Origin of the sequence: Pseudomonas californiensis, from assembly GCF_021147775.1 — a bacterium.
GTDB classification, from domain to species: Bacteria; Pseudomonadota; Gammaproteobacteria; order Pseudomonadales; family Pseudomonadaceae; genus Aquipseudomonas; species Aquipseudomonas californiensis.
The window spans coordinates 1-56,879 of the sequence record NZ_JAGTPK010000034.1 but is presented as its reverse complement, the minus strand read 5'-3'; the positions used below and the strand labels follow the sequence as shown (position 1 = coordinate 56,879).

Here is a 56,879-nt window from a genome sequence, read left to right as displayed (position 1 = left end):
TACACCACGACACTTGAGGACGCCGCAGTCGTGAAAATCAAGGACCACATGCCCCATTGCCAGGATCCTGGTAACGCACATTTCACTCACTTGCAGGACGTGCATTTCAGTTACAGAAAAATCGTATGGACCCACATAATATCCGGCACCGGAGCAGAGGATGACTGGCGCACAGCCGCCGCAGCGTCCTGACATTGATAAACGTCCATCGACCCTCATGGGTTGATGGACTCTTTCTTTCCAGCAGACTCCATGACCCAGACACGTCTGCACACCTTGCACCACCCTCACCCAGCGAATAAGGTGCACGGGGCTGACCTGCATGCTTGATCAGCATACTGGCTCGACATCCACCCCGACATGCACTCGCACGGCTTCAGCAAGGACCTTCATGATCCACATTCGCCCCATGACAACCGACGATTTCGAGCAGTTCTGGCCAACGTTTAAGGCGGTTGTCGTCGCTCAGGAAACCTATGCCTACGACCCGACCCTGAGCCTCGAACAGGCACGCGATCTTTGGATGAAGCTGCCGATGCACACGCTGACAGCAGAGGAAGATGGCGTGCTGCTGGGCAGTTATTACCTGAAAGCCAATGCCGCAGGCCCTGGTGCGCATGTCTGCAACTGTGGCTATATGGTGACGGAGGCTGCACGTGGCCGCGGGGTTGCGCGTTTGATGTGCGAGCACTCCCAGCAACTGGCGCGCGACAGCGGCTTTCTGGCCATGCAGTTCAATTCGTTCGTCGCCAGCAACGAGGCAGCGGTCGCTTTGTGGCTGAAACTGGGCTTCGAAACAGTCGGCCGCTTGCCCAGGGCTTATAGCCATGCGCGCCTAGGGTTGGTGGACTGTCTGGTGATGTTCAAGTGGCTCAGCGAAGCTCCGGCGATGGAGCCTGCCCAACCAAAATTGATTGCCCGCAAGAACATCGAGTCCATTGTTTCACGCCCGCGTCGTAAATAGCGCCCCTGTAAACACCGTTGCGCCGTTCAGTCCCTGACCTCGCTCAGCAAAAATCTGTGCCCTTGCGGGTCAAGCACCTCAGCACCTTCGATATACGCGATGGTTTCGCCGTCGTGATCAACCAGACGTTGCGGATCTCCCAGACTCAAGGTGCCTATTTCGCCGCTCCAGTCACGACGGGGGTCGTGTTCCAGATAGGCATACACCTTGCGCTCGCGAATGCGCCACACTGGATGAGCCTTGCGGGTGGATACAACGTCGTACGTCAGGTTGGGGTTGAAGGTAAAGGCAGCAGTCATGGCAGTCTCCGTCTTGTGAGGTGGCTGACTGCGCGCTGAAGCCACATGGCAGGTCGGAGCATAGACCAGACTGCGATTGCTCGGCAGTTGCCGGATGACCTGCCACTGAAAACAAAAAACGGGCCTTGATGGCCCGTTCTTTGGTCTTGCAGTTCTGTTACTTGCCTGAGACGACTTCAGATTGGCGTTGCAAAAGCACACGCGTGACGCGACGCTCTTCGACACCCACCACCCTCAGACTCCAGCCTTGCCATTGCAGGCTGTCACCCATCGTCGGCAGACGATCCAACAGGCTCATGACCAGCCCTGCCAAAGTCTGGTAATCATCCGTTGCGACCGCCTGGAAACCTGTGCGCTCGCGGATAAGACTGAGGTTCAGCGCCCCTGACACCACAAAGTCATCCCCTTGCAGCACAATGTCAGGCCCCTCGACTTCGCTGGCGTCGGGCAGTTGACCGGCAATCGACTCCAGAATATCGGTCATGCTCAACACGCCGATGAAATCGCCGAACTCGTTGACCACGAATGCAATGTGGGTCGACTCCTTGCGCATCTGCTCCAGCGCATTGAGGATCGTGAAACTGTCCAGCAGATTGACAGCGTTACGCGACAACAGCTTAAGGTCGGGCTCGTTGCCGGACAACAGCTCTTTGAACAGTTCTTTCTTGTGCACAAAGCCTAACGGCTCGTCGATACCGCCAGCGCCGATCAACGGCAGACGCGAGTACGAGGAATGCATCAACTTCAGACGAATTTTTTCGGCATCGTCCGCGAGGTCGATGTAGTCAACCTCGGCGCGCGGGGTCATGACTGTGCGGATCGGCCGCTCAGCCAACTGCAGCACGCCGCTGATCATGACGCGCTCACGACGATCGAACACCGGTTCGGGGCCTTCGCCGTCGAGCATCTCGATGATCTCCTCGTCGACATCACCGGACTCAAGACGACGACCACCCAGCAGGCGCATCACCGCATGGGCCGCACGCTCACGACGTGGCAGATGACCATGGGACGACTTTTTGCTGCGTTTGCGAGCGATCTGGTTGAAGACTTCGATCAGGATCGAGAAACCGATGGCCGCATACAGATAACCCTTGGGAATGTGGAACCCCAGGCCTTCGGCGGTCAGGCTGAAGCCGATCATCATCAAGAAGCCCAGGCAGAGCATGATCACAGTCGGATGGCTGTTGACGAACTTGGTCAACGGCTTGCTCGCGATCATCATCAGGCCGATAGAGAAGATCACGGCGATCATCATGACCGACAAATGCTCGACCATACCCACTGCGGTAATTACCGCATCCAGCGAGAACACGGCATCAAGCACGACAATCTGCGCGACTATTGGCCAGAACAACGCATAGGTGGCATTGCCAGCCTTCTGGCTGACGTGACCTTCCAGTCGTTCGTGCAACTCCATGGTGGCCTTGAACAACAGGAACACACCACCGAACAGCATGATCAGATCTCGTCCGGAGAACGTGTGATCGAAGATGTCGAACAGCGGTTCGGTCAGCGTTACCATCCAGGAAATACTGGCCAACAGGCCAAGACGCATGATGAGTGCCAGCGACAGACCGATGACCCGCGCCTTGTCGCGCTGCTCGGGCGGCAGTTTGTCAGCCAGAATGGCGATGAACACCAGGTTATCGATGCCCAGCACCAGCTCGAGCACAATCAATGTCAGCAGGCCGAGCCATGCCGTGGGATCTGCAATCCATTCCATGGGAATTATCCAGCCTCTTGAAAGCGGTGGCGGTAAGAGTCGTGCGCTGCGGCGCACACGCGGCGAGTCATTACCTCGCGCAGACGGGCGTCTGGGCTGAGCGAATGGCGATCGGAGCGGGCATCGTACAAGAGGGGAAAGACGTCAATGCTTGAATGAAACAGTCCGCCAAGTGAAGAGCAGGTCACTGGCCAGCCACAGGCTGAAAGAGGAGTACAACTTGGAGGCTCCTGGAGGGTATTCATACGGTCCTGAAATTGATTACGGGCGATGATCCTACAATACACAGATCACTTTCACTCGCCGAATAAGTATTACAAGAATTGACTGAAAAATACCGGGTGCTGTGACAGGCAGGTCCGCACGGGCGACGTTATGTCGCACCCATATGCGCAACCAGTTGTCTGACAACGGCGTGCTTACGGTAGCTCCACCCAGTGATTTGTTTTAAAATGTTGCAATAACGTCAGATGTGAACGGTATCGAAAAGCGAAGGCATGCGCCGTCGTTGAATCCGAACCGACACCCTGACACGAATCATAAAAAGAAAGCCCGTCATAGACGGGCTTTTTGCGTTTTCAGCTTTTGCATTCGGCACCTCTATGGGCGCCGAAGCTCGTTCAATTATTAACATTTGAGGTTTACCCCATGCTCCGCATCGTTGTCGTTCATCTGTTTCAATGGCTCAAGCGTCTCTCTTCAGGCCTGCTGTCACGCGGCTCGAATGAGATGGACTCGCGCCATTTCACCCGCGAGCACGATGAAGGCCGCTGGACGTTCGTCTCGATTGCCATTGTGTTCACCCTCAGCATTTACTGCCTCGCAGGCCTGGGCTACTATGCCAAAGTGAACATCTGGGACGGCTTTACCCAGGAACAGAAAGACAACATCGCTCAGGCCATGATCGTCAGCTCGCAAAACCTCTGAGCCAGGCGTTGCACACCGGACGGGGAAGCCATGGCTTCCCCGTTTGCGTTTCAGCCCGCTTGTCACAGCTCGGGTTTTCTGCGAGAAAGCAGCCGCACACTCACGGGACGGACACTACGCAATGAGCGATGAACTACACGTTACTGATCTGGTGATCGGCGACGGCAAGACAGTGGTCAAAGGCGCCCTCATCACCACTCACTATACCGGTACCCTTGAAGACGGCACTGTGTTCGATTCCTCGCACGAAAGGGGCAAGCCTTTTCAGTGCGTTATCGGTACTGGACGGGTCATCAAGGGTTGGGACCTGGGCTTGATGGGCATGAAAGTGGGCGGGCGTCGCGCGTTGTTCGTGCCGGCTCATCTGGCTTATGGCGACAGAAAGATGGGGGCGCACATTAAACCCGGATCAAACCTGAGCTTCGAAATAGAACTCCTGGAGGTCCTGACCCGCGACGATTGACTGCCGCACAGATTGAGCGGACCTGCACCGCCCAGACAAACCACTCATCGCGCAAACCGTACGGGTGGTTCAAAGCAGCGCCATTTGATGCAAGCATTCCTGTTCACGGACGTCGCGAATGAGCGTGCAGTCGTCCTGGTCAGGAACGATCCGGAACATCACTCAGGTGTCAGCGAGTGCGTTCTGAGACGAGGCCCTCAGGAGCCACCTCGTCAGGGTCAAAAAGGGAGCTCGCAATGATCCACGACAGGTTCAAACACCTCACTGGCATGACATGGGATCAAGCCGTCGCACGGAACAACCTGCTGTTTTTCGAAGCCGACGAACTCAACGAGTGTGCCTATTCGTTGTTGCACCAAAACACGCTTACCCCCGAAGTCTGGGCTGCCTTTGCAGCAACCCGCAAAGAAGCCGAAAACAAATACGCGCAAGCTCGCCAGGAATGGCTGAAGATCAGGCGCGCACTGGATTCGCTCGAACCTGCCCGAAGACCCTCTGAAAACTGACTCGCCCTGCCCTTGCGCCTGGGCTGGAACGTCCGGGCCACCTGCTTTTATCATCGCCCCCTGCTGGCAGCGCCGCTGCCGAGCACTTCACTTTCCGACTTTGTAATACCTTTCTCTCACCGCATTGCTTGTTTCGGTGGAAAAAGCCATGCTCCGGGCACTGAATCATCGATTCCTCACAGGACCCTTTATGGCGCTCAACAAGTCGACCCAGGAGCTGAAAAAGCACCTCAAGGGCACGGCCTCCAATCTGGAAAACACGGCGGATGAAATACTCAGGCTGGCCTCGCAAATGAACGAAGTCGATGTCACAGCGATCCTGCAACTGGTCAATCGCCTCTATAGCGACGCGGATCAGCTCAAGGCGTATGCCGATGAGGTCAAGGCCAAAAGAATCGTGCGCGCCAAGCCTCTCTGAACACGACCGCGCCCCCACTGCCAGAGCCCCACAATGCTGCCACCTCCTGCGAAGCTCAGCGCTCGTGTTCGATACTTGCATATGCAGAAGTGGCGTGGCCGGGTCGGCCTGGCACTCGCTGCGAGCCTGTCGGTGCTGGCAGGCATGACGGACGCCATCGGTTTCATGGCGACGGGTGATTTCGTTTCATTCATGAGCGGCAACACGACTCGTCTGGCCGTGGCAATCAGCGAGGGCGATCTGGGGACGATGTACCGTCTGGTGCTGGCCATCGTGATTTTTATCGTCGGCAACGCGCTGGGGATCATCGTCGCACGCATGGGAGGACGTCGTGCCCTGCCCTTGCTGATGAGCATTGCGACGCTGCTGTGCGCCGCGGCAGCCTGGCCCCTGCAGGACAATATTCTGGCGTTGGTGTGGGCGATTCTGGCGATGGGCATGCTCAACGCTGCCGTGGAACAGGTGAACGGGTTGGCAGTTGGCCTGACGTATGTCACCGGGGCGCTCTCTCGCTTCGGTCGCGGGCTGGGGCGTTGGTTGTTGGGTGAGCGACGCGACGGCTGGCGAGTGCAACTGGTCCCTTGGGCAGGCATGTTTTTCGGGGCAGTGATCGGTGCGTTGCTTGAGCGCCGCTTCGGCCTCGATGCGCTGTTGATCAGCGGCGTCCTGTCGGCGCTGCTGGGGCTGTTGTCACTAACAATTCCTCATCGCTGGCAGCGGCGTTATATGCCGCGCTGATGCTGCGATGCCCATCAGACCAAATACGTTTACCATACGCCGCCTTTCATTACCGATCACCATCATGACGCCTGAAGCACTTTCCATTCTGAACCAGCATCTGCTCGACGCATTGAGCAATGTCCCTGATGAAACACGTCGTCTGTTCCACGGCCGTGGGCGGGTCTGGCCAGGACTGGAACATGTGACGGTCGACTGGATGCAGGGTGTGGTCCTGGTGTCGGTGTTCAAGGAACCTGCTGCGTCGGAGCTCACAGCGTTGACTGCGCTGTTGACGGAGCTGATCGAGACGCCGCAGTGGGAAAACAGCAAGGCCCACACGCTGCTTCTGCAACAACGCTATCTGCCCGACAGCGCAGTTCAATGGCTGACCGGCGAGGTGGTCGACGAATGGGTGATTACCGAAAACAGCCTGCACTACAAAGTCGACTTCGGCAAAAAGCAGAACAGTGGCCTGTTCCTGGACATGCGTTACGGCCGTGAATGGGTTCAGGCGCAGGCGCGTGGCAAGCGCATCCTCAACCTGTTTGCCTACACCTGCGGTTTTTCGGTGGCAGCCATCGCTGGCGGTGCTGACCATGTGGTCAATCTCGACATGGCACGTGCGGCGCTCAATCGCGGCCGTGAAAATCATCGCCTCAACGAGCACGATCTGAACCGGGTGACGTTTCTGGGGCATGATCTTTTCAAATCATGGGCCAAGGTGACGCGGTCCGGGCCTTATGACCTGATCATCATAGATCCGCCTTCCTTCCAGAAAGGCAGTTTCATGCTGGACAAGGATTATCAGCGGGTGCTGCGTCGCCTGCCGGAGTTGCTGAGCGAGAACGGACTGGTGCTTGCCTGCATGAACGACCCTGCGCAAGGACCGGATTTTCTGATCCAGCATACGGCGAATGAAGCGCCTTGCCTGCGGTTTCAAGAACGATTGGGAAACCCGCCAGAGTTCCCTGATACACGCACCGATGGCGGCCTCAAGGCTCTGGTATTCAAGGCATACGGTCTCAGCCGGTCAGGTTGGGCTTGAACGTTCTCAGCGAGGGTATTCTGGTGCAGGACAATGATCTTGCACTATTCGCCTTTCGAGCGAACGACTATCGCATTGATCACGCTGAAAGGCAGAGCAAGAAACCGCCATGCCGCCGGGCGAACGCCGTATTGAAATCACCGTTAATCAGTTAGCAAGCTTTACAACTTTCAGCGCACACATAGTACTTCTGCTGACGCCAATAGTCCGACTTTTAGTTATGAGCAATCGACTTGATTGAAGACCTGCGTCCGGGCAGAAACTTTTCCATCCAAACTATAGTTTTTTCACATATACCGTTCTAGAGTGATATCAAGTCGCCACAACAAGAATAACCCCTGCCCCGATGTGGCGACAAAAGGGGATCCAAAAATGATAATAAGAACGACAGGTCTGAACCTGAGAGCTTTTTTGAGTTTCGGCATCATTTGTCTACTGCTGGCAAGCGTGGGGGCAACTGCTCTGTACAAGATGAGTGGCGTTCATCTGTCAGCCGTGCAGCTGCAGACAGACTGGTTGCCCAGCGTAAGGCAGGCCGGGCGTATCGAAACCGCTGGCCTGCTTTACCGCCTGGACGCGCGGCGCTTCGTGATGGACGATGATCGACAGTCGTCAGAGTCCGTCAATAAACTCAGCGGATTGAAAAAGAGTCTGCTGAGCTCGGTGCAAACTTATGGGCCTATGGTATCGAGCCCGGAAGAACAGCAGGCCTATAAACAAGTCAATGCGGACGCCGTGGCCTACATTGCAAAAATTGACGAGTTGGTTGAACTTAGCCAACGCAAATCCAACAGTGAATTATTCGTATTCATCCGAGACTTCACCAGCCCTCAGGCAAAAGCACTACAGGCATCGATAGAAAAGTTGATCGAAGTCAACATGAAAGGAGCTGAACAGTCAGGCCTGGCAGCCGACAGGGACTATGACAGTGGTTGGAGCCTTACCGTCGCGCTGATCATTGTCGCCGTGATAATCACCCTCATGGTTGCCACTCTCTTCACCCGTAGCATCGCCATTCCGGTCAAGGCATTGCTCGACTCTACCCGGCGCATCGCCGAGGGTGATTTGCGTACCACTGTCGACATCAACGGTGCGGATGAACTGACCGATTTGCAAACCGCGACCGCCGCGATGCTTTCCAGCTTGAAAAGCACCATCCAGCATATTTCCGACTCCTCGAATTTGCTCGCCTCGGCAGCCGAACAGATGAGCTCGATCACTCAGGATTCCAGTCAGGGCATTCAACGACAGACGCTGGAGACCGAACAGGCCGCCACTGCGGTCAATCAGATGACCGCAGCGATCGAGGAAGTGGCACGCAACGCGGTCTCGGCCTCCGAGTCCACGCAAGCATCAGAACGTTCGGCGCAAACCGGGCAGGATTGCGTCAGCCAGACGATCAATGCGCTTGAAAGGCTGAGTGCGACCGTTGACAGGACCGGCACTGAGGTAGAGGGGCTGGCGGATCAGGCGCAAAACATCGCCAAGGTGGTGGACGTGATCCGGGCGATTGCCGAGCAGACCAACCTGCTCGCACTCAACGCGGCCATTGAAGCCGCACGGGCGGGCGAACAGGGTCGTGGTTTCGCGGTGGTGGCTGATGAGGTAAGGGCGCTGGCTCATCGTACCCAGACGTCCACTCGGGAAATCGAGCAGATGATTCAGGGTATCCAGAAGAACTCCACTCAAGCGGTTCAATCGATGCAGCAGAGCAACCAGGAGACCGAAGCAACGTTGCTGATCGCACAGAAGGCAGGCGTCGCGATCAAGGAAATCACCACATCGATCAGCCATATCAACGAGCGCAATCTGATGATCGCGACCGCGTCGGAACAGCAGGCGCAGGTGGCGCGATCAGTCGATGAGAACCTGGTGAGCATTCGCGACCTTTCGGTACAGAGTTCTTCGGCAGCCAGCCAGACGTCCACTGCCAGTCAGGAACTGTCCCGGCTGGCGATGGACCTGAATCGTCTGGTCGCCAGATTTTCCGTTTGACCCTCGGGTCTGGACGCTCAACGGACGAACGTTCTGCCCATCCACATCAAACCTGCGTGGGTGGTAATCGTGCTTAGACAAATTCCCGTCGCCGAGCTGCGTCTCGGCATGTACATACACGAAATGAACGAGCGGGATGTCACTCCCCGTTTCCTCGGCAAAAGCTTTCTGCTGCGCCATGAGCGCGACGTGCAGTACATCCGCGAGTCAGGCATCAGGGATCTCTGGATAGACGTCACGCGCAGTCTGGTGATCGCGCCAGAGCCTCCCGCCAAATCAGGCGAATCCGTACCACGATCCGAGGGTGTGCCCGCGCTCGGCAACAATTGCCAGACGGTGCCGATGGCCGAAGAAATCGAGCGCGCCATGCAACTGTGCAGTCAATCAAAAGCAATCGTTGCGCGGATCTTCAGCGATGTTCGCATGGGCCGTATCGCTGAGCTTGAAGCGGTCGACGATCTGGTGACCGAGGTCGCCAACTCATTGCTGCGTCATCCCGATGCACTGCTCAGCATGGCTCGGCTGAAATCTGCGGACGAGTACACCTACCTCCATTCACTGGCAGTCTGCGCGCTGATGATCGGCCTCGCGCGACAACTGGCTTTGCCTGACAAGCTGGTGCATGAGGCGGGGCTCGCAGGGCTGCTGCTGGACATTGGCAAGCTGGGTGTCCCGAGCGTCATTCTCGGCAAGCCAGGCAACCTGAGCGATGACGAACTCGCCGCCATCCGCCGTCATCCTGAAACCGGTGTCCACTTGCTGAGCCGCAGCGGTCAGTTCAGCGAGCACGTGATTGACGTCTGCCGACACCATCACGAACGCTACGATGGCTCGGGCTAACCCGATAAACTGGCAGGCTCACAAATCAGCCTGTTCGCGCGCATGGGTGCCATTTGCGATGTCTACGATGCGATCACTTCAGACCGTCTGCACAAGGCGCGCTGGAGTCCGGCAGAGTCGATTGGCAAAATGGCCGGATGGTCGGGCCTGTTCGACGAAAAGATCTTCCATGCCTTCGTCAAGTGCGTGGGAATCTACCCGGTAGGCTCGCTGGTTCGCCTGCAAAGCGGAAGGTTGGGGATCGTGGTCGAGCAGAATCAAGCCTCTTTGCTTAAGCCCAAGGTCAGGATTTTCTACTCGGCATTGCGCAAGGTTCCGATCGAACACGCTCTGATCGACCTGGCAAGTGCAGACCAGGATGACCGCATCATCAGTCGCGAATGCTCAAGGCAGTGGGGATTCAAAAACCTGGACCGCATCTGGCTGGGCGAGCCTTTGAAGCAGGCGTCCGGTCTTTGTTGAATGCCGGACACATGAAAAATGCAAAATCGCCCGCCTACTCCACCTGCCCGAACACCTGGCTCGGTTGGCGCAGCGATGGATCGAACGGGTTGATGCGTGCACTGATTGCCACAGCCTCACGCTTGAGCAACTCGACGACCGTGGGCAGCCGGTCCGGGCCCAGTCGGTCGCTGATGGTGGCAACGCTGAGTGCTGCAACGGCGCGCCCATTGCGGTCGAGGATCGGCACTGCCAGCCCGGCCATGCCCGGCAGCGCACCCGTGTTGCGCGCCGCATAACCCAGGCGCCGCACGTTCTCGACCTCGGACCGGATGAACACTTCGTCGTACAGATGGAAGTCCTTGAGCCTTGGCAGGTTGTAGGCAATGACGGTTTCACGCTCGTCATCCGGCAGGAAGGCCAGAATGGCCAGACTGCCCTGCCCAACACCCAGCGCGACGCGCCCACCAATATCGCCGGTAAAGGTACGGATCGGGTATGGCCCTTCGCTGCGGTCCAGACAGATCGCATCGAAGCCGCTGCGAGCCAGCAAAAACAACGAATCCCCCAATGATGCCGACAAACGGAGCAGACTGGGACGCACCACCTCCCGCAAGTTTCCGGTGTTGCCAGCTTTGGCGGCCAGCGCAAAAAATTCGATGCTCAACCGGTAGCGCTTGCTGAGCAGGTCCTGCTCGACCATACCCTCGTCCATCAAGCTGCGCAGCAGTCGATGTGTCGTCGGCTGGGACAGACCTACTTGCTGCGCAAGCTGGGTGACGCGTTCGCCCCCCTCAGGACAGTCGCCAAGACAGCGCAGGACTGCGAATAATCGGGAGACCGCGCCGACGCCCACCTCAGGCGGCTTACTATTCCGATTAGTGGAATTACTCATAGATTAATTTCCTTTCTATTTCACTCAATAAATGAATATGAAAAAAGATGTTATTCAGTGAAATTCTATATTGAGTGCATCCTAGCCTTCGTCCTACTCTCAGTCCACAGGGGCGATTTGAACAATCATCGGTAGCCGACTCAGAGCGAGCACCAACGTCCACAGAATTGCATGACTTCATTTCGCATCTGCCCATGACAAAAGCGTGCCCCGGCGCGCACGCACACAAGGTGGAAGCAGGCATGTCATTTCTGCAACTCGAAGGTCTTTCCAAACGCTATGGTTCCATAGACGCTGTTGTCGCGACCCACCTGGCCGTTGAGAAAGGCGAGTTCGTCTCGTTACTCGGCCCTTCCGGCTGTGGCAAAACCACCACCCTGCAAATGATCGCGGGCTTCGTTGAAGTCAGTGCCGGGCGCATTGTGCTGGACGGTCGCGACATCACCCACGCCAAACCCAGCAGTCGAGGCCTGGGAGTGGTGTTCCAGAGCTACGCGCTGTTCCCGCACATGACTGTCGCCGGCAACGTGGCCTTCGGCCTGCGCATGCGCAAAGTGTCGGCCGCCGAGATTCAACGCAGGGTCGCTGCGGTGCTGGCGCTGGTTCGCCTGGATCAGCATGCCGAGCGCTATCCTCGCGAGTTGTCCGGAGGGCAACGGCAACGAGTTGCACTGGCCCGCGCGCTGGTCATCGAGCCACCGGTATTGCTGCTGGATGAACCCTTGTCCAACCTTGATGCCAGCTTGCGCGAAGAAATGCAGTTCGAAATCCGCCGCATTCAGAATGAAGTGGGCATCACTACCCTGATGGTCACTCACGATCAGGCCGAAGCCCTGTCGATCAGCGATAGGGTCGTGGTCATGCAGTCTGGTCGTATCACGCAGATAGACGAGCCTTACGCACTGTACGAACATCCACGCACCCCGTTCATTTCAGGTTTTGTGGGCAAGGCCAATTTGCTGCAAGGCGATCTGGACAACACGGGTTGCCCACAAATTCGACAATTGCCAGGACAAGGCGCGCTGACCCTCAGCTTGCGCCCGGAGAAGATCGATCTGGTCGCACCGGGATGCGGACGTCTTTCTGGACGTGTCGTGATGCGCTATTTCCTCGGCAGCCAATGGTTGTACCGCATTCAGACAGGCGTTGGCGAAGTGACCGTGGTGCGGCGTAACGACGGGCAGGCACCACTGGAACCGGACACGGCTGTGGGCATGGATTGGCCGAGCGAACTGCTGCGGGTACTGGAAGCCGATGAGGTACGCGCATGAGCCTGCTGACCGAAATGCGTCAGGGGCGCCGCGGTTACTGGCTGTCAGCGCCGGCGCTTGCGCTGTACATAGGGCTGCTGGTCTTGCCGCTGGGCCTGACCCTGCTGCTGTCGTTCAATGTCTTCGATTATCAGGTCGGCGTAAAAAGTGACAGCTATACGCTGGACCACTACATCGCCGTCCTCACCGATTCGTACTTCTATGAAATCTTTCTTCGCACGTTCTGGATCAGCGCGCTGGTCACATTGCTTTGCGTAATGATCGGAGTGCCGGAAGCCTACATCCTGAGCCGCATGGGCACGCCCTGGCGCTCGATCTTTCTTATTGTGATCCTCACGCCGCTACTGATTTCAGTGGTGGTGCGCGCTTTTGGCTGGAGCCTGCTGCTGGGCGCGGACGGGCTGGTCAATCAGGCGATCCAGGCCATGGGCGGACGTCCCGTGAAACTGCTGTATACGCCCTTCGCGGTCATCATCGCACTGGTCCACGTCATGCTGCCGTTCATGATCATTCCGGTCTGGACGTCACTGCAGAAGCTCGACCACACCGCCGAACAGGCTGCACTGTCGCTGGGCGCCAGCCAGGCGAAAGTGATGCGATTGATCGTGCTGCCGCAGGTCATGCCTGGTGTGCTGTCCGGCTCGCTGATCGTATTCGGCCTGGCAGCAAGCTCCTTTGCCATTCCGGGACTGCTCGGCGGCAGACGCCTGAAGATGGTGGCTACGGTGGTCTACGACCAATACCTCTCGGAGTTGAACTGGCCCATGGGTGCGACCCTGGCCGTCGCCCTGTTGTTGGTGAATCTGGTGGTCATGCTGTCATGGAACCGCATGATTGAAGGCCGCTACAAAAAAACGCTGGGGGAATGATTGATGTCCAGAAACGGTCCGTTGGCCTTGTCGTTTCATGCGATGGTGGTGGTGTTCATGATGGCGCCGCTGGTAGTGGTCTGTCTGGTGGCATTTACCCCGGAAAACACCCTGAGCCTGCCCACTACGGAGTTTTCGCTGCGCTGGTTCAGGGCAGTATTCGAGCGGGCGGATTTTATTGATGCCTTCTACAACAGCCTGATGCTGGCGTTCGTGTCGGCGAGCCTGGCCACTTTGATCGCCGTACCGGCAGCGCTCGCCATTACCCGCCACAGCTTCCCCGGTCGCAACTTTTTCAACGCGCTGTTTCTCTCGCCGATCATCATTCCGCATCTGGTGCTCGGTGTGGCGATGCTGCGGCTGTTTGCGCTGATGGGTGTCAATGGCAGCTTCACCTGGCTGATCTTCGCGCATGTGCTGGTGATTACCCCTTACGTGCTGCGCCTGGTGCTGGCTGCGGCAATCGGCATCGACCGCAGCGCCGAGCACGCCGCCGAGTCGTTGGGGGCCAGCCGTTTCACGCTGTTTCGCGAGATCACGCTGCCGATGATTCTGCCGGGCGTCGCGGGCGGCTGGTTGCTGGCGTTCATCAACAGCTTCGATGAGGTGACGCTGTCGATTTTCGTCACATCACCCGCCACTCAGACCCTGCCAGTGCGCATGTACGTCTACGCCACCGAATCCATAGACCCGATGATGGCAGCCGTCTCGGCGCTGGTCATTGCCCTGACCGCAGCCACCATGATCCTCCTCGACCGGGTGTACGGCCTGGATCGTGTGCTGGTCGGCAAACATTAACCTCAGGCCGGGAGCCTCTCACGTCATGGCACTGATGAAACGACTTGTCGAGCAGGACAGACCGACCCTGCCGTTCACTCTTGATGGCCAGCCCGCAAGCGGCCTGTTGGGCGATACCCTGCTGACGGCGGTTCTGACGGCCAGCGAGCACCTGCGGGGCAGCGATTTCAGTGCCGAACCCCGTGCGGGGTTCTGCATGATGGGTGCCTGTCAGGATTGCTGGGTGCGGCTGGGCAACACTCGACGCGTAAGAGCCTGCTCGACGCTTCTGGAGGCGGGCCATGACGTGCGCCGCGAGCAGGGGCGTACGTCATGAGCGAAACGCCTGTCAGCGATAATTCTGTGGTGATCGTCGGCGCAGGCCCGGCGGGTATCCGCGCCGCGCAGACCCTGCTGGCCCACGGGGTAAAGCCCTGCCTGATCGATGAAGGCTTGCGCGGCGGCGGGCAGATCTACCGCCGCCAGCCAGAAAACTTTCAGCGCTCCGCCAAGGATCTGTACGGCTTTGAGGCGAGCAAGGCCAGCGCTGTTCACCAAACGCTGGACGCTCTGATGGACGTTATTGACTACCGTCCGCAGACGCTGGTCTGGAATGCCGAAGCAGCACAGCTTGATACGCTGCAGAATGGGCAGGCCGACACCGTCCCGTATGGGCGTCTGATCGTGGCCACCGGCGCCACTGACCGGATTCTGCCGGTGCCTGGCTGGACCTTGCCGGGCGTCTACAGCCTGGGCGCCGCACAGATCGCGCTGAAGTATCAGGGCTGCGCGATTGGTGAAAACGTAGTGTTCTGCGGCAGTGGGCCGCTGCTGTATCTGGTTGCCTATCAATACGCCAAGGCCGGAGCGAAGGTGCTGGCAGTGCTGGACAGCGCACCGTTTTCGGCACAATGCCGTGCCCTCCCCGCCCTGCTCGGCCAACCGCTGACCCTCGCCAAAGGTCTCTATTATCGCGCATGGCTGACAGCCCATGGTATTGCGGTGCATCAGGGCGCAGAACTCACACGCGTCGACGGGGAACAGCGAGTCAGCGGCGTGCAGTGGATGCGCAACGGCCGGTCAACACAGCTGTCGTGCGACGCGGTCGCCTTCGCTCATGCATTGCGCAGCGAAACACAACTGGCGGACCTGCTGGGCTGCGCCTTCGAGTGGAGCGCATTGAATCGCGCCTGGCTGCCCATGTGTGATGACGCAGGACGCAGCAGTGTGCCAACTGTGTATCTGGCCGGTGACGGTGCCGGAATCATGGGTGCTGACGCAGCGGAAATGGCCGGTGAACTGGCAGCGTTGAGTGTGCTGCAAGACAGTGGGCATACCATTGACGCTGACCGGATCAGCACGCTGAAAAGCCGCTTGCGGCGCATCCGGCACTTTCGCCACGGGCTGGAAACCGCTTTCCCGTTCCCCGAAGAATGGGCCGCCCGCGTGCCAGACTCCACCCTCATCTGTCGCTGCGAAGAGGTCAGCGCTGGCGACATCCGCAGCACCGTGCAGGACGGTCACTGGGAGATCAACCGGGTCAAGGCCATGTGCCGTGTGGGTATGGGTCGCTGCCAGGGCCGGATGTGCGGCCTGGCTGCTGCAGAAATCATTGCCTGCGAGAGCAACCGACCTGTCGACCAGATTGGCCGACTGCGCGGTCAGTCACCCATCAAACCCTTGCCGTTCGGCTTGGAGACCTCAGTATGAGCACGCTGATCGAAACCGATGCGTTGATCATCGGTGGCGGTATTGTCGGCACCTCGGCGGCGCTCGCGCTGGCGCGCAAGGGTCGTCGCGTTGCGCTGCTGGAGCGGGACTTCTGCGGATCGCATTCCAGCGGCGTCAACTATGGCGGTGTTCGGCGTCAGGGGCGCCCTTTGTCCCAGCTTCCGCTGTCGCAACGCGCCCATCAGATCTGGGGCAACCTGCAGGCATTGCTGGGCATCGACGGTGAATACACGCGGTCCGGGCATCTGAAGCTGGCCCGCAGCGAACAGGACATGGACGCCCTGCGCGCTTACGCAGAGGCCAGCCAGGCATTCGGGCTGGATTTACAGTTGCTTGACCGTCAACAGCTACGCGCACGCTTTCCCTGGGCAGGCGATGTTGCGGTCGGTGCCTCACTGTGCGCAGACGACGGCCATGCCAACCCAAGATTGGTGTCGCCAGCATTCGCCCGTGCGGCCCGGCAGTCAGGTGCCCAGGTGTTCGAGCAGGCCCAGGTCACGCAGGTCAGCCATGACGGTCAAGCCTTCATCGTCGAAACGGCCAGTGGCCTCAAGCTTCGCGCCCCCTGGCTGCTCAACTGCGCAGGGGCATGGGCCGGAGAGCTGGCAGCACAATTCAACGAACCGGTGCCCATGTATTCCGGTCATCCCGCCATGCTGGTCACCGAGCCGCTGCCGATGTTCATGGACGTCAGTACCGGCGTTGAAGGCGGTGGGATCTATGCACGTCAGGTGGCACGCGGCAATTGCGTGCTGGGCGGAGGCCAGGGGTTTGCCGTTGACCCGGCGCGGGCCAGACCGGGCCAGGCGGCAGTCTTGGAGATCCTGCGTAACGCCGTTGAATTATATCCACCCCTCGCCGGTGCGCATGCCATTCGCACCTGGAGTGGCACTGAAGGCTACCTGCCGGACCGTGAGCCTGTATTGGGCCCAAGCCTGATGCAGCCAGGCTTGCTGCATGGTTTCGGTTTTGCGGGAGCAGGCTTTCAGATTGGACCGGCGGCTGGCGAAGCGCTGGCCGAATGGGTCTGCGAGGGCCAATCGTCGATCCCGCTGGATGCTTTTTCCGTCGGTCGCTTTCAGCCGGCGCATGTCACATCTGCTGCCGTCAAACCCGTTTCGAACGTCATCCCATTGCACAGAGGAAGGTCGCCACTATGAACAACACCCGTATCGCACTGCCCGGTTTTTCATGCCTGTCCGCTTTGTCGTGTTTGTCCGTGGCAGCGATGCTTGCCTCGATGCCCGCTCATGCCGAAACCACGCTTTACCTGGGCATGAACGGTGGAACCATGGAGCGCCTTTATGCCGATCAGGTGCTGCCGGCCTTTGAAAAAGCCAACAACGTCAAGGTGGTGATAGTGCCCGGCACGTCGGCGGACATTCTTGCCAAGGTGCAGGCCAGCAAGGACAACCCGCAGATGCACGTAATCTTTCTGGATGACGGCATCATGTACCGGGCAATCTCCATGGGGCTGTGCGACACCTTGCAGCCCAGCGCCGGACTGAGCGACCTCCCTGCCAAAGCGAAAATCAAGGAGCAGGCAGCCGCCGTCAGCCTCGGGGTAACAGGGCTGGCCTATAACACACGGATGTTCCAGGAAAAGGGCTGGAGCGCGCCAACCTCATGGATGGACCTGGCCGACAAACGCTTCAAGGACAAGGTAGTGTTTCAGTCCCTCGCCTCCTCGACGTTCGGCCTGCACGGTTTCCTGATGTTCAACCGCATTCAGGGCGGCAGCGAAAAAGACGTGGAGCCAGGCTTCAAGGCCTGGCCAAAAACCGTCGGCCCCAACGTGCTGGAATACATCGCCAGCTCGGCAAAGATCTCGGAAATGGTTCAGACCGATGAAGCGGCACTGTTTCCCCTGACGCCCACTCAGGTGACCGCACTCAAGATCAAGGGTGTGCCAGTGGAATACGCGCCACCCAAGGAAGGCGGTGTGGTTTTGAACGTGGCGGAATGCACCATCGCCAACAATTCTCAACCGGAGCTGGCGCAGAAGCTCGCTGCTTATCTGCTGACGCCTGAGGCCCAGGCGCCGGCGCTCGAGTTCGGCGACCAGATCCCTTCCAACCCGAAAACACCGACCACCGACAAGACCCGGGGTCAGGTGCAAGCCATGAACAAATACCTCGAAACGGCAGTGACCATCGATTGGGACCAGGTCAACCAGATCCGCCCTGAATGGAACGCGCGCTGGAGTCGCAGCATCGAGCGCTAATCGCTCGCACCTCGCCCCTGGCATTGGATTCGCACTGACGCCGCAGCCTGAACCTCATCAGCCTGCGGCCGGTGTATGCGCACGCCTGTCAGCGCAGGGCAATTTATTTCAACTTATTGCCAGACACGGCAGTCCCACGTTAGCGCCTGCCTTTACGGCGCCTTTACGATGGTTCTTCCTTTATGACATTTATTATCTGTGTGGGCGTGCTGGGCGTGCTCCTGATGCTGCTGGCATTGACCTCTTCCTACCTGCGCTGGATGCCTGTGACAACCTCGGCCGTGTGCCTGGCATTCGGCTTCTCGATCGGCCCCATGGGCCTGGGACTGCTGACACTGGACGTCAAACATTCCTACATATGGATTGAACATCTGACAGAAGCAGCGGTGTTGTTCTCGTTGTTCAGCACCGGGATCAAACTGCGCTTGCCGCTCAACTGCAAAGCCTGGCGCTCAGCGTACTGGCTTGCCGGACCGGTCATGCTCGCAAGCATCGCCGGTACCTGCCTGGCAGCACATTACCTGTTCAACATGTCGTGGGGCGTGGCTCTTTTGCTGGGTGCAATACTGTCGCCAACCGATCCGGTTCTGGCCGGGATGGTTCAGGTCAATGGTGCTCAGGACCAGGACCGTCTGCGCTTCGGGCTGTCTGGCGAAGCCGGTCTGAATGACGGTACGGCGTTTCCCTTCGTGATTTTTGCCCTGCTGTATCTGAGTTCAGGCGAGTCCACCACCGACTGGCTCGGTCACTGGCTGCTGAATGATCTGATCTGGGCAGTACCTGCGGGTCTGCTGATTGGCTACGGCATGGGTCGAGGCGTCGGCCACCTGATGATCTACCTGCGCATCAGAAACGCCGACAGCACCACGTCTTCCAATGACTTCCTGGCGCTGGCGCTGATTGCGCTGTCGTATGTGGTAGCACAGAGTGTGGCTGCGTTCGGCTTCCTGGCGGTGTTCGCGGCAGGGCTTGGACTGCGCCAGGCCGAAGCGCGTATTACCCGGTCGGAGGTGCCCTCCGAACACGTCGCGCAACCGGTGCTCGGTCACATGACCGCTTCGCTGGAGAAAGGCACCGTAGCTGAAGCCGAAGACTTGAGCGACTCGCAGTTGGCCGCTGGCGTCATGATGGGTGACATTCTGGCGTTCGGCAGCCTGGTAGAACGGGCGATGGAGGTGCTGTTGATCACCCTGTTGGGCGCAGCGCTTTCGCTTTACTGGGACTGGCGTGCGGTCGGTCTGGCTGCGGCGTTGTTCTGCATCATCCGCCCAACGGGTGTCTGGCTGCTGGTCAGTCGACGCCTGCTGAACCTTCGACAAAAAGCATTGGTCGGCTGGTTCGGCATTCGCGGCATTGGCAGCCTGTACTACCTGTGCTTCGCGTTGTCACATGGATTGGCGGACGACACGACCCCGATAGTGATTGGTATGACGCTGTCAGTAGTGGCGCTCAGCATCCTGGTGCACGGCATCAGCATCCAACCATTGCTGGAGCGTTACGAGCGCAGTGCCGGGGCTCATGCAGATCCATAAACCGCCCTCGCGCGTCCGCAATAGAGCAGATCAATGACGCTATCAGAACAAGCGATTGGACTGCGGCATTTCGACTCGGTTAGCGTGAGAGCATGAGGGCGGTGCATTACCGCTGACCTGTGGCTACTATGTGAACATTCACATGAACCTTGTGCGACTCCGGATGCGAAACCGCACAGCCTGCAACGCGCAAAAGATTTAAACCCTCGTGGTACGTTGGCGTCGAACGTCTGAATGCCAATGGATGAACAACTGAGAAGTTAAATGTCAGAACCTGTGCTGATGGACCGCTTTGCCCGCAAGGTCGATTATTTGCGTATGTCGGTCACCGACCGATGCGATTTTCGCTGCGTGTATTGCATGGCCGAAGAGATGACATTTCTGCCTCGCCAGCAAATACTCTCGCTGGAAGAAATTCTCCAAGTGGCCGAGCGCTTTGTCGCTCTAGGCACGCGCAAAATTCGTCTGACCGGTGGCGAACCGCTGGTGCGCGCCGGCGTGGTCGGCCTGTGTGAGCGAATTGCCGCCCTGCCCGGCCTGCGTGAACTGTGCATGACCACCAACGGTTCTCAGCTGGACAAGCTGGCCGCCCCGCTGTTCAAGGCCGGTGTCACGCGGTTGAACATCAGCCTCGACAGCCTCGACCCACACCGTTTTCGTGAGTTGACCCGTACCGGTGACCTGAACAAGGTCATCGCTGGAATTGACGCCGCGAACGCCGCAGGTTTTGTACACACCAAGCTCAATTGTGTCGTGATGCAAGGCCGTAACGACCACGAGGTCAACGATCTGCTGGCGTTCGCCATTGATCGCAACCTGGATGTGTCGTTCATTGAAGAGATGCCGCTGGGCATTATCAGCGAACACAGCCGCGCCGAGTCGTTCTGCTCCAGCGATCAGGTACGTGAACGTATTGCCGAGCGCTACACGCTGGTGCCATCAACGGACTCGACACAGGGTCCGTCGCGCTATTGGCGCCTGGCCGAAGCACCTGGCATCCGGATCGGCTTTATTTCACCCCATAGCCACAATTTCTGCGCCACCTGCAATCGGGTGCGTCTGACGGTCGAAGGCCGTCTGCTGCTTTGCCTGGGCAATGAACATTCGGTGGACCTGAAGTCAGTGTTGCGGGCCAATCCCGGTCAACCGCACAAGCTGGAAAAGGCCATCATCGACGCCATGCAGATCAAGCCCTGGAGCCATAACTTCACCCACGACGACGGCGTGCAGGTAGTTCGCTTCATGAACATGACAGGCGGTTGAAGGGCGAACCACCATCGCCCTTTACGGTTTGCGGAAGAACAGCGTGATCTGACCGACTTCAACACCCAGCTTGGTCATTGATGAACGATTGGCCATCGTCTTCTCGTCAATCAGATACATCCAGTCGTCCAGACTGACGTCGTAGACACTGTCGCCCACTGGCAATCGCAGCACATAGCGCCAGTGAAAGCTGTTGCCTGCCACTTCACCCGTGGCCTCGCCAACCACATCGCCAGCTGTGCCCTTCCAGCGTCCTGGGCCATCAGGACGCAAACGCCATTCCCGGACCTGTGTGGTGCCGTCGCTGTAGCTGAACGCTTCATGCATGACCAGCACTTCCCCTTCGCTGCGGCCGTTGATGATCACGTGAAAACGCTTGGTGACTTCGCCCGAGCGTTTCTGAAACATGCCCCACGCCTCGACACGACCGGTGAAATATTCACGCAGGTCCAGTCGTGGTGACTCCTGACGGTAATGGCTGACTGGCACACCGCCACAACCGGCGAGGGTGACGCCCAAGCAAAGCAACAACATCCACTTTCTAAACATGGGATCTCCGGAAAAGATCAACGGTCAGGGGCACCGAGAAGCTGCGCTCTCAAATCGGGATTACGCGTTTTGGGGTCCAGCCAGATAGAAAAAAACGCCTTGGCGAACTGACTGTCAGGAACCACATGCTGCAATTTTTCGCCGACATAAAACCGCGCTTCACGACCCGGCAGATAGACACCGGTAATCTTCATGCCCGGCTGCACGTCCACGAACGACAGGTTCATTTGCTGACGCCATGTCGCGAGCTGTTCAGCGCTGACGCCAGCACCCGAGATACGTTTGATCTCGTCAATGCTGGCGTCAACCAGGTCGGCGCGGTCGATGGCACGGTGATAGGTGAGTTCCAGCGCGAGCGGCGCATCCGCCGTAAAAGGCGTGGCCGTGCTGGAGAGTCTGGCGGTGTAGATCCTGAACCCGAAAAGGCTCAGGTCACCGTGCCCGACCACATGAGCATTGGGCAATGACTCGCGCCAGTCGGCACATACACTGCTGCTCAGCAGCAGCAACCACCATAGCCATTTGGGCGCGACCATTGGCAGCCTCGGACAAGGACTGGATGCCCAGGCAGGCATCCGGAAGAATCTGAAGAGTCAGCGGTGTGGTCTATACCGAAACCGGCAAAAACAGCGCCAGACGCGCCGACTCAAGCCAAAAATCTATACCAACCAACTGGCTTTGTACAATTTTTTGGCAAGAATTTTCTCAGTATTGACACACATCAACGTCAATACAGAGACATCTGAAACGGGAAACCCAGAAAGTCACACGTGACAAGAGTCATCCCGCGCCACTGCAAAATTTGCAGACGCACACCAAAAGCGCAGCAGCCTTGCATACGACCGCGGTTCTGAATCAACCAAACGTGATATCAAACGTGCCAGAGGCCCAAGTACCGAATTACGGAAGGTGCCGAGCAGTCTTGCACACTCATGAACAGACACATAGTTGTCACTCCGCATTCGATCATTGAATATCCAACAACAACCTGCCGCACTTAAAAACCGCACTGCGATAAACACTTCAACGCTGTGATCGCACCACGTTAAAACGGCATCAGTTCAAACAGAAACGTCTGCCCTCTACTGCAAAGAGAGCAGACGTCAATGGCGGCGTCACTTCACATTTCACTGTGATGCCGATGTGTTCCTGTCAGGCGACCTGACTGTGCGCATGGCGCTGTGTCTTTTGCCATTCGGCCTTGAGGTCGCGCAGGGTCTTCTCCATGAAAGCCTTGTCAGCCGCGGCCTTTCTACCGACGTAGCCCTGGCCGCGGCGGAACATCTTCAGCGCAACGCGCAGCTCTGGATGGGCGTCACGGAATTCGTCTTCCGTCGAGTGCGGCGCCATGGCGTCGACATGCACTTCACCGGCGTCGGTAATCCAGACAATGTGGTTATCCAGTGTATCTTTGCGAACGGCAAACAGACGAGCCAGTTCATCAATAGTATGGGCGGCATTGATATTCATGTTGATGCTCCTTCGCTCGTAAACTGTTCAATGGTTTATTCATCAAGTTCATTCGCCGGACAATCAGCGCCCACACAGAAGTGTGATCATTGATTGAAGTTCCAGCCCTCAAGGACATGCAGGTAGCCTTGATGCAAAGCTGCGTATGACAGCGTCATCGAAGAGAGAAGAAGTCGCGAAACCCAAAAACCTGCCGATCGTTCAACGATCTGCCACAAGCATCATGAGGTCGTTTCGCCAGCTTCTCGTCTTTACGACAATCAGGCCAGGTCAGCTTCATCAATCTGCCTTGTGGGCAGCCTACATCCGGGAACATCTCGACGGCTTGCCGAGCCTGTTCAATACATCTTTGCGACGCTCCCGATCAGGGAGACAGCTGCATAATGCAAAAGGAAAGTGGGTCCGTCAATGATTATGTAGTGATTATTTTTTCTCACTACAAAATAACGGATACCGGTACTGGAGGGTCGTGGAAGTGACCAATCGGTCACTTCCACGGGGTGTTGCGCAGGACGCTTACTTGGTGAAGGCGCTGTAGCTGTTCATCAGGTTGCGGTAGTTTGGGATACGCTGGGACAGCAGGTTGGCCAAGCCTTCCATGTCGTTGCGCCAGTCGACCTGCAACTCGCACGCTACCGAGAACCAGTTGACCAACTGTGCGCCAGCCGCGCTCATGCGGGCCCATGCGGCTTTCTGGACAGTCTCGTTGAAAGTGCCAGAGGCATCGGTGACCACGAATACTTCAAAACCTTCCGCCAGCGCGCACAATGTCGGGAACGCGACGCAGACGTCAGTCACTACGCCGGCGATGATCAGTTGCTTGCGACCGGTTGCTTTCACAGCCTTGACGAAATCCTCGTTGTCCCACGCGTTGATCTGACCCGGACGCGGAATGTAAGGCGCATCAGGGAACATTTCCTTGAGCTCGGGTACCAACGGGCCGTTGGGACCGCTTTCGAAACTGGTGGTCAGAATGGTTGGCAGACCAAAGAACTTGGCCAGGTCAGCCAGCGCCAGCACGTTGTTCTTGAACTCGTTGGGCGAGAAATCCTGCACCAGAGAAATAAGGCCGGTCTGGTGATCGACCAACAGAACGGCTGCGTCATCTTTGTTCAAACGATTGTAGGGAGTGCTCATGATTGTCTCCTTGGGGTTTTATCATCCGTGGCTGAGACGACAACGCGTGCCGACCCTGCCCACCTGTTGAGTAAATCGATCAGAACGCGAAACACGAGCAGCCGAAAGCGCCCCAGAAACCCTGGAAGTCGCTGACGGGTGCACTGGAAAGCCTGGCCCGCTCATGACTGTGCGAATGCACGGCACACGGGCCGCTGCACTGGTGAACCTGCGCCAGCATCGGCGAGGCTGGACGCCAGTGACCTGGAACCTTGGCAACCGGTGACCAGTCCGGCAGCACCGGCAGACTCGGCGGGGCCAGTGTCTCGAAATCACCGGCGCCGAATACCACCTTGCCGCCTACGACAGTCAGTACGGATTCGATCCATTTGATGGCCTCGGGCTCGACGCTGAAGTAGTCCGCAGAAAGCGCTACAAGATCCGCCAACTGCCCGACCTTGATCTGGCCCTTCTTGCCCTGCTCGGAAGAAAACCACGCACTGCCGTGGGTGAACAGTTCCAGCGCAGTCTCACGCGGCAAGCCTTCGGGGTACAGTTCCAACCCGCCTACAGTGCGGCCGCTGACCATCCAGTAGAGCGAGGTCCAAGGGTTGTAGCTGGAGACACGCGTGGCGTCTGTGCCTGCACCGACTGGCACGCCTTCCGACAGCATGCGTTTGATCGGCGGGGTCATCTCGGCCGCTTTGGCGCCGTAACGCTCGACGAAATACTCGCCCTGGAACGCCATGCGGTCCTGAATGGCGATACCGCCGCCCAGCGCTCTGACACGCTCGATGTTTTTCGGCGTGATGGTTTCACAGTGGTCAAAGAACCACGGCAAGCCATTGAACGGGATGTCACGGTTGACCTTCTCGAACACGTCCAGCATGCGGCTGATCGACTCGTCGTAGGTGGCGTGCAAACGGAACGGCCAGCGGTGCTCGACCAAGTGACGAACCACAGGTTCAAGATCGCCTTCCATGCCCGGCGGCAGGTCGGGACGCGGTTCAAGGAAGTCTTCGAAGTCGGCCGCGGAGAAGGTCAACATCTCCCCTGCCCCGTTATGCCGCAAGAAGTCATCGCCCTGATGCAGCTTGACGGTGCTGGTCCAGTGCTTGAAGTCGGACAGCTCTTCCTTGGGTTTCTGGGTAAACAGGTTGTAGGCGATCCGGACGGTCAGCTGTTGTTCGCGGGCCAGCTGTTCGATGACGGCGTAATCGTCAGGGTAATTCTGAAAACCGCCTCCCGCGTCGATGGCACTGGTCAGTCCCAGTCGATTGAGTTCGCGCATGAACTGACGGGTCGAATTGACCTGATATTCGAGCGGCAGCTTTGGCCCTTTGGCGAGGGTCGAATACAGAATCATGGCGTTGGGCTTGGCCACCAGCATGCCGGTCGGATTCCCTTGCGCATCGCGCACAATTTCACCGCCCGGCGGGTTTGGCGTATCACGGGTATAACCAGCCACGCGCAGTGCAGCACGATTGAGCAAAGCACGATCGTAGAGGTGCAGGACAAAAACCGGAGTGTCCGGCGCGGCCTGATTCAGCTCTTCGAGAGTGGGCATGCGCTTTTCGGCAAACTGAAACTCGTTCCAGCCGCCCACTACACGCACCCACTGCGGGGTCGGCGTGCGATCGGCCTGGTCCTTGAGCATGCGCAGCGCATCGGCCAGAGACGGCACGCCTTCCCAGCGCAATTCAAGGTTGTAGTTCAAACCGCCACGAATCAGGTGCAAGTGAGAGTCGTTGAGGCCCGGAATAACCGTGCGCTTTTGCAAGTCGATGACCTGCGTTGCGCTACCACGCAAGCCCATCACCTCGGCGTCACTGCCGACGGCGACAAAACGGCCGCCACTGATCGCCACGGCGCTGGCCTTGGGTTTTTCACGGTCGACCGTGTGGAATTGGCCGTTGAAGAGAATCAGTTCGACGTTCATCGATGCACCTTTGGCGGAAGTTTGAGAAGCACTGGCAAGGCCGGGAAGCGACCATGAGGGAAGAATCGCGGCGGCAGCACTCAACAATGAGCCGTTGGCGACAAATCGCCGGCGCTGCAGATCGGTTTTCTCGTCAGTCATCAGATCACTTCCCTTGTGATTTTTTAGCCGAAGCGTTGAGCCACGGCGCCAACAGGTGCGTGGCGGCGGGCATCATCAGGTACACCACCAGCAGCACGATGGTGATGGTTACCAGCGCAGTGCTGATGAAGTAGCCGGACAACGACGGCACGCGGGCAAACAGCGGCCCCCACAGCAACGGAACCAGCAGGGTCAGGGGCAAGATCACCATGAAGGACACACACGCCTGCTTCCAGCGGGGCGGCGGGCTGCTCTCTTCATTGGCGGGTGTGAACCAGAATTCGTTGTGCGGATTGACCTGCGTCTGATCACCATCGGCAAGCATCGGCGCGGCTTCCTGAACCAGCTGACGGCGCTCGTCGGAGTCCATCCAGCTCTGCATGGCCTGGGTCGAATGAAAACGCAGGACGCTGGTGAACATGTGCAGGCCGCCATCCTTGCCTCGTATCACGTCGACACCCAGATGGCCCGGCTGCCCACTGGCGATGGTCACGATGCGGCGCAGCCATTGCTCGTAACTGGCTTCCTGACCGGCCTTGACCCGGTGCTTGATCACCAGCGTGACCACTTCATTGAACACAGCGCTGCCGACAATGCGTGCTTCTGTGTCGAGACGGACGGGATCAGACATGGCCAACAGCTCCGGCAACAGGTTTCGATTAGGGTATGCGGCCCCCACACAGCTTGAGGTGGAGCGACCAGAACCATAACGATAGTGCCGTCAATCAGGCGTCAGAAATTGAGCGTATGTGCTGTCTTTGCGTCTGACCCCGTTATGCCTGTGTCACGACATCCAACGGCGCAGACATGTGCTCGGCGATACGCGAGCGCAACCAGCGTTCGGCTGGATCATTGTCATGGACGCCGCTCCAGACCATCGACAGCTCGGCAGGCACGATGGGGAATGGCGGATCTTCGGCACGCAACTGGCAGCCTTCGATCAATGCACAGGCAGCGTAATCCGGTACTGTGGCAATCAGGTCGGTACCGGCCAGCAAAGCCCTGAGTCCGTTGAACTGAGGCACACCCAGCACCACCTTGCGACTGCGCCCGACGCGCGCCAGGTCGAGATCGATATTGCCGCTCAGGTCACCGGAAAAAGACACCATCGCGTGCTGCCGTTCGCAGTAGTCATCCAGGCTCAACGGCCCTGGACGCATATCGCCACGAATGACTTTGCAGCCGATATCACGCAGCTTCTTGCGCTTGGCGTTGGCTGGCAGGTCAACGGTGTAGCTGACCCCGACCGATATCTCGCCCGACGCCAACAGCGCCGGCAACAGCAGGTAATTGGCGCGACGAATCACCACGATGATGCCCGGCGCCTCTTCACGCAGCCGCGACAGCAGAGGCGGCAGCAGGCCAAACTCGGCGTCATCGGACAAACCGATCCTGAACACATCACAGCTGGTTGACGGATCAAACTCCTTGGCGCGGCTGACCGCACCAGAAATGGTATCCAGCGCCGGGCGTATCTCCTTGAGGATATCCAGCGCCCGCGCAGTAGGCTCCATCGCCCTGCCATTGCGCAGCAAAAGAGGGTCGTCGAACAGGTCGCGCAAACGGCCCAGTGCTGCGCTCACGGCGGGCTGACCGATGAACAGCTTTTCGGCCACCCGTGTGAGATTCCGCTCGAACATGAGCGCCTCGAAAATCACCAGCAGATTGAGGTCGACGCGGCGCAGGTCGTTGCGATTCATGAGGGGTTCCAGAACTCTGTTTGTCAGGGTGCCTGCAAGACGAGGCTTTGACGACAGTAGGCACGAATATACCGGTTGTGGCTTGTACGCCTGTGCTGATCGACGACTGGATTGGGCAGGAGAGCATTCAGGTATTAACCTGAAGGTACGTCAGAAAGGGAAAACCCCCATGATCAAGAGAGTCGGCGACACCCAGATAACCCCGATACACAGAGCATCATGTCACTGCGGCGCGGTAGAACTGGAGCTTGAACTGCCGGACGGCATCGTCGATCCCAGACGCTGTGACTGTTCGATGTGCAAGCGCAGAGGCGCTATTGTCGCCACCGTAGCGGAGGAAGGTCTCCGGGTGCTGCACGGTCAGAGCGTGCTCAGGTCCTACCAATTCAATACCCGCACGGCGGTGCATTATTTCTGCACACGCTGCGGGGTCTATACCCACCACCGACGACGCTCCAACCCGAATGAGTTCGGTTACAACGTCGGCTGCCTGGCAGGTGTAAACCCGTTCGAGCTGGACCCTGTAAATACGAGCGACGGCATCAATCACCCGGCTGACGCCCAGCCCTCGGTCGCGGTCTACGATTAGCGCAGGTTGGTCTTGGCCAGCTCCAGCACTTCGCTGCCGCGCCCGCTGAATACGGCACGCATCATGTAAAGACTGAAGCCTTTGGCCTGTGCCAGCTTGATCTTCGGCGGGATGCCAAGCTCCTGCTTGGCAGTCACCACATCGATCAGCACCGGGCCAGGGTGGTCGAACGCCTTGCGCAGTGCTGCAGGCAGCTCTGCCGCATCTGTCACGCGCAGACCCAGGATACCTGCGCCCAGCGCGATGCCGGCAAAGTTGGTCTCGTGCAGGTCGGTGTCATGGGGCACATAACCGGCGGCTTTCATTTCCATGTCGACGAAGCCCAGCGAGCTGTTGTTGAACACCACCATCTTGATCGGCAGATTCAACTGACGGATGCTCAGCAGATCGCCCATCAGCATCGACAAACCGCCGTCGCCACACAGTGCAACCACCTGCCGGTCCGGGTGCTCTGCCTTGGCACCCAGTGCCTGCGGCAACGCGTTGGCCATCGAGCCGTGGTTGAACGAGCCCAGCAGGCTGCGTTTGCCGTTCATGTGCAGATAACGCGCCGCCCATAACGTCGGTGTACCAACATCAACGGTGAAGATCGCGTCGGCGTCCGCCTGCTCGTCAACCAGACGCGTCAGGTACTGCGGGTGAATTGGTGTATCGGCAGGCGTCGGCGTTGCGAGGTCGTCCAGCTCTTCGCGAGCCTTGGCGTAATGCTTGAGAGCCTTGTCGAGAAAACGACGGTCTGTGTGCGGGATCAGTTTGGGCAGCAATGCGTCAAGCGTCTCACGTACGCCACCCACCAGGCCGAGTGCCACCGGCGTACGACGCCCCAACTGGGTCGGATCAAGGTCGATCTGAAGGATTTCAGCCTTTTCCGGATAGAAGTTTCGGTACGGGAAGCTGCTGCCAAGAATCACCAGCGTGTCGCACGACAACATGGCGTGATAGCCGGAGCTGAAACCGATCAGACCGGTCATACCGACATCGAACGGATTATCGTACTCGACGTGCTGCTTGCCCCGCAGTGCGTGCACGATCGGTGCGCCCAGCTTTTCAGCCAGCGCGACCACTTGCTCATGTGCACCCGCACAACCGGCACCGCACAACAGGGTAACGGCCTTGGACTTGTTGAGCCTGTCCGCCAGCGCTTGCAGGTCCTGCTCGGCAGGAATCACGTCGGGCGGCGTGATATCGACCCAGTTGGCTTTCACGTCCGGAGATTCACTGAGGGCGACGTCGCCCGGCAACACGATGACGGCTACCCCCTTCTGGCTGATCGCGGCACGCATGGCGCGCTCAAGTACACGCGGGAACTGCTCAGGGCTGCTGACCAGTTCGACGAAATGGCTGCACTCCTTGAACAGTTCCTGAGGGTGGGTTTCCTGAAAATAATCCAGGCCGATTTCCGAAGACGGTATCTGTGCGGCAATGGCCAGCACCGGAACGCGATTGCGATGGCAGTCGTACAGGCCATTGATCAAGTGCAGGTTGCCGGGTCCGCAGCTGCCCGCGCACACCGCCAGCTTGCCACTGGAAGCCGCCTGGGCACCGGCGGCGAACGCGGCGACTTCTTCGTGACGGGTATGCATCCAGCGGATTGAATCGGTGCGCTCAAGGCTGTCGGTCAAGCCATTGAGGCTGTCACCGGACACCCCCCAGATGTGGGAAACGCCTGCCGCTGCGAGGGTCTGCGCGAGGTGGTCGGCGATAGTCTTGGACATGAGGGGTTCCTTGTCGAGGCAATGGGGATCGGTTTCAACACGCGATAAACGTGCGCGGCGCTCTGCCGCACACGTTGTGGTCGACCCATTGCACGCTCGACAGTTCAGTCAACCTGAGCCCCGTTCAGGCAAGGTCAGGGCGACATGTATCGCGAAGCGATCAGGCGTGCGGACTGCCCGTCGCCTTGACCGGCGCTGCATATTGCGGCTTGAGTTTGCCCTCATTGTCCAGCAGCCAGGCGTCCAGAATCTCACGCACCACCGGCCCTGCGACCCGACCGCCCGCCTCGCCGTTTTCGATGGTCACCGAAACAACGATCTTTGGATGTTCGGCGGGAGCGAAGCCGACAAACAACGCGTTGTCGCGGTTGCGCTCCAGAGTCTTGAGGCGGTTGTAGCGTTCGCCTTGCTTGATCGCCACCACCTGCGCGGTACCGCTCTTGCCAGCGATGCGGTACTGCGCGCCCTTGGCCGCGTCACGGGCGATGCCTCGCGGATCATGCATCACCATCTGCATGCCTTCGTTGACCTGATTCCATTCATTGGGATCGTGCAGCACGATATTGGGCATCGGATGCTCGTCCACCGGCGCGACATGCCCCACTTCTGTCGCCAGATGAGGGCGATGCCAGACGCCCTTGCTGGCGATCAGCGAGGTCGCCTGCGCCAGCTGCAGCGGCGTGACCTGCATGTAGCCCTGGCCGATACCCAGGATGACCGTCTCACCCGGGAACCACGCCTGCCGACGGGTCGCGCGCTTCCATTCGCGTGACGGCATCAGCCCTGCCGACTCTTCGAACATGTCCAGCGAGACCTTCTGGCCGATACCGAACATGGTCATGTAATCGTGCAGCCGATCAATGCCCAGCTTGTGGGCCAGGGTGTAGAAGTAGGTGTCATTGGATCGCATGATCGCGGTGTCCATGTCCACCCAGCCATCCCCGCTGTGGTTCCAGTTGCGGTACTTGTGATCGAAGTCCGGCAGCTGGAAGTAGCCGGGGTCGAATACCCGCGTCGAAGCATTGACCACGCCGCTGTCCAGCCCTGCAATCGCTACCTCGGGCTTGACCGTCGAACCTGGTGCGTACAGCCCGCGCAGCACACGGTTGAACAGCGGTCGGTCGATAGAATCACGCAGGGCGGCGTACTGTTTGAAACTGATGCCGGTCACGAACAGATTGGGGTCAAAGCTGGGCTTGCTGACCATCGCCAGCACTTCGCCGGTCTCCGGATCCAGTGCCACAACCGACCCGCGTCGATCGCCCAGCGCGTTTTCTGCTGCCTCCTGAAGGTGCACATCCAGGCTGAGGGTGATGTTCTTGCCGGGCACCGGATCGGTGTGTTTCAAGACCCGCAAGACACGACCCTGGGCGTTGGTTTCCACTTCTTCATAACCCACGTGCCCATGCAGCTCCGACTCGTAAAAACGCTCGATGCCGGTCTTGCCGATGGACTGAGTGCCGCGGTATTCGTTGTCGAGCTGGGAGGCTTCTTTTTCATTGATCCGCCCGACATAGCCGATGGAATGGGCAAAGTGTGCGCCCAACGGATAATGCCGAACGAACTGCGCGGCGACGTCCACGCCCGGCAGCAGGTACTGGTTCACCGCAAGCAAGGCAATCTGCTCTTCAGTCAACTCGTACAACAAGGTCGCGGGCTCGAACGGGTGGCGAACCTGTTTGAGCTCCTTGTCGAACAGGATGCGGTCTTCGTCCGGCAACGACAGCAGAGTCATCAACTCGTCGATTACCTTGTGCCAGTCGCCAGCGCGTTCGCGGGTCAGCGTCAGGTTGAAGCTGGGACGATTGTCCGCCAGCACCTCACCATTGCGATCAAAGATCAAACCGCGCTCCGGCGGGATCGGCAGCACGTGTACACGGTTGTTTTCAGAAATGGTCGAGTGGTAATCGAACTCGGTAACCTGCAGAAAGTACATGCGCGCAATCAAGCAGCAGGCAAGCAGGGCGACCAGTACGGCACAGGCAATCAGGCGGTTATTGACCAGCCGGGTCTCTTTTTCGTGGTCTTTGAGGGGAATAGGATCTGGCATTTCTACAGCTTCTCGGTGGATGGCAAACCTTGCAACAGAGCAGGTAACTGGACACGTAAACGATCAATTCGGCGCGCACCATACCAAGAAGCGTCGAGCAACAGGCGATCACCCCGCCAATCGCAGGATGAAGATTCTGTCAGAAAGCGTCACGCTGGCTCGGCGTGTGCTTCGCTTGCGGGCGTCGCGAGAGTCTTGTTGGTGACGGTAAGTACAGCGGCGGCCTGGGTAGCGCTGGATGCTTCACGCGCCTGCATGATGCTCGGCAGATTGGTTTCAATCCACGTCGCCAGCGTTTCGACCTGCCGGGCGACTTCTTCGCCCATCGTCGTCAGCCGGTATTCAACATGTGGCGGCACCACCGGCAGCGACTTGCGATTGACGAAACCGTCATGCTCCAGATGTTGCAGGGTCTGGGCGAGCATCTTTTCGCTCACGCCGCCAATCTTGCGTCGAATCTCACTGAAGCGGTGCATGCCACCGCGCAATACGACCAGCACCAGCACGCCCCAGCGGCTGCAGACGTGATTGAGCACCATGCGCGATGGGCAATCGGAAGCGAGCACCTGGCCCTGACGCACCGCTTCAAGCAGAGACTCGCCCGCGTTCGGCAAGACGGGAGTTGCAGATTCGCTCATGACACTTACCTTTTTGTGCGTACTTACCAAAGGTTAGTACTATGACTATCCTCGGTGCTTCTTTCAATGCCATTCAAGGATGCACGTCATGATCGTCGTTACTGGTGCCACCGGCCAACTGGGCCGCCTCGTCATTGAGCAACTGCTTGGCCGTGTGCCCGCCTCCCGGATTGTTGCTGCGGTACGCAGTCCGGAAAAAGCCACCGACCTCGCCGCTCTGGGCGTTCACGTTCGTCAGGCCGATTATTCGCAACCCTCCACGCTGAGCAGCGCGTTTGCGGGTGCCGAAAAAGTGCTGCTGATCTCGTCCAGCGAAATCGGCCAACGCGTGCCACAGCATCAGGCCGTCATTGATGCTGCGAAGCAGGCCGGAGTGAAACTGCTCGCCTACACCAGCGTTTTGCACGCTGACACTTCGGCCCTGGGCCTGGCAAAAGAACATCGCGACACCGAAGCATATCTGCGCGCGAGCGGCGTGCCGTTCACGCTGCTGCGGAATGGCTGGTACTCCGAGAATTACACCGCTGGGATACCTGGTGCGCTGGCCCATGAAGCACTGCTGGGCAGTGCAGCAGACGGCAAAATCAGCTCGGCATCGCGCCTCGACTTTGCGATAGCTGCCGCTGTGGTACTGACCTCACCCCAGGATCAGAGCGGGCGCATTCATGAGCTCGCGGGTGATGACGCATATACGCTGTCTGATTTTGCCGCTGAATTGTCAAAACAAAGCGGCAAGCCCCTGCCCTACGTTGACCTGCCGCAAGCGGAATTTGCAGCCGCGCTGCTTGAAGCAGGCTTGCCGGACTTTGTCGCCCAGTTGCTGGCCGACTCCGACGCCGCCGCAGCCAAAGGCGCACTTTTTGACGATAGCCGCCAATTGAGCACACTGATCGGGCGCCCCACCACGCCTTTGTCCATCAGCATCGCAGCCGCATTGCGCGGATGAGCCTGATAAAACAGATCGAATGATTTTTCAGGGTGAAGGTCCCAGTCAATACGAAAGGCATTAAGCCATCGCATCACGACACAGACTGGGAGTCTTTACATGAACAGCAAATCCTTGATCGCCTGCATGACCTTGCTCGGCTGTTTCTCGGCCGTCAGCCTGCCGATTCACGCCGCAGACGCGCCCGAGCCCAAGGTCGCCGAATCAAAAGACAACTCGCACGAACTCGAAGTGGGTTCCCGCGTACCCGAGAAATATCGCCGTGACCGCTCGACCGTTCTGGACTGGAAAAGCAAAGGTCTGGAAGAGCCTGGAAAGGAGAGCGTATGGGTGCAGATCAACGATAAGTACGTGCAGTTTCAGACGGTAAACGGTCAGATTGGCCAAATCGTGCCTGTCAAAAAGTAAAACCTGCGTGGTGTCATTCCCGGCCTGCCTCCCTGGCAGGCCAGCGGAAGACGGGCCGTATGGACGCGCCAGCGCTGCACACCCCGTCGCCCGGCATGGCAAATACTGCCCTTGATACGCTACCCTCGGCGCTCTGCCGACGGGATATCAGCATGAACATCACGCCTCCCAGCGCATCAGGCGCTACACCTTTCTTCTGGCGAGACGATCGCTTGCCTTTCATCGAAGCCCGCTCGGTGCTGGATGGCCGCAAGCTGTGCTATGCCCGGCACTCCCATGAGGTGTTTTCGATCGGCGCAGTGACCGCAGGGCAAAGCACGTACCTGCACGAAAAAACATCACAGCGCATTGCTGCGGGCACCGTGGTACTGATGAACCCAGGGGACGTGCATGCCTGCAATCCGATTGAAGACCAGCCCTGGTCATACATCATGCTGTACGTAGACAGTCAATGGCTCGGCGAGATTCAGCAGCGTGCAGGCTCGCCTGGCTTTGTGCCTCTGCTCCCGACCCACAGTAAAGACCCGGCGTTGTTCAACGCACTGCTGGAGCTTTACCAGACCCTGACTGATGCAGATGTCGACACGCTGGAAAAGCACTGCACCGCTGTGTCATTTTTCAACCTGATGCAGCGCACGCTTGGCACCCTGCCAGCAACGTCGTCACAACCTTCACCACGTGTGGCTCGTGCGGCCGAGTACATCAATGACCACTTCACTCAAGCCATCAAACTTGCGGATGTCTGCAAGGCGGCCAACCTGTCGGCGTCTTATCTGATCCGCTCGTTCGAACAGCGCTACCACATGACACCTCACGCCTACCTGCTCAATCGGCGTATTCAACACGCCCGTACCCAATTGAGAAATGGTCGGCTGATTGCTGACGTGGCTCTGGAAAACGGCTTCGCCGACCAGGCCCACTTTCAACGCGAATTCAAAAAGCATGTGGCCGCAACCCCCGGACAGTACCGGTCGTAAAGCGGTGGCCTGCTGGCTCTCTTCACGCCAGCAGATACAGTGCGCAGCCGACCAGCAGCAAGGCCATGATCCGATTGAAGAGCCGCACGCCTGACGCGTTGCGCAGGTAGGTGCCGAGAAAGCTCCCCGCATACGCCCAACACCCCAGCGACGCATAACACACCACACAATAGATGGCTGCGAATTGCCAGATCAGTGTGGCTTCACCATTGGCGACGAACACCCCCATACCGGCCAACGACGCCAGCCAGGCCTTGGGGTTGAGCCACTGCATCACCGCGCCACGTAGCATCGACGGTCCTCGTCCCTCCCGCGCAATGCCCAGTTGCCCGTCATCACTCGCCAGACGCCATGCCATGTACAGCAGAAACGCCACGCCCGCCCACTGAATGACGCGTGTCAAAAACGGCCACTGCTGCAGGGTTTCGTACAAACCGAAGCCAATCAGCACCAACAGCAGCGTGAAACCCAGCGTGGCACCCAGAACATGCCGCATGCCCGGCCAGAAGCCGTAATGCGCACCAGCGCTCAATGCAACGATATTGACGGGCCCTGGGGTAATGGAAGATGCCAGCGCAAAGGCCGCCATTGAAATGAACACGCTCATGAAAAGCTCCCTGATGAGTCGGAATGACCCGGTCAAGGTAATCAGCGGTGCCCCCTGGGTATTGAAGGAAATAACCCTTGTCAGTCACCCGACAGCCGGTACATGGCAAACAAGCCTGCAAAACCGATTGCTTTTTTGACCGCTTGCTTTACAAATGCGCTGTCACTGTCTTGTAATCTTTACAGCCACTTCCTACGAGTCCTGCTCCATGTCCAAACCCCTCGCCTTCGCTGTTGCCTGCCTGCTGTCATCCACCGCGCACGCCGCCTGTCCCGCTGCCACACCGGTAGACTCCGCGCGATGGATCTACGAAAAGCATCAGGACTTCTACGTCAATGGCAAGGGCAGCGCGGAGTATCTGTCCAAACCACTGTTGACGCTGCTCAAGCGAGACTGGACCTGCCAGGGGCCTGGAGGCGATCAGTGTGCCATCGACGCCAACCCGTGGACTGACGCCCAGGACGGCGATGTGCAAAAGCCCATCGAATGGAAGCTGGTGTCGACGTCAGACAAGCAGGCCGTGGTCGAGATGACCTATGTGCTGGGTTACAAGGATGCGCCCCAGCAGGCGCCCATGACCCAGACCTCACGCTTGCTGCTGGCAAAAAACGCCAACAGTTGCTGGGTGCTGGACAACCTGCAGGGCCCTCAGGACAACCTGCTGGTCGAGACCTTGCAGAACTTTCCCTACGAAGGCGACTGATGGCTCCCGGAACAATACGTTATGCTCGGTGACAAACGTACCAGACCCCAAGAGCGAGCCTCATGAACACCTTTGAGCAGTCGATTATTGAAGCCGCGCAGGACGCGACGCCCAATAACACTGACGCCGAACGCGAAGCAGCGCGCATTGCTGCAACCCAGGCAGTGGCCGACATCATGACGCGCCTGCGTGGCCTTGAGCGAACCCTGGCCCTTGCGGAGTTGTTGGACTCCTACACCAACCCCGACGACAACGACGACAACGACCATGACTAGGATCCTAGGCGACAAAGGGTATTTATTTTCCAAATGCTCTTAAGCAAAATGCCATCAGTGTCGATAGACTCATGACTGATTCATGAACATCTTTCATTCAGTGCGCTCGGATGCGACCTATTTGGGAATCTTCCGTGCAGATCGAACAATTGAAAGACATTCAGGCATACGTGCAACGCACCGCCGATGACCTTGAAAGGGTAACACGTGACATGGTCGGCCACCTCGCCTATCTCGAACGCCACTCCCGCGCAAATGATGCGCAGGACGTCAGCGAGCAGATTCAAGGACTGAGGGCCTCGGTTCAGGACCTGCGCGGAGTATTCAATCCTCAGTCGTCCGCGGCCTGAGACAACGGCCGCGCCACCTCCTCCAACGATTTGCGTTCAGCTGCCGCGCCCCAGATGGCCTGAACTGCAGACGCCAGCAACATCAACGCCGCGCCGATCAGGTAGCCGATCAGCACATTGCTGCGATTCTGCGTTTCAATCAGCTCACCAAACAACGTCGGGCCAATAATGCCTCCCAAGCCGGTGCCAAACGCATAGAACACTGCGATGGCCAGCGCACGAATCTCCAGCGGGAAGGTTTCCGCCACGGTCAGATAAGCGGAACTGGCCGCTGCCGACGCGAAGAAGAAAATCACCATCCAGGCGATCGCCTGCTGCGTAACGTCCAGCAACCCTTGCTGAAACAGATAGCCGCTGATCGCCAGCAGCACCCCCGATACACCATAGGTGAGGCTGATCATCACTCTGCGTCCTACTACATCGAACAAGCGCCCCAGCAATAAAGGACCGCAGAAGTTGCCCAGCGCCAGCGGCAGGACATACCAACCGACCCGCTCGGCAGGCACATCATAGAAGTCGGTAAGCACCAGGGCGTAGGTAAAAAAGATCGCGTTGTAGAAAAATGCCTGCGCAGTGAGCAGCGTCAAACCGACCAGCGAGCGCTGGCGAAAAGTAACGAACAGGGTACGCACGATTTCACCCAGTGGCGTGTGGTCCCGTGCATGCAACCGTAACGGTTTGCCTTCCACCGCGGCCAGAACGTGCCCTTGGCGCTGGAGGGTCGATTCAATGTCGCCGACAATTTTCTCGGCCTCTGCAGACTGCCCGTGGATCAAAAGCCAGCGCGGGCTTTCAGGCAGCCAGAGGCGCATCAGCAGAATCAACAGCCCAAGCGCAGCGCCGATGCCGAAACACAAACGCCAACCCAGCTCCGCGCCGAGCCACTGCGGGTCGAGCAGGACAATCGAGCCTGCAGCACCCAATGCTGCGCCCAGCCAGAACGTACCGTTGATGGTCAGGTCCACCCAACCCCTGTACCGGGCTGGCGTGAACTCCTGGATAGTCGAGTTGATGGCCGTATATTCGCCGCCGATGCCCATGCCGGTGAGAAACCGGAACAGCATGAAGCTCCAGACGCTGAACGAAAATGCCGTGGCTGCAGTGGCGCAGATGTACAGCGCCAGGGTGATGAAAAACAGTTTGCGGCGGCCCAGGCGGTCAGTCAGCCAGCCGAAAAACAGCGCGCCGAGGACAGCACCGGCAATATAGGCTGCGCCCGCAAGACCGATATCGCTGTTGGTCAGGTTCAACGATGGGCTGGCCTTCAGTGCACCGGCCACCGAGCCTGCCAGGGTGACTTCAAGGCCGTCGAGCAGCCATGTGATACCGAGTGCGACCACCAGCAAAGTGTGAAAACGCCCCCAGGGCAAGCGGTCCAGACGCGCAGGTAAATCCGTCTCGAATACCTGCCCCTTATTGTTGTTATGGGTCTGAATCGTAGTCATGTCCGAGTTCCCTCACGGCTGACAGAAGCGTCAGGTTTAAGAGTCGTCGTGCGAGCCAGGAGTTCAGCTTATCCAGAACCACAACAACGTGACATTGGCGGTCGAGATGAGCCCGAACAACCCCCACGCGGCAAGACTCACCACGCGAGAATTGACGAACGGCCCCATCAGTTGACGGTCACTGGTGAAGCGGATCAGGGGCCATAGCGCGAACGGCAATTGCAGGCTCAGCACAACCTGACTCAGCACCAGCATTTTGCCGACCGAGCTGTCGCCCAGCCAGACCACGCCGATGAGTGCCGGGATCAATGCCAACGCACGCGTGATAAGCCGTCGTTGCCAGCACGGGATTTTCGCCTGCAAAAAGCCTTCAAGCACCACCTGACCGGCAATGGTCCCGGTGAACGTCGAACTCTGTCCTGCCGCCAGCAGGGCGACGCCAAACAGCACGCTGGCAAGTGCCCCGCCGACCAGTGGGTCCAGCAAGTGATAGGCGTCCTGAATTTCCACCACGTCGGTGTGACCGGTCTTGTGAAAAGCGGCAGCAGCCAGAATCAGAATCGCGGCATTGATCAACAGCGCCAGGCTCAACGAGCCAATGGTGTCCAGCCGCGCATAGCGAATTGCGCTGGCTTTGCTGGCGACGTCGGTGCCATTGACCCGCGTCTGCACCACGGAAGAATGAAGGTAGAGGTTATGCGGCATGACAGTGGCACCCAGAATACCGATCGCCAGGTACAACGGCTCCTGGCTGCTCAGCACATCCCAACTGGGCCGCAAGCCCGCCGCTACATCGGGCCAGAACGGTTTGATCAGTATCAATTCGATGGCGAAACAGGTGGCGATGGTTGCGATAAGGCCCAGCACGATGGCTTCGAGACGCCGGAAATTGGCGCCCTGCAAAGCCAGCACAATCAACGTGTCAAACGCGGTCAGCGCAACCCCGGTAGTGATCGAAACGCCCAGCAGCAGGTGAAACGCCAGCGCAGCACCCAATACCTCGGCCAGATCGGTGGCGACGATCGATAGTTCTGCCAGCACCCATTGCCCTTTGGCCACGTTGCGGCTGTAGCGGGCAGCAGAAAGCTGCGCCAGATCCCTGCCTGTCGCAATGCCCAGCCGCGAACAGAGGTTTTGCAACACCATCCCGGACAAACTGGCGAGCACCACCACGAACAGCAGCGAATAGCCCAAGCGCGACCCCGCCTCAATGGCGGTCGCCCAGTTGCCTGGGTCCATGTAGCCGATCGAGACCAGCAAGCCTGGCCCCACAAACAGCATCATCTTGCGCAATAACGACGCATTGGGCGGGATGGCAACGCTGTCGCTGGCCGCAGACGGACAAAAAGGCGCAGTTGCGGTGGTAGGGAGTTTGTACGTCACGGGCACCAGGCTGAGGAAATCAAAACGACTATGCTAAAGAATTGAGACACATTCGGATACATCCTAGTGATTGGCGATGTCATGCAGGTATCTGATGCAAATTTCTCGCTGACCGGACGGACCAATAACCGCGGCGACGCCCTCTGCCGGGATGCGGCCTAAGGCCATTATTTCAGCGCTTATCCTCAGTATTTGATCCAGAGACGCAACAATTAGCCCGTTACGCTCAAAAATGCGCAGCATTCAACAATCATTACAAAATGTAAAACGCGTAACATGGCAATCCCTCACAGCTCTGGATTGCATTCCATGAACTCCTCCCCTCTGGCCAGTACTCCGCTCGATGGACCGCTTCGCGCGGCGTTCATTTCCGCCCGCATAGACCGGCTCCCCGCTGTTGCGACGATCTGGCGGCTGGTTGCCCTGCTATCCATTGGTGGTTTTTTCGAGCTCTACGATCTGTTCCAGACTGCCTACATCAGCCCCGGTCTGGTGCGGGATGGCATCTTCGCCACAGGTACTCAGGGCCTGTTCGGCTTCTCGGATCAGGCAGCATTCGCGTCGGCGACTTTTCTCGGACTGTTCTTCGGCGCAAGCCTGCTCAGCCCGATAGCCGACCGGTTCGGTCGACGTGCCATTTTCACCTTCGCGTTGATCTGGTACACCGTGGCGACAGTCCTCATGGGCTTGCAGACCTCTGCAACCGGCGTGATCGCCATGCGCTTTCTGGTGGGTATCGGTCTGGGTGTGGAACTGGTAACCATTGACGCCTACCTGTCGGAACTGGTGCCCAAGCGCATGCGCAGTTCAGCTTTCGCCTTCGCGTTCTTCATTCAGTTTCTGTCGGTGCCCAGCGTTGCGCTGATGTCCTGGTGGCTGGTGCCTCAGGCGCCGTTTGGCATCTCTGGCTGGCGCTGGGTGGTGATCAGCAGCGCAGTGTTTGCGCTGTTCATCTGGTGGCTGCGCTCAGCGCTGCCCGAATCGCCGCGATGGCTCGCCCAACAGGGTCGCTTTGATGAGGCAGAGCGGATCATGGACGGTATCGAGGCGCGCTGCCTGAAGGATCACGGCAAAGCGCTTGAGGAACCGGAGCCAGAAAAGGTGACGGTCAGCGGCAACGGTCGTTTTGCCGATATCTGGCAACCACCCTACCGTCGCCGCGCTCTGATGCTGATCATTTTTCACGTCTTCCAGGCCATCGGCTTCTTCGGCTTCGGCAACTGGTTACCCGCATTGCTGTCGGGGCAAGGCGTGAGCGTAACGCACAGCCTCGCGTATGCATTTGTCATCACGCTGGCCTATCCGCTGGGCCCGCTTTTGTTTGTGAAGTTCGCCAATCGGTTCGAAAACAAATGGCAGATCGTCGGGTCCGCTCTGGGATCGATGATCTTCGGGACGCTGTTCGCGTTTCAGACAAGCGCCGCAGGATTGATTACCTGTGGCGTCATGATCACGTTCTGTAACGCCTGGCTGAGTTTCAGCTATCACTCCTATCAGGGAGAGCTGTTCCCAACCAATATTCGCGCGCGCGCAGTGGGCTTCTGCTACTCGTTCAGCCGACTGTCGACGGTGTTCAGCAGCCTGCTGATCGGGATATTTCTGGACCATTTCGGTACGCCGGGTGTGCTGGCGTTTATCGTCAGCAGCATGCTGATCGTGATCATCACCATTGGCCGATTCGGTCCCCGCACACGCAATCTGGCGCTTGAAAACATCGCTCACCGATGAGACGGACCACAGGAAGTAGCTCAGGCCCGGATATCAGGCCTGGGCCCACTCTACATTGGTCACGCCGAAGTGTTCTGCATACGGCTTGGACACACGAGGTACTTTCTCCAGTCGGTATTTTGGTATACGCGCAAGGCCTGCATCAACACTTGCAAAGTGCCACGCTTCCACGCTGTCCATATGTTCAGTTCGTATATAAAAGCTTTTGAACGAACCGTTTAATAAATAATCAATTCGGTAGTGTTTAGGCAGTGCCATTAAAGCCTGAACCTCTTTTTCAATAGTGGCTTGAATAATACCTGACCCCAGGCACTGCAAAAAAATTCAGTCTTTTTTGATCAACGGCGACAAACGTGTATAACTCACCTGCGCCACTAACGAATACCCAAACGTTTGGCCAGACGATTGAGATTGGCGCGATCCACCGCCAACTCATTTGCTACTGCTACCCAGCGATGCTCATGCCGTTCGAGTGAAGCAACGATCAACGCGCGCTGGTAGGCATCCACAGAAGCCTTCAACCCGTCGCTGTGCAGCAACGGCGCTTGGTCTGCTTCAGGCTCAGTCTGCAAAATATTGTGCATGGGTTCATCCAACCCGAGCGCAGGCGCATCAATGGTCAAAATGCTCGGTCTTTGCACATGCGCCGACAGCGCCTTGAGCACCGCTCGACTGATCAGATGCTCAAGCTCTCGCACGTTGCCCGGCCAGCTGTGGTTCAGCAGCTTCTTCTGTGCGGAGGTGTTCAAGCTCAGTCCGCGCAAGCCCATGCGAAGTCGATTTTCCTCAAGGAAATAACCCGCCAGCAACAATACGTCGCGCTCGCGCTCGCGCTCGCGCAAGGCCGGCACCTGTAACGGGTATACGCTCAACCGGTGGTAAAGGTCGGCGCGAAACCTGCCAGAGCGCACCTCCTCAGCAAGATCACGGTTGGTCGCTGCGATAATACGCACGTCCACCCGATGCTCCTGATCCGAGCCAACACGCTGCAACTGCCCGCTTTGCAGCACGCGCAACAGCTTGGATTGCACCGACAGCGGCAGCTCACCGACTTCGTCAAGAAACAACGTACCGCCATCGGCCAGATCGAATTTGCCGCTGCGGCCATTGACTGCGCCAGAAAAAGCGCCCTTCACATGGCCGAACAGCTCGCTTTCCACCAGCATCTCGGGCAGCGCGGCGCAGTTCAGGCTGATCAGCGGCTTGTGGGCCCTGGGCGAATGCAGATGAATGGACTCAGCCACCAGTTCCTTGCCTGTGCCGGTTTCACCCATGACCAACACGGTCAGTGGGCTATTGCCGACCAGCTCGATTTCCTGCTGCATGCGCTTGAGTATGGCGCTCTGGCCGATCAACTCCCTCGGTGCCCGCCCGCCAGCAGCGCGCTTGTAGACTTCTGCCAATTGACGCTGATCATCGAAGCCTCGCGCCAGTTGGTTCATGCGTTCGGTGGCCATTACGGTCGCAGCCGCCAGACTGGCAAATGCCTGCAGTTTGTCGAGGTCGACACTGCCGAAGTTCGACGGGTCAAGCGAATCAAGGGTGATAAGCCCCCATGGGCGACCCTGAACGTACAGCGCGCACCCCAGGCAATCGTGCACTTCAAGCTGCCCGTGACCATCGACAAGACCGTCGTAAGGATCGGGCAGGTCGCAATCGACCGAAAACCGCACCGGGCCGGTACTTTCCAGCAGGACCTTGAAGCGCGGATGCTCTTTGATCCGAAACCGTCGTCCCAGCGTGTCAGGACTCAGCCCGTCAACCGCCAGCGGAATCAGTACCTCATCGTCAAGCCTCAGCAACGCTGCCGCATCACAGGGCAGCAGTTGGCGCAGCGAACGCAGCAACCGCCGATAGCGTTCTTCGTCCGGCAGTTCCCGGGAAAGATCGGCCATCAGCGGGATCAGCTCAAGCAACAGAGAATGGGTCATTAAGACTCCAGAACAACGGCAAAAAAGGCGTCATTATGACTGCCCTGTATGCCACTGCGGAAAAACATTTTCGGCACATTCGCCGGTCGGCCCTGACTGCGAACAGAGACATCCTCTGTAAAATCAGAGCGCATTGAAACAATGCCCCTGCACTAACGACGACCTACAGCATGAAGAAAACACTATCCAGGGAAACGCAGAGTGTTGAATGAAACAGTGACATCAAACAGCTGACGAGATCTTTGGTGCTGCACACACCGCACACCATTCATCCTGCGTGAAATTGGCAGCGCTGTATCAATGGAGCGCATTGCAAAACAATGGCCGGACTGCAACGACGAGTGTCAGCCAGCATTACAACGCGCAATGATCTGTATCAAGAAACCAGTCACACCCGATGCGCGTCAACAGAGAAAGGAATACGTTCTGTCCCTCGCACAACTCCTCTGACGTTAACGGTCGACCACAGAGTGGATGGAGTAACGACAAGCATAGACGGCCAATGACCGGGAAGAATCCGGATGGACACCGCAGCGACGAACAGGAAGCGTGCCCCGAGCAGGCAGCCTCCGTCCGGGCCTTCGATCAGGGCTGCCAGAGCGCCTGTTCGCCGCTCAGCTTGCGGTCCAGGAAACTGGCCGCGCTGATCAGCGCCAGATGGCTCAATGCCTGAGGCGTATTGCCCAGGTGATGAGCATGCGGATCGAATTCCTCAGCGTATAACCCGAGGGGATTGGCATAACGCAGCAACTGCCCGAACTCCAGATGCGCCTGCTCGATGCGCCCGGCACGCGCCAGGCACTCGACATACCAGAACGAACACGCGACAAAAGCGCCTTCTTCGCCTGCCAGGCCGTCGTCATGGTCATCGTCATTGCGATAGCGGAACACCATGCCATCACGTACCAGCGTGCGCTCAATGGCTTCCAGGGTCGCCAGCCACTTGGGATCACTGGCCCCCACGAAGCGCACCAAAGGCATCAATAGCATCGACGCATCCAGATTTCGGCTGCCCTTGTATTGCACGAAGTGGCCCAGTTCGTCGTCCCAGAAGTTTTCCCAGATATCGTCATGTATTTCCTGTCGAACCCTGGTCCAGCGTTCGAACGGCCCCGACAGGGAGCGTTTGAACGCCAGGCGCAGTCCACGGTCCAGCGCCACCCAGCACATCAGGCGCGAATGCAGAAAATGCTGATCGCCGCCGCGCATTTCCCAGATACCCACGTCACGGTCGTCCCAGTGCTCGCACACATAGTCCACCTGACGGACCACATGCTTCCAGCCGTCATGGGATATAGCATCGCCGTATTTATTGGCGAGGTACACCGCGTCCATCAATTCGCCATAAATATCGAGCTGGACCTGTTGATACGCGTCGTTACCGATGCGCACCGGCTGGGCGCCTCCGTAGCCCGACAGGTGATCGAGCGTTGTTTCGGTCAACTCCGCATGCCCGTCCAGCGCGTACAGAATACCCAGGCGCTCAGTACGACCGCAGCAGTCATCCAGCCGTCCGCGCATCCAGCGCATGAACGCATTGGCTTCGTCGGTGTAGCCCAGGCGCATGAACGCGTATACGGTGAAGGACGCGTCGCGGATCCAGGTGTAGCGATAATCCCAATTACGCTCGCCACCCGGCGTCTCCGGCAAACCAAACGTGGCCGCCGCCACGATTCCGCCGTGTTTGCGGGACGTCAACAGCTTGAGGGCCAGCGCAGAGCGCATGACCATTTCCCGCCAGCGCCCCTTGTACAGCGACTGACTGGCCCAGCGCCGCCAGAACTTCAACGTGTCTTCGTAATAGCGCGAACACTTGCCAGCTGCGACGTGAGGATCATCCACCCCGCCAAGAATGAATTCGATGATCTGGCCTTGCTCCATGTCGAATTCAGCCACAGCGGCGTGATCATCGACTTGCAGAGGTACTGTCGAAGTCAGGCGCATACCTGGCTGATCCTGCGCCTGAAAACACACGTCGCTGCCTTGCAGGTAAGCGGATGTATCAGCGCGACTGTAGTCCATCCTCACTCGACACCGCATGCGCACCCTGGCGTGACCAAAGCGCACCTCGACCCTGCGCACCAGTCGTGGCAGTTCGTTCTCGTCATCGGCGATGGGCATCAGGTCAGTGACTTCCACCACCGCCTGTTCGGAAATCCAGCGGGTCTGCAATACGTTGGTGTCTGGCAGATAGATCTGCAAACGGCGAGCGTCGGGCAGGTCTGGCGCCAGCTGGAAGATGCCCGCGTCATTGGTGTCCAGCAGCGCGGTGAAGATCGACGGGCTGTCGAAATCCGGCCAGCAGCAAAAGTCGATACTGCCCGTATCAGCCACCAGCGCAGCACTGCGCATGTCGCCGATGATGCCGTGGTTCTCGATCAGGTTTTGCGGTTCTTCCGGAAAGTCAGCCATTGCCACGGAACTCCGGATAGAGGCACATCCCGCCGTCGATGAACAGCGTGGTGCCGTGAACATAATCTGATGCATCGGATGCCAGCCAGACCACCGCATTGGCCACGTCTTCGGGTTCGCCGATGCGGCCATAAGGGATCAGCTTGAGCATCTCTTTTTCAGCGTCACCTGCGCGGGCGTCGGCATTGATCGGCGTGCGGATGGCGCCTGGGGCAACGCTGTTGACGCGCACCTTCTGTTCGCCCACTTCCTGGGCGATGCTGCGCATCAGCAGATCAACACCGCCCTTGGAGGCCGCGTAATTGACATGGCCGGCCCACGGGATGACCTGATGCACCGAACTCATATGAATGATCTTGCCCATCGCCCGCGAAACGCCGGGGCGCATGCCTTGCTTGATGAACTGGCGCAGGGCCGCTCGTGCACACAGGAACTGTCCGGTCAGGTTGACGTTGATGACTTTGTTCCAGTCGTCCAGTGTCATGTCGACGAAGGCTGCGTCTTTCTGCAGGCCGGAATTGGCGACAAGAATGTCCAGTGCGCCGAAATGCTCGACAGTCTGGGCAAACATCCGCTCGACATCCTCTTCGCTGGACACATCGGCACCGATGGCCAGCGCCTGCCCGCCGGCCGCACGGATTTCCTCCGCCAGTTGCTCGGCAGGTTCGGCTTTGGAGTTGTAGTTGATCACCACGGCAGCCCCGGCATCTGCCAGGGCTCGTGCTGCGCCTGCGCCCAGGCCGGAGCTGGCCCCGGTGACGAGTGCGACTTGCTGCTTGAGTGAGATATGCATCTGGTTTCAGCCTCGTGGTTGGCAACTTAGATGCTGACTGACGAGGCTGAAACTTAGTTCAGTGCAGGTCCGGGTTAAGGCGCCGGGTTGGGTTGCGAAATGTGAATGGCCTCGATACCGGCAATGACTTCGTCGGACAGGGTGACGTCGATACTCGCCAGGTTGATTTCCAGCTGATCCAGTCGGGTAGCACCGATGATGTTGCTGGTCACGAACGGACGGCTGGTGACGTAAGCCAAAGCCATCTGCGAGGGATCAAGGCCGTGCTCGCGTGCAAGTGCCACGTATTGAGCCGTGGCGCTGACCGCCTGCGGACTGTTGTAGCGCTGGAAGCGCTCAAACAGGGTCAGACGACCGTCTGCCGGGCGAGCGCCGTCCAGGTACTTGCCAGCCAGCACGCCAAACGCCAGTGGGGAATAGGCCAGCAGGCCGATCTGTTCACGAATCGCTATTTCCGCCAGGCCGACCTCGAAGGTACGGTTGAGCAGGTTATAGGGGTTCTGGATCGAGACGGCACGGGGCAGATCAAGCTTCTCGGCCAGGTGCAGAAAACGCTGGGTCCCCCACGGTGTTTCGTTGGACAGCCCGAAATGACGGATTTTACCTGCCTTGACCAGGTCGCCCAGCACCGACAGGGTTTCTTCGATCTCGACCGCCACATCGTCCGGATCGTGGGTGTAACCCAGCACGCCGAAGAAGTTGGCCTTGCGATCCGGCCAGTGCAGTTGATACAGGTCGAGGTAATCGGTATTCAGGCGTTTGAGGCTGGCGTCCAGAGCAGCGGTGATGTTGTGGCGATCCAGGCGTGGATTGCCATCACGGATGTGCTCCATGCGGCCAGGGCCCGCAACCTTGCTGGCCAGGACCCAGTCACTGCGATCACCGTACTTCTTGAAATACTCGCCAATGATGCTTTCGGTTTTGGTGTACGTCTCGCCGCGCGGCGGTACTGGATACATCTCGGCGGTGTCGAGGAAGTTGACTCCGGCCTGTTTGGCCATGCGGATCTGCTCGAAAGCTTCGTCCTGCGTGTTTTGCTCGCCCCAGGTCATGGTGCCCAGTGTGATGGCGCTGACCGAAAGGTCGGTCTTGCCCAATGAACGAAATTGCATTGATGACTCCGTTGGATTCAAAAGAAAACGAGCGCGCTCCGGCGCCTGGCAAAAGACCTTCTATAAAACGCCGACCCTTGACCTACTGCAAGGTTTTTATCGGTCGTGGAGACGGTCTTCATCTAGCGATAGCCTTGGGCCTGCAGCGCAAACAGTGCTGCATAACGACCGCCTGCGGCGATCAGACTCGCGTGATCACCGCGTTCCAGCACCCTTCCCTGTTCAAGCACCACGATATGCTCGGCATTACGCACGCTGGAGAAGCGGTGAGAAATCAAGAGCGTCATGCGGCCCTTGGCGTACTCGCGAAAATGATCGAACACCGCAGCCTCTGCACCAGCGTCCAACGCGGCGGTTGGTTCATCCAGAATAAGGATGTCTGCATCGCGGCGCATGTACGCACGTGACAATGCGATCTTTTGCCACTGCCCGCCCGACAGCTCCTGACCACCGGCAAACCAGCGGCCCAATTGCGTGGCGTAACCCTTGTCGAGCTGCTCGATGAACTGTGCGGCCATGCCTTGCGCGGCGGCTTCTCGCCAGCGCACTTCATCATGAAAGGCGTCGGTATCACCCACTCCGAGGTTCTCGCCGACCATGAACTGGTAGCGAATGAAGTCCTGGAAGATCACGCCGATCCGGGTGCGCAACGCGACTTCTTCCCACGCCTGCAAATCGCTGCCGTCGAGCAGAATCCGCCCCTCATCAGGCTTGTAAAGCCGCGTCAGCAGCTTGATCAGTGTGGTCTTGCCGGAACCGTTCTCGCCCACCAGCGCCACGCTGCGACCCGGCGCCAGGTGCAGGTCGATATTTTCCAGCGCCGGGCGGCTGGTGCCCGGATACTGAAAGCTCACGTTCTCGAAGCGCAGACCGTCACCCGGCAATGCGCCTTGAGTCAGGCTGCCGGTCGGCGGTGTGACGGGTTGGCCAAGGTAGATGTACAAATCGGCCAGATACAGTCCATCCTCATAAAGACCGCTGATTGCGCTGAGACTGCTGCTTACCGCTGACTGCCCTTGCTTGAACAGCACCAGGTACATGGTCATCTGGCCCAGTGTGATCCGCCCGTGCACCGCATCGACCACCACCCAGGCATACGCCACGTAAAACGCGGCAGTGCCCAGCAACCCCAGCAAAAACCCCCAGCCGTCGCGCCGCAGGGTGAGACGCCGGTCTTCCGCGTACAGGCGCTCGAACGTTTCGCGATAACGCTTGAGCAGTAACGGCGCGAAGCCGAACAGCTTCACCTCCTTGATGTAGCCCTCGTGCGAGAGCAGCGTTTCGATGTAGTTCTGCCGACGGGTTTCCGGGGCTCGACGCGTAAACAGCCGGAACGCATCTCCAGAAAAATGCGCCTCGGCGAAGAACACCGGCAATGCGCCCAGCACCAGAATCAACAGGGCCCACGGTGAAAAGTGCACCAGCAACACCGCAAAGCTGATCAACGAAATGAGGTTTTGCAGCAGCCCCAGCGACTTGGTGACCAGCGCCAGCGGTCGGGTCGAGGCCTCGCGCCTGACTCGCACCAGCTTGTCGTAAAACTCCGAATCCTCGAACTGGAGCAGCGACAGGGTCTGGGCCTTTTCCAGGATCAGCGTGTTGACCTTCTGCCCCAACTGCACACGCAACAGGGCTTGCTGCACGGACAGCGCCCGCTGAGCACCGGCCAGCAGTGCCAGCACACCCGCCTCCAGCAACACGTAGCGCAACACTGGCCATAGCGGAGCCTCACCGGTGCTGGCGTGCAGCTGCATGCCGGCCACCACCGCATCCACAATACGCTGACCCAGCCACGCGGCGAGCGCAGGCAAAAGGCCTGCCACCAGGGTGGCCAGTACGAGTCCGATTGACAAGACTCGCGACGTGGTCCAGACCAGTTGCATGGCGCGAAAGGCCTGTTGCATGAAAGAGATGAAACGCTTGTAAGCAGGCATAGACAAAGACTCTGGAGACAACACAGGCCCTGTACAGGGCGACCCTCATAAATCCAGCGATCAGGGCTGGTTAAAACGTGAAAAACAACTGCACACGACAGGAGAATCATCATGCGCGATGTGTACGACCTGCAGCGCTTTGTCGAGGCCCAGCAACCCGTACTCCAGCAGGTAGAAGCCGAACTTCAAGCCGGGAAGAAACGCAGCCACTGGATGTGGTTCGTCTTTCCGCAGATAAGCGGCCTTGGGCGCAGCGACATGGCCCAACGTTACGCCATCAGCGGTCTTGACGAAGCCAGGGCCTACCTGCAACACCCGGTTCTGGGGCCACGCCTCGAACACTGCGCAACCCTCGTTGCGTCGCGGGCAGACCGGTCAGCAAGGGACATATTCGGTTCACCAGATGATTTGAAGCTGCACTCGAGCATGACGCTGTTTGCCCTCGTTGCCCCCGGCAACGCAGCGTTCCAGGACGTACTGGACGGTTTCTTTGACGGTGAGCCTGACCCAATGACCGTCCAGCTTTGTCGTTGAAGCCATCGTGCTGCATCAAATCCCCGCCGGAGCGCGCTGCACGCATCGCTCACGGCGGTCGTCGACCCGCTCGGCGAACCAGGCCGTGGTCAGCGTGCGAGTAATCTTGGGGCTTTTCAGGGTGATACCCGGCAGGATCGCCCGGGGTAATGGCTTGCCGGCTGCCTGATCGGCGAGCGCAAAAACCTTGCGGTACAGATCGGTTTTTTCAAAGTCAAAAGTATCGCCTTGTTTGAGCTGACTCCAGATCTGCGACTTGTTCATGCCCAGGCGGTCTCCCAGCGTACGCACCGCAAGCTCTGTAGAACCAGGCGATGTCGAGTCGTAGCGGATAAGGTCACCATCCAGCGCCAGCTCTATGCCCGTCGCACGGCTCACGGCCGCCTGAAAGGCAGCGTTACGGCTGGCGTACCAACCGGCGTTGAAGTCTGCAAACCGGTACAGCGACTCGGTGTAACTGACCGGATAGCCCAACAAATGAGCAATGCCAAAGTACATTCCGCCTCGGCGGGTAAACACTTCCCGGCGCACGGTACCGTCGACCGTGTAGGGGTAGTCCTCAGCGTTTTTCTCGGCAAAGGCGATGCTGACTTGCATCGGACCGCCGGTTTTCACCGGATTGAAATTACCGAACAGGGTCTGCCCCAGGGGCACCACACCGATGAAATCATCGAAAATGGCACTCAGTTCTTTTTCAGTCCGGGCCGAGTCCAGTCGTTTGCCATAGGTCTTGCCATCCGGCGAGCGCACGCGCAACGCAGCGGCAATCAACGCGCCGGGAATGTGCAGGCGTGCAGCGCGGCGGTCGATTTCTCCGCGGGCTATCCGGCCCATGTTCGGCACGGCAGGGTCCACTTGAAAGGTCGACTCCTGCTCGGTGACTGCCAGCACTGAACAGACATTTTCGGTGGTCAAAGGAATTTTCTGCGCGGCGAACGCCGTGTAGATGTCACTGGACCAGCCTTTGCGGTCATCGGTGCTCGCGGGCAGCAGACGCAGAATTTTCGAACGTGCCTGCTCAGGTGTGAGCTCGGGTTCCTGCGGACGCTGAGTGCCACAGCCGGCCAGGACCACCAACGCGACGCTCATCATGAGTGATGTGTAAAACCGACGATTCAATCCATGACTCCAACACCTTCAGCTTCAGAACACGAACCAGTCAATCCGGGCGCTGAGCTTTTCCAGCGCAGCCATTCCGACAAGCGAATTGCCGGCTGCGTTCAACTCCGGAGACCACACACAGACAGAAAAGCGCTCTGGCACGACCGCAACAATGCCACCGCCCACGCCACTTTTACCGGGCAGGCCCACGCGATAGGCAAAATTGCCTGCCTCGTCGTACAGACCGCTGGTGGCCATGATCGAATTGAGCTGAGTGGCTTGACGCGCGCTCAGAATCTGCTCGCCGCTGTGGGTGCAGAAACCCTGATTGGCCAGAAAGCCGAAAGCGCGCGCCAGATCGACACAGCTCATGCTCAACGCACAATGATGGAAATAGCTGCGTAGCACATCCTCGACATCACCTTGAAAGTTATCGAACGACTTCATCAGATAAGCCGCCGCTGCATTGCGTGAGCGATGCTGGTACTCGGATTCGGCGACCCTGGAATCGGAAGTGATAGAAGGGTTGCCGCACAGCCGCCGCACAAAATCGCGCATCGACAGCGACGGAGCTGCAAAGCGTGCCTGATTGATGTCGCAGATCACCAGCGCACCCGCATTAATAAACGGGTTGCGCGGCCGACCACGCTCGAACTCAAGCTGAACAAGTGAATTGAAGGGCTGGCCGGAAGGCTCGTGGCCGAGTCGCTGCCAGATGTCTTCGCCGGAATGTCCGATGGCCTGCACCAGACTGAAGACCTTGGAAATGCTCTGGATCGAGAACCGTGTGTCGGCATCACCGGCCCTGAACATCTGCCCGTCGTTGCCATAAACCGCGATGCCCAGTTGATCGGGCCGAACCTCCCCCAGTGCCGGAATGTAATCGGCCACTTTGCCCTGACCGATCAGAGGCCGTACTTCATCGAGGATTTCGTTCAGCAGGTCTTGCATGTGTACGCCCCTTGTTTTGGGTGCGCACACTACACCAACACACTCGGCCTCGCATCACCGGCGTGCGCTCAACGTGCGGTGATGTCAGGGTTGGTTGTGAACGCCTGCGTATCGACCAGATCCGCCACCTTGACCGCGTGGGGGAAAATCTTCTTGGTGACGAACAGGTCATCCACGCGCTGCAAAGCCTGAACGTCGCGCGCTTCCACCGGTTCCAGCGCTTCCTGACCCCAGCTCTGCAAACGCCGCGAGACAGGCAGCGGGATGTCGTTCACACGGGCGAACACTTCGGCGTATTGGGCGGTGTTGTTGCGCGCCCAGTCAAAGGCCCTGGCCAGACGCTTGAGTACATCGTTGAGCGCTTCGCGCCTGACCGGATCAGTCAGAACCTCGTCGGACGCCGTGATAAACGTCAGTCCGGTATTGATGCCCTCGCCACTGAGCAACACCCGAGCGCCCTGCTCTTCAGCAAACGCCTGGTACACGCCGAACGTTGCCCAAGCCTCGATCTTGCCGGCATTGAATGCCGGTAACGCATCGGTCGGCATCACGAAACCGATATTGACGTCGGCTTCCGAAACACCCGCATCGGCCAACGCACGAATCAACAAGTACTGAGAAATGCTGCCGCGTGCGGAGGAAATCACCACATTGCGGCCCTTGAGATCGGCAACGGTGTGAATCGGAGAATCCTTGGGCACCAGGATCGCGATCCCTCGTGACTGGCTGCGTCGTACGGCGACGATCCGCAATGGAGCACCGCCCGTTGCGGCTGCGAGCACCGGCGTGTCACCGGCCGGCGCCAGGTCAACAGCACCCGCGCGCAAGGCCTCGAACAGCGGCGCGGCGCCTTGGAAGTTGGCCCACTCAACCTGATAAGGCAGGCCATCAAACGCCTTGGACGCCTCGACAACGGTGCGCAACCCTTTCGCCTGATCACCGAGGACCAGCTTCACCTTCGACCAGTCAACCGACTCGCCAACGGCCGACTGCCTGCTCTGGCGGTTGTCGTCGTTGCCGCATCCGGCCAGCACGCCAAGCGCCAGCCAAATGAAGGCGCGACCTTTGATCCAGCGAGTAAAACCCATGAAATAGCATCCTTGTGACAATCGAATCAGTCCTGGTAATCAGTACCGCTGCGTTCCAGTTCGCGAATCAACGCATTCCAGTGTCGCGCCACGCCTGGACCATGTCCGTCCTTGATGACCCTGGCCTGCTCTTCCACCCTGGCGATGACTTCAGCGGGCGGAAACACCAGCTCGGCGTTGCCAGCCGATTGCGCCGCAATTTGAATGTTGCAAGCGTATTCCAGAGCATGTAATTGCTGGAAAGCGTGCTCGACGCTGACCCCGCCGGTCAGCAAGCCGTGGTTACGCAGAATCATCACGCTCTTGTCCCCCAGATCCGCGACCAGACGCTCGCGCTCATCCAGATCCAGCGCGATACCTTCATAGCCGTGATAAGCCACGCGGCCGGAAAAAGCGATGGCATGCTGGGAGATCGGCAGCAGGCCATCTTTCTGCGCGGACACCGCAATACCGTCACGCGTATGGGTATGCAGCACGGCCTGAAGGTCGTGGCGCGCAGCATGGATCGCACTGTGAATCACGTACCCGGCGTAATTGATGCCCAGTCCAGTCGGGTCATCGACAATCGTGCCGTCAATATCGACCTTGACCAGATTGGATGCGGTGATCTCGTCGAACAGCAGGCCGAAGGCGTTGATCAGAAAATGTTCGTTCGGGCCCGGCACGCGCGCCGAAAAGTGCGTGTAGATGTGGTCGGTCCAGCGTTTCAGCGCGGCCAGTCGATAGGCAGCAGCCAGTTTGACCCGTACCTCCCATTCCTCGGGCGATACTCGAGCCCTGATATCTCCAGCGCCGGACGCACCGGGTGAAACGGGCAAAGTGCTGACATTGCTCATGGTCCTGCTCCTGAATGATCAGTCATCGATCCAGCAAGACTAGGCGCATAAGAAAGCATTTAAAAAGCACATTTTCTTATAAGCTAATTATAAAAAAGTAGAATAATCAAACTCATCGTTATGCTTACATTTGCGTTCACCCGGAGACTCCCACCCAGCGAGCCACCCCTACTCGGGCTGCCACTTTCAAAGGACATGACCGCCATGAACATTCTGCGACACAAAGGACAGTTGAATCGGCGCAGCTTTCTGGCCGCCAGCGCGGCAACCCTGAGCGCAGCGACGCTGGGGTTCACACCGCATCTGTTCGCTCAGGCGTCGTCGCTCGCCGACGTGACGCTGGAAGTTGCGACTTATCGTGGCGACGACGCCAACTTCAACGAAAATGCCGGGAACGAACATCGGCCCTATCAGGTGAGGTTTTCAGAATTTCCCGGTGGCAACCTGATTGTCGAAGCGCTCGCCTCGGGCAGTATCGATCTGGGTTCGATGAGCGAGATCCCGCCCATTTTTTCCATACAGAGCCACCGCCAGCCCAGGCTTGTCGCTGTGTTGGAGGGCGACGTCAACAACCAGGTCTTTCTGGTGCCAAGGGAGTCACGCGCTGAATCCATCACCGACTTGCGTGGCAAGCGTGTCGGCTACGTCAAGGCCACCACTGCACACTATTTTTTAATCAAGGCGCTCAAGGAGCAAGGCCTGACGATGGCTGACGTAAACGCCATTGCATTGACCCCACAGGACGGTTTCACCGCTTTTCAGAGCGGTCAGTTGGATGCCTGGGTGACCTATGGCACGTTCATTCAGCTCGCCAAATTCCGCAGTGGTGCCCGCGTGCTGAAAACGGCGCTGGGTTATCTGTCCGGCAATTATCTGCTGGCGGCGCGCCCTGCCGCGCTGGATGACCCACTGCGTCGTCAGGCCATCACCGATTACCTTGCACGTCAGCGCCAAACCTTTGAATGGATCAATACCCACCCCACGGAATGGGCAGAGAAATCCGCCAGATTGCTTGGCGTCGACAAGGCCGTGTTCGTCGACATGGTCGAAAACCGCAGCCAGCCCTGGAAACTGCGGGCCATCGACGATCAAGCCATCGCCTCTCAACAGGAAGTCGCCGACGTGTTTTTTGATGCGGGCGTGCTGCGCGAGCGCGTGGATGTCTCGCCTCTGTGGGACAGGCAGTTTTCACTGGCCTGAGACGCCTGTGTAATGGCGCTATGGTTATGCATTAAGGTTATTTAAATAATATTTTTTATAGCGATATGCTCAAGCCAGACCTGCGGTTTTCAAGGAGCATCACATGCCAAAGCCCACTTTATTTCTGCCTCGCCTCAGCCGCCTGACGGCTTCCCTCGGACTTAGCGCTGCATTGTTGACCAGCACGCTGATCGCCCCCGCCACGGCGCAGGCAGAAGGTGAAATTCGTATCGCCGAGCAGTTCGGCATCGTGTACCTGTTGCTCAACGTCGTGCGCGATCAACAACTGATCGAAAAGCACGGCAAAGAGGACGGTCTGGATATCAAAGTCGACTGGACCCAACTGTCTGGCGGTTCTGCGGTCAATGACGCGCTGCTGTCAGGCTCCATCGACATCGCCGGTGCTGGCGTCGGCCCGCTGCTGACCATCTGGGATCGCACCCACGGCAAACAAAACGTCAAAGCCGTCGCCTCACTGGGCAACTTTCCCTATTACCTAGTGAGCAACAATCCCAACGTCAAGACCATCGCCGACTTCACCGAAAAAGACCGCATCGCGGTGCCCGCCGTGGGCGTTTCGGTACAATCGCGTTACCTGCAATATGCCAGCGCAAAGTTGTGGGGCGACAAGGAATACGCACGGCTCGACAAGTACACCCTCAGCCTGCCGCACCCTGACGCCGCCGCCAGCCTGATCGCGGGCGGCACCGAGCTGACAGGTCACTTCTCCAACCCGCCTTATCAAGAGCAAGAGCTGCGTAACCCTAATGTGCACGTGGTGCTGAACACTTACGACCTGCTGGGCCCGAACTCGCCAACGGTATTGTTCGCCACGGAGAAATTCCGTAACGAGAACCCGAAGACCTACAAGGCGTTCATCGAAGCACTGACCGAGGCTGAGGCGTTTGTCAGCAAGGACATTGGGGCGGCGGCGGATACGTATATTCGGGTGACCAAGTCGAAGATTGACCGGGCGGAGTTGTTGAAGGTGATTGATCAGCCGGAGTTCCAGTTCACGATTACGCCGAAAAATACCTATCCGTTGGCGGAGTTTTTGTTTCGGGTCGGGGCAATCAAGAACAAGCCGGCGTCGTGGAAGGATTATTTCTTTCAGGATGCCAAGCCGTTGCAAGGGAGTTGAGTGTTTCGGGCAGATGTATGAGTGGATCAATTTCCTGAACTGTGGGTTCAGTGGTCTATGCGCTCGACTCAGGTCACCTTTTCGCCCCTCGGCGACCCACTTTGATGGGGCTAAAGTGGGCAAAGCCCCAGGCTCCGGTTGGGTCCGCCTGCGGCGGATTCCTTCGTCCTGACGCTGATCCGTTTATCACCTTTGCCTTTGATCTTGATCT

57 protein-coding genes (1 of these 57 running past the window's edge) are annotated in these 56,879 nt (G+C 58.5%); 31 read left to right on the top strand and 26 right to left on the bottom strand.

Annotated elements, in window-relative coordinates; translation table 11 throughout:
• On the top strand, positions 1–192 hold the final stretch of the coding sequence (locus KDX37_RS23765) for an Hcp family type VI secretion system effector (RefSeq protein ID WP_231655460.1). The gene continues 330 nt to the left of window position 1, outside the view; 192 of the gene's 522 nt are visible here — the last part of the coding sequence; the start codon falls outside the window, past its left edge; its stop codon occupies positions 190–192.
• Positions 193–391: 199 nt separating this feature from the next.
• Complete coding sequence (locus KDX37_RS23760; protein ID WP_231655459.1) at positions 392–964, top strand: GNAT family N-acetyltransferase; 573 nt, start codon at positions 392–394, stop codon at positions 962–964.
• Between the two features lie 26 nt (positions 965–990).
• On the opposite strand, the gene KDX37_RS23755 is transcribed toward KDX37_RS23760, so the two are convergent.
• A complete protein-coding gene (locus KDX37_RS23755; RefSeq protein ID WP_231655458.1) occupies positions 991–1,263 on the bottom strand; it encodes a hypothetical protein in 273 nt (90 codons plus the stop codon).
• 157 nt (positions 1,264–1,420) lie between these two features.
• On the bottom strand, positions 1,421–2,989 hold the full coding sequence (locus KDX37_RS23750) for a TerC family protein (RefSeq protein WP_231655457.1): 1,569 nt from the start codon (positions 2,987–2,989) through the stop codon (positions 1,421–1,423).
• Positions 2,990–3,637: 648 nt separating this feature from the next.
• On the opposite strand from KDX37_RS23750, the gene KDX37_RS23745 reads away from it, so the two are divergent.
• The 9 genes from KDX37_RS23745 to KDX37_RS29560 all read left to right on the top strand — a co-directional run bounded on the left by KDX37_RS23745 (position 3,638) and on the right by KDX37_RS29560 (position 10,365).
• Positions 3,638–3,916, top strand: coding sequence for a hypothetical protein (locus KDX37_RS23745; RefSeq protein WP_231655456.1), 279 nt, complete (start codon positions 3,638–3,640; stop codon positions 3,914–3,916).
• Between the two features lie 121 nt (positions 3,917–4,037).
• Entirely contained in the window at positions 4,038–4,379 is a 342-nt protein-coding gene (locus KDX37_RS23740) for an FKBP-type peptidyl-prolyl cis-trans isomerase (RefSeq protein WP_231655455.1), read from the top strand.
• 236 nt (positions 4,380–4,615) lie between these two features.
• Complete coding sequence (locus KDX37_RS23735) at positions 4,616–4,885, top strand: hypothetical protein (RefSeq protein WP_231655454.1); 270 nt, start codon at positions 4,616–4,618, stop codon at positions 4,883–4,885.
• A 190-nt stretch (positions 4,886–5,075) separates the two neighbouring features.
• On the top strand, positions 5,076–5,303 hold the full coding sequence (locus KDX37_RS23730) for a hypothetical protein (RefSeq protein ID WP_231655453.1): 228 nt from the start codon (positions 5,076–5,078) through the stop codon (positions 5,301–5,303).
• A 33-nt stretch (positions 5,304–5,336) separates the two neighbouring features.
• Entirely contained in the window at positions 5,337–6,041 is a 705-nt protein-coding gene (locus tag KDX37_RS23725) for a YoaK family protein (protein ID WP_231655452.1), read from the top strand.
• A gap of 64 nt (positions 6,042–6,105) precedes the next feature.
• On the top strand, positions 6,106–7,068 hold the full coding sequence (locus KDX37_RS23720) for a class I SAM-dependent methyltransferase (RefSeq protein ID WP_231655466.1): 963 nt from the start codon (positions 6,106–6,108) through the stop codon (positions 7,066–7,068).
• 372 nt (positions 7,069–7,440) lie between these two features.
• Entirely contained in the window at positions 7,441–9,063 is a 1,623-nt protein-coding gene (locus tag KDX37_RS23715; protein WP_264759366.1) for a methyl-accepting chemotaxis protein, read from the top strand.
• Between the two features lie 69 nt (positions 9,064–9,132).
• Positions 9,133–9,903, top strand: coding sequence for an HD-GYP domain-containing protein (locus tag KDX37_RS29565; protein ID WP_319941715.1), 771 nt, complete (start codon positions 9,133–9,135; stop codon positions 9,901–9,903).
• Positions 9,904–9,945: 42 nt separating this feature from the next.
• On the top strand, positions 9,946–10,365 hold the full coding sequence (locus tag KDX37_RS29560; RefSeq protein ID WP_319941714.1) for an HD-GYP domain-containing protein: 420 nt from the start codon (positions 9,946–9,948) through the stop codon (positions 10,363–10,365).
• Positions 10,366–10,399: 34 nt separating this feature from the next.
• Here the strand turns inward: KDX37_RS29560 and KDX37_RS23705 are convergent, their stop codons facing one another.
• Positions 10,400–11,239, bottom strand: a complete 840-nt coding sequence (locus KDX37_RS23705; RefSeq protein WP_231655451.1) for an IclR family transcriptional regulator — start codon at positions 11,237–11,239, stop codon at positions 10,400–10,402.
• 242 nt (positions 11,240–11,481) lie between these two features.
• Between KDX37_RS23705 and KDX37_RS23700 the strand changes: the two genes are divergently transcribed.
• The 9 genes from KDX37_RS23700 to moaA all read left to right on the top strand — a co-directional run bounded on the left by KDX37_RS23700 (position 11,482) and on the right by moaA (position 20,906).
• Positions 11,482–12,510, top strand: a complete 1,029-nt coding sequence (locus KDX37_RS23700; protein WP_231655450.1) for an ABC transporter ATP-binding protein — start codon at positions 11,482–11,484, stop codon at positions 12,508–12,510.
• The gene (locus tag KDX37_RS23695) at positions 12,507–13,379 is read left to right on the top strand and encodes an ABC transporter permease (RefSeq protein WP_231655449.1); all 873 of its coding nucleotides are present in this window, start codon (positions 12,507–12,509) and stop codon (positions 13,377–13,379) included. The genes KDX37_RS23700 and KDX37_RS23695 overlap by 4 nt, the downstream gene beginning before the upstream one ends.
• 3 nt (positions 13,380–13,382) lie before the next feature.
• Positions 13,383–14,177: an ABC transporter permease gene (locus tag KDX37_RS23690; protein ID WP_231655448.1), complete on the top strand. Its 795-nt coding sequence runs from the start codon at positions 13,383–13,385 to the stop codon at positions 14,175–14,177.
• Positions 14,178–14,202: 25 nt separating this feature from the next.
• Positions 14,203–14,493: a (2Fe-2S)-binding protein gene (locus KDX37_RS23685; protein WP_231655447.1), complete on the top strand. Its 291-nt coding sequence runs from the start codon at positions 14,203–14,205 to the stop codon at positions 14,491–14,493.
• A complete protein-coding gene (locus tag KDX37_RS23680) occupies positions 14,490–15,866 on the top strand; it encodes an NAD(P)/FAD-dependent oxidoreductase (protein WP_231655446.1) in 1,377 nt (458 codons plus the stop codon). The genes KDX37_RS23685 and KDX37_RS23680 overlap by 4 nt, the downstream gene beginning before the upstream one ends.
• Positions 15,863–17,047, top strand: coding sequence for an NAD(P)/FAD-dependent oxidoreductase (locus tag KDX37_RS23675; protein ID WP_231655445.1), 1,185 nt, complete (start codon positions 15,863–15,865; stop codon positions 17,045–17,047). Before KDX37_RS23680 ends, KDX37_RS23675 begins: the two co-directional genes overlap by 4 nt.
• On the top strand, positions 17,044–18,111 hold the full coding sequence (locus KDX37_RS23670; RefSeq protein WP_231655444.1) for an ABC transporter substrate-binding protein: 1,068 nt from the start codon (positions 17,044–17,046) through the stop codon (positions 18,109–18,111). Before KDX37_RS23675 ends, KDX37_RS23670 begins: the two co-directional genes overlap by 4 nt.
• Positions 18,112–18,293: 182 nt before the next feature.
• On the top strand, positions 18,294–19,643 hold the full coding sequence (locus KDX37_RS23665; RefSeq protein ID WP_231655443.1) for a cation:proton antiporter: 1,350 nt from the start codon (positions 18,294–18,296) through the stop codon (positions 19,641–19,643).
• A gap of 264 nt (positions 19,644–19,907) precedes the next feature.
• Complete coding sequence (gene moaA / locus KDX37_RS23660) at positions 19,908–20,906, top strand: GTP 3',8-cyclase MoaA (protein ID WP_231655442.1); 999 nt, start codon at positions 19,908–19,910, stop codon at positions 20,904–20,906.
• Positions 20,907–20,927: 21 nt separating this feature from the next.
• Here the strand turns inward: moaA and KDX37_RS23655 are convergent, their stop codons facing one another.
• From KDX37_RS23655 to KDX37_RS23625, 7 genes are all read right to left on the bottom strand, one after another.
• A complete protein-coding gene (locus tag KDX37_RS23655) occupies positions 20,928–21,455 on the bottom strand; it encodes a DUF3833 domain-containing protein (protein ID WP_231655441.1) in 528 nt (175 codons plus the stop codon).
• Positions 21,456–21,472: 17 nt separating this feature from the next.
• Entirely contained in the window at positions 21,473–21,991 is a 519-nt protein-coding gene (locus KDX37_RS23650) for a chalcone isomerase family protein (protein WP_231655440.1), read from the bottom strand.
• A 616-nt stretch (positions 21,992–22,607) separates the two neighbouring features.
• A complete protein-coding gene (locus tag KDX37_RS23645) occupies positions 22,608–22,925 on the bottom strand; it encodes a hypothetical protein (protein ID WP_231655439.1) in 318 nt (105 codons plus the stop codon).
• A 516-nt stretch (positions 22,926–23,441) separates the two neighbouring features.
• Positions 23,442–24,062, bottom strand: coding sequence for an isochorismate family cysteine hydrolase YcaC (gene ycaC, locus KDX37_RS23640; RefSeq protein ID WP_231655438.1), 621 nt, complete (start codon positions 24,060–24,062; stop codon positions 23,442–23,444).
• A gap of 79 nt (positions 24,063–24,141) precedes the next feature.
• Positions 24,142–25,980 carry an amidohydrolase gene (locus KDX37_RS23635; RefSeq protein WP_231655464.1) on the bottom strand — a complete coding sequence of 613 codons (1,839 nt, stop codon included), beginning with the start codon at positions 25,978–25,980 and terminating at the stop codon, positions 24,142–24,144.
• Positions 25,981–26,125: 145 nt separating this feature from the next.
• Entirely contained in the window at positions 26,126–26,752 is a 627-nt protein-coding gene (locus KDX37_RS23630) for an antibiotic biosynthesis monooxygenase (protein WP_231655437.1), read from the bottom strand.
• 142 nt (positions 26,753–26,894) lie between these two features.
• A complete protein-coding gene (locus KDX37_RS23625; protein ID WP_231655436.1) occupies positions 26,895–27,821 on the bottom strand; it encodes a LysR substrate-binding domain-containing protein in 927 nt (308 codons plus the stop codon).
• 169 nt (positions 27,822–27,990) lie between these two features.
• On the opposite strand from KDX37_RS23625, the gene KDX37_RS23620 reads away from it, so the two are divergent.
• Entirely contained in the window at positions 27,991–28,410 is a 420-nt protein-coding gene (locus KDX37_RS23620) for a GFA family protein (protein ID WP_231655435.1), read from the top strand.
• Here KDX37_RS23620 and poxB read toward each other — a convergent pair.
• The 3 genes from poxB to KDX37_RS23605 all read right to left on the bottom strand — a co-directional run bounded on the left by poxB (position 28,407) and on the right by KDX37_RS23605 (position 32,813).
• Positions 28,407–30,125, bottom strand: a complete 1,719-nt coding sequence (gene poxB / locus KDX37_RS23615) for a ubiquinone-dependent pyruvate dehydrogenase (protein ID WP_231655434.1) — start codon at positions 30,123–30,125, stop codon at positions 28,407–28,409. The two genes, KDX37_RS23620 and poxB, sit on opposite strands and share 4 nt — an antisense overlap.
• Positions 30,126–30,285: 160 nt before the next feature.
• Entirely contained in the window at positions 30,286–32,175 is a 1,890-nt protein-coding gene (mrdA, locus tag KDX37_RS23610) for a penicillin-binding protein 2 (protein ID WP_231655433.1), read from the bottom strand.
• Positions 32,176–32,324: 149 nt separating this feature from the next.
• A complete protein-coding gene (locus tag KDX37_RS23605; RefSeq protein ID WP_231655432.1) occupies positions 32,325–32,813 on the bottom strand; it encodes a winged helix-turn-helix transcriptional regulator in 489 nt (162 codons plus the stop codon).
• Positions 32,814–32,901: 88 nt separating this feature from the next.
• Between KDX37_RS23605 and KDX37_RS23600 the strand changes: the two genes are divergently transcribed.
• From KDX37_RS23600 to KDX37_RS23590, 3 genes are all read left to right on the top strand, one after another.
• A complete protein-coding gene (locus KDX37_RS23600; protein ID WP_231655431.1) occupies positions 32,902–33,759 on the top strand; it encodes an SDR family oxidoreductase in 858 nt (285 codons plus the stop codon).
• 99 nt (positions 33,760–33,858) lie between these two features.
• A complete protein-coding gene (locus KDX37_RS23595) occupies positions 33,859–34,167 on the top strand; it encodes an RcnB family protein (protein WP_231655430.1) in 309 nt (102 codons plus the stop codon).
• A 152-nt stretch (positions 34,168–34,319) separates the two neighbouring features.
• Positions 34,320–35,144 (top strand): helix-turn-helix transcriptional regulator, encoded by an 825-nt coding sequence (locus KDX37_RS23590; RefSeq protein ID WP_231655429.1) that lies wholly within the window; start codon positions 34,320–34,322, stop codon positions 35,142–35,144.
• A 22-nt stretch (positions 35,145–35,166) separates the two neighbouring features.
• Here KDX37_RS23590 and KDX37_RS23585 read toward each other — a convergent pair whose 3' ends face one another.
• Positions 35,167–35,751 (bottom strand): LysE family translocator, encoded by a 585-nt coding sequence (locus KDX37_RS23585; RefSeq protein WP_231655428.1) that lies wholly within the window; start codon positions 35,749–35,751, stop codon positions 35,167–35,169.
• A 208-nt stretch (positions 35,752–35,959) separates the two neighbouring features.
• Here KDX37_RS23585 and KDX37_RS23580 point away from each other — a divergent pair, with 208 nt between their 5' ends.
• The 3 genes from KDX37_RS23580 (at position 35,960) to KDX37_RS23570 (ending at position 37,079) form a co-directional block, all read left to right on the top strand.
• On the top strand, positions 35,960–36,454 hold the full coding sequence (locus KDX37_RS23580) for a DUF3828 domain-containing protein (protein ID WP_231655427.1): 495 nt from the start codon (positions 35,960–35,962) through the stop codon (positions 36,452–36,454).
• Positions 36,455–36,516: 62 nt separating this feature from the next.
• A complete protein-coding gene (locus tag KDX37_RS23575) occupies positions 36,517–36,729 on the top strand; it encodes a hypothetical protein (RefSeq protein WP_231655426.1) in 213 nt (70 codons plus the stop codon).
• 134 nt (positions 36,730–36,863) lie between these two features.
• Positions 36,864–37,079 carry a hypothetical protein gene (locus KDX37_RS23570; protein WP_231655425.1) on the top strand — a complete coding sequence of 72 codons (216 nt, stop codon included), beginning with the start codon at positions 36,864–36,866 and terminating at the stop codon, positions 37,077–37,079.
• Here the strand turns inward: KDX37_RS23570 and KDX37_RS23565 are convergent.
• Both KDX37_RS23565 and KDX37_RS23560 read right to left on the bottom strand, forming a co-directional pair.
• Complete coding sequence (locus tag KDX37_RS23565) at positions 37,061–38,524, bottom strand: MFS transporter (RefSeq protein WP_231655424.1); 1,464 nt, start codon at positions 38,522–38,524, stop codon at positions 37,061–37,063. The two genes, KDX37_RS23570 and KDX37_RS23565, sit on opposite strands and share 19 nt — an antisense overlap.
• 63 nt (positions 38,525–38,587) lie before the next feature.
• On the bottom strand, positions 38,588–39,907 hold the full coding sequence (locus KDX37_RS23560) for an Nramp family divalent metal transporter (protein WP_319941713.1): 1,320 nt from the start codon (positions 39,905–39,907) through the stop codon (positions 38,588–38,590).
• Positions 39,908–40,216: 309 nt separating this feature from the next.
• Between KDX37_RS23560 and KDX37_RS23555 the strand changes: the two genes are divergently transcribed.
• Entirely contained in the window at positions 40,217–41,635 is a 1,419-nt protein-coding gene (locus tag KDX37_RS23555; protein WP_231655423.1) for an MFS transporter, read from the top strand.
• A 33-nt stretch (positions 41,636–41,668) separates the two neighbouring features.
• Here KDX37_RS23555 and KDX37_RS23550 read toward each other — a convergent pair whose 3' ends face one another.
• The 6 genes from KDX37_RS23550 to KDX37_RS23525 form a co-directional block, all read right to left on the bottom strand.
• Entirely contained in the window at positions 41,669–41,893 is a 225-nt protein-coding gene (locus tag KDX37_RS23550; protein ID WP_231655462.1) for a DUF6555 family protein, read from the bottom strand.
• A gap of 116 nt (positions 41,894–42,009) precedes the next feature.
• Positions 42,010–43,566, bottom strand: a complete 1,557-nt coding sequence (gene norR, locus KDX37_RS23545; RefSeq protein ID WP_231655422.1) for a nitric oxide reductase transcriptional regulator NorR — start codon at positions 43,564–43,566, stop codon at positions 42,010–42,012.
• Between the two features lie 585 nt (positions 43,567–44,151).
• The gene (locus KDX37_RS23540; protein ID WP_231655421.1) at positions 44,152–45,978 is read right to left on the bottom strand and encodes a glycoside hydrolase family 15 protein; all 1,827 of its coding nucleotides are present in this window, start codon (positions 45,976–45,978) and stop codon (positions 44,152–44,154) included.
• Complete coding sequence (locus KDX37_RS23535) at positions 45,971–46,771, bottom strand: SDR family oxidoreductase (RefSeq protein WP_231655420.1); 801 nt, start codon at positions 46,769–46,771, stop codon at positions 45,971–45,973. The genes KDX37_RS23540 and KDX37_RS23535 overlap by 8 nt, the downstream gene beginning before the upstream one ends.
• Before the next feature lie 74 nt (positions 46,772–46,845).
• Complete coding sequence (locus tag KDX37_RS23530) at positions 46,846–47,883, bottom strand: NADP(H)-dependent aldo-keto reductase (RefSeq protein ID WP_231655419.1); 1,038 nt, start codon at positions 47,881–47,883, stop codon at positions 46,846–46,848.
• 122 nt (positions 47,884–48,005) lie between these two features.
• Positions 48,006–49,817 carry an ABC transporter ATP-binding protein gene (locus KDX37_RS23525; RefSeq protein ID WP_231655418.1) on the bottom strand — a complete coding sequence of 604 codons (1,812 nt, stop codon included), beginning with the start codon at positions 49,815–49,817 and terminating at the stop codon, positions 48,006–48,008.
• A 111-nt stretch (positions 49,818–49,928) separates the two neighbouring features.
• Between KDX37_RS23525 and KDX37_RS23520 the strand changes: the two genes are divergently transcribed.
• Positions 49,929–50,351 carry a DUF1810 domain-containing protein gene (locus KDX37_RS23520; protein ID WP_231655417.1) on the top strand — a complete coding sequence of 141 codons (423 nt, stop codon included), beginning with the start codon at positions 49,929–49,931 and terminating at the stop codon, positions 50,349–50,351.
• Between the two features lie 15 nt (positions 50,352–50,366).
• Here KDX37_RS23520 and KDX37_RS23515 read toward each other — a convergent pair whose 3' ends face one another.
• From KDX37_RS23515 to KDX37_RS23500, 4 genes are all read right to left on the bottom strand, one after another.
• Positions 50,367–51,443: a DUF1615 domain-containing protein gene (locus KDX37_RS23515; protein ID WP_231655461.1), complete on the bottom strand. Its 1,077-nt coding sequence runs from the start codon at positions 51,441–51,443 to the stop codon at positions 50,367–50,369.
• A 51-nt stretch (positions 51,444–51,494) separates the two neighbouring features.
• Positions 51,495–52,403 carry a glutaminase B gene (glsB, locus tag KDX37_RS23510; RefSeq protein ID WP_231655416.1) on the bottom strand — a complete coding sequence of 303 codons (909 nt, stop codon included), beginning with the start codon at positions 52,401–52,403 and terminating at the stop codon, positions 51,495–51,497.
• A gap of 68 nt (positions 52,404–52,471) precedes the next feature.
• Entirely contained in the window at positions 52,472–53,491 is a 1,020-nt protein-coding gene (locus tag KDX37_RS23505) for an ABC transporter substrate-binding protein (RefSeq protein ID WP_231655415.1), read from the bottom strand.
• Positions 53,492–53,517: 26 nt separating this feature from the next.
• Complete coding sequence (locus KDX37_RS23500) at positions 53,518–54,327, bottom strand: class II aldolase/adducin family protein (RefSeq protein ID WP_231655414.1); 810 nt, start codon at positions 54,325–54,327, stop codon at positions 53,518–53,520.
• 204 nt (positions 54,328–54,531) lie between these two features.
• Between KDX37_RS23500 and KDX37_RS23495 the strand changes: the two genes are divergently transcribed.
• Both KDX37_RS23495 and KDX37_RS23490 read left to right on the top strand, forming a co-directional pair.
• Entirely contained in the window at positions 54,532–55,527 is a 996-nt protein-coding gene (locus tag KDX37_RS23495; RefSeq protein ID WP_231655413.1) for an ABC transporter substrate-binding protein, read from the top strand.
• Positions 55,528–55,630: 103 nt separating this feature from the next.
• Entirely contained in the window at positions 55,631–56,668 is a 1,038-nt protein-coding gene (locus KDX37_RS23490) for an ABC transporter substrate-binding protein (RefSeq protein WP_231655412.1), read from the top strand.
• The last annotated feature ends 211 nt before the right edge of the window (positions 56,669–56,879 follow it).

Coding starts and splice junctions, on each gene's coding strand:
- KDX37_RS23760 (WP_231655459.1), top strand. CDS start 392: ATGATCCACATTCGCCCCATGACAACCGACGATTTCGAGCAGTTCTGG.
- KDX37_RS23755 (WP_231655458.1), bottom strand. CDS start 1,263: ATGACTGCTGCCTTTACCTTCAACCCCAACCTGACGTACGACGTTGTA.
- KDX37_RS23750 (WP_231655457.1), bottom strand. CDS start 2,989: ATGGAATGGATTGCAGATCCCACGGCATGGCTCGGCCTGCTGACATTG.
- KDX37_RS23745 (WP_231655456.1), top strand. CDS start 3,638: ATGCTCCGCATCGTTGTCGTTCATCTGTTTCAATGGCTCAAGCGTCTC.
- KDX37_RS23740 (WP_231655455.1), top strand. CDS start 4,038: ATGAGCGATGAACTACACGTTACTGATCTGGTGATCGGCGACGGCAAG.
- KDX37_RS23735 (WP_231655454.1), top strand. CDS start 4,616: ATGATCCACGACAGGTTCAAACACCTCACTGGCATGACATGGGATCAA.
- KDX37_RS23730 (WP_231655453.1), top strand. CDS start 5,076: ATGGCGCTCAACAAGTCGACCCAGGAGCTGAAAAAGCACCTCAAGGGC.
- KDX37_RS23725 (WP_231655452.1), top strand. CDS start 5,337: ATGCTGCCACCTCCTGCGAAGCTCAGCGCTCGTGTTCGATACTTGCAT.
- KDX37_RS23720 (WP_231655466.1), top strand. CDS start 6,106: ATGACGCCTGAAGCACTTTCCATTCTGAACCAGCATCTGCTCGACGCA.
- KDX37_RS23715 (WP_264759366.1), top strand. CDS start 7,441: ATGATAATAAGAACGACAGGTCTGAACCTGAGAGCTTTTTTGAGTTTC.
- KDX37_RS29560 (WP_319941714.1), top strand. CDS start 9,946: ATGGGTGCCATTTGCGATGTCTACGATGCGATCACTTCAGACCGTCTG.
- KDX37_RS23705 (WP_231655451.1), bottom strand. CDS start 11,239: ATGAGTAATTCCACTAATCGGAATAGTAAGCCGCCTGAGGTGGGCGTC.
- KDX37_RS23700 (WP_231655450.1), top strand. CDS start 11,482: ATGTCATTTCTGCAACTCGAAGGTCTTTCCAAACGCTATGGTTCCATA.
- KDX37_RS23695 (WP_231655449.1), top strand. CDS start 12,507: ATGAGCCTGCTGACCGAAATGCGTCAGGGGCGCCGCGGTTACTGGCTG.
- KDX37_RS23690 (WP_231655448.1), top strand. CDS start 13,383: ATGTCCAGAAACGGTCCGTTGGCCTTGTCGTTTCATGCGATGGTGGTG.
- KDX37_RS23685 (WP_231655447.1), top strand. CDS start 14,203: ATGGCACTGATGAAACGACTTGTCGAGCAGGACAGACCGACCCTGCCG.
- KDX37_RS23680 (WP_231655446.1), top strand. CDS start 14,490: ATGAGCGAAACGCCTGTCAGCGATAATTCTGTGGTGATCGTCGGCGCA.
- KDX37_RS23675 (WP_231655445.1), top strand. CDS start 15,863: ATGAGCACGCTGATCGAAACCGATGCGTTGATCATCGGTGGCGGTATT.
- KDX37_RS23670 (WP_231655444.1), top strand. CDS start 17,044: ATGAACAACACCCGTATCGCACTGCCCGGTTTTTCATGCCTGTCCGCT.
- KDX37_RS23665 (WP_231655443.1), top strand. CDS start 18,294: ATGACATTTATTATCTGTGTGGGCGTGCTGGGCGTGCTCCTGATGCTG.
- moaA (WP_231655442.1), top strand. CDS start 19,908: ATGTCAGAACCTGTGCTGATGGACCGCTTTGCCCGCAAGGTCGATTAT.
- KDX37_RS23655 (WP_231655441.1), bottom strand. CDS start 21,455: ATGTTTAGAAAGTGGATGTTGTTGCTTTGCTTGGGCGTCACCCTCGCC.
- KDX37_RS23650 (WP_231655440.1), bottom strand. CDS start 21,991: ATGGTCGCGCCCAAATGGCTATGGTGGTTGCTGCTGCTGAGCAGCAGT.
- KDX37_RS23645 (WP_231655439.1), bottom strand. CDS start 22,925: ATGAATATCAATGCCGCCCATACTATTGATGAACTGGCTCGTCTGTTT.
- ycaC (WP_231655438.1), bottom strand. CDS start 24,062: ATGAGCACTCCCTACAATCGTTTGAACAAAGATGACGCAGCCGTTCTG.
- KDX37_RS23635 (WP_231655464.1), bottom strand. CDS start 25,980: ATGAACGTCGAACTGATTCTCTTCAACGGCCAATTCCACACGGTCGAC.
- KDX37_RS23630 (WP_231655437.1), bottom strand. CDS start 26,752: ATGTCTGATCCCGTCCGTCTCGACACAGAAGCACGCATTGTCGGCAGC.
- KDX37_RS23625 (WP_231655436.1), bottom strand. CDS start 27,821: ATGAATCGCAACGACCTGCGCCGCGTCGACCTCAATCTGCTGGTGATT.
- KDX37_RS23620 (WP_231655435.1), top strand. CDS start 27,991: ATGATCAAGAGAGTCGGCGACACCCAGATAACCCCGATACACAGAGCA.
- poxB (WP_231655434.1), bottom strand. CDS start 30,125: ATGTCCAAGACTATCGCCGACCACCTCGCGCAGACCCTCGCAGCGGCA.
- mrdA (WP_231655433.1), bottom strand. CDS start 32,175: ATGCCAGATCCTATTCCCCTCAAAGACCACGAAAAAGAGACCCGGCTG.
- KDX37_RS23605 (WP_231655432.1), bottom strand. CDS start 32,813: ATGAGCGAATCTGCAACTCCCGTCTTGCCGAACGCGGGCGAGTCTCTG.
- KDX37_RS23600 (WP_231655431.1), top strand. CDS start 32,902: ATGATCGTCGTTACTGGTGCCACCGGCCAACTGGGCCGCCTCGTCATT.
- KDX37_RS23595 (WP_231655430.1), top strand. CDS start 33,859: ATGAACAGCAAATCCTTGATCGCCTGCATGACCTTGCTCGGCTGTTTC.
- KDX37_RS23590 (WP_231655429.1), top strand. CDS start 34,320: ATGAACATCACGCCTCCCAGCGCATCAGGCGCTACACCTTTCTTCTGG.
- KDX37_RS23585 (WP_231655428.1), bottom strand. CDS start 35,751: ATGAGCGTGTTCATTTCAATGGCGGCCTTTGCGCTGGCATCTTCCATT.
- KDX37_RS23580 (WP_231655427.1), top strand. CDS start 35,960: ATGTCCAAACCCCTCGCCTTCGCTGTTGCCTGCCTGCTGTCATCCACC.
- KDX37_RS23575 (WP_231655426.1), top strand. CDS start 36,517: ATGAACACCTTTGAGCAGTCGATTATTGAAGCCGCGCAGGACGCGACG.
- KDX37_RS23565 (WP_231655424.1), bottom strand. CDS start 38,524: ATGACTACGATTCAGACCCATAACAACAATAAGGGGCAGGTATTCGAG.
- KDX37_RS23555 (WP_231655423.1), top strand. CDS start 40,217: ATGAACTCCTCCCCTCTGGCCAGTACTCCGCTCGATGGACCGCTTCGC.
- KDX37_RS23550 (WP_231655462.1), bottom strand. CDS start 41,893: ATGGCACTGCCTAAACACTACCGAATTGATTATTTATTAAACGGTTCG.
- norR (WP_231655422.1), bottom strand. CDS start 43,566: ATGACCCATTCTCTGTTGCTTGAGCTGATCCCGCTGATGGCCGATCTT.
- KDX37_RS23540 (WP_231655421.1), bottom strand. CDS start 45,978: ATGGCTGACTTTCCGGAAGAACCGCAAAACCTGATCGAGAACCACGGC.
- KDX37_RS23535 (WP_231655420.1), bottom strand. CDS start 46,771: ATGCATATCTCACTCAAGCAGCAAGTCGCACTCGTCACCGGGGCCAGC.
- KDX37_RS23530 (WP_231655419.1), bottom strand. CDS start 47,883: ATGCAATTTCGTTCATTGGGCAAGACCGACCTTTCGGTCAGCGCCATC.
- KDX37_RS23525 (WP_231655418.1), bottom strand. CDS start 49,817: ATGCCTGCTTACAAGCGTTTCATCTCTTTCATGCAACAGGCCTTTCGC.
- KDX37_RS23520 (WP_231655417.1), top strand. CDS start 49,929: ATGCGCGATGTGTACGACCTGCAGCGCTTTGTCGAGGCCCAGCAACCC.
- KDX37_RS23515 (WP_231655461.1), bottom strand. CDS start 51,443: ATGATGAGCGTCGCGTTGGTGGTCCTGGCCGGCTGTGGCACTCAGCGT.
- glsB (WP_231655416.1), bottom strand. CDS start 52,403: ATGCAAGACCTGCTGAACGAAATCCTCGATGAAGTACGGCCTCTGATC.
- KDX37_RS23505 (WP_231655415.1), bottom strand. CDS start 53,491: ATGGGTTTTACTCGCTGGATCAAAGGTCGCGCCTTCATTTGGCTGGCG.
- KDX37_RS23500 (WP_231655414.1), bottom strand. CDS start 54,327: ATGAGCAATGTCAGCACTTTGCCCGTTTCACCCGGTGCGTCCGGCGCT.
- KDX37_RS23495 (WP_231655413.1), top strand. CDS start 54,532: ATGAACATTCTGCGACACAAAGGACAGTTGAATCGGCGCAGCTTTCTG.
- KDX37_RS23490 (WP_231655412.1), top strand. CDS start 55,631: ATGCCAAAGCCCACTTTATTTCTGCCTCGCCTCAGCCGCCTGACGGCT.